The organism is Streptomyces sp. DH12 (genome assembly GCF_020873895.1).
Lineage (GTDB): Bacteria > Actinomycetota > Actinomycetes > Streptomycetales > Streptomycetaceae > Streptomyces.
In genome coordinates, this window is sequence record NZ_JAHWGT010000015.1 from 111,410 (window position 1) to 165,493 (window position 54,084).

Below are 54,084 nucleotides of genomic sequence, written 5' to 3' on the forward strand. Positions count from 1 at the left end.
CACGGCCCTCGATTCAGCCGGGCGGGCGGCACGCCGAGCCGAACGGCGGCGCCGGGGAACGGCGCGGGGCCCGCACCCATGGTGCGGGCCCCGGCGGCGTCGTAACGCCTACGTCGTCAGGCGGGGAGGATGTTCTCCGCCTGCGGGCCCTTCTGGCCCTGCGTGACGTCGAAGGTGACCTTCTGGCCTTCCTGCAGCTCGCGGAAGCCGGAGGTCGCGATGTTGGAGTAGTGGGCGAACACGTCAGCGCCGCCACCGTCCTGCTGGATGAAGCCGAAGCCCTTTTCAGCGTTGAACCACTTCACGACACCAGTAGCCATGATTTTCTCCTCAGGGGATATTCGGACCCACACCGTGTGAGCCGCGCGTCGCCGCGATGATTACCCCGTCCGGAAGAACCGGCCACACAAAAGTGCTCCTCCGCCCGTGGGGGGCGGGGGGGCACATGAAGCTCTGGGAACCACAACTGCAACTCCTTCGAGGCTAGCACGGCATTGCCGTACCCACCCATAATTCCTGGCGCCGAATTCTCTATGGGAGAAAAGCTGCCGCCGCCCCGCCCGCGAATCTGTATCGGCCGGAATAGACATTCGGCACCGGTGGCGGATACGGTGCCCGCGTGAGGGGGGTGCCGTCCCGGTGGCCGCCCGGCACGACGCCCCGAGACGAAAGGCGCGCATGGCTCCAGGAGCGCGACGCAGCACCCCCGCCGACAACCTCGACGACGACGACTACCCCGCGTACAGCATGGGGCGCGCAGCGGAGCTGATCGGGACGACCCCGGCCTTCCTCCGCGCGCTCGGGGAGGCGGGGCTCATCACACCTCCGCGGTCCGGCGGCGGGCACCGCCGGTACTCGCGGCGCCAACTGCGGGTCGCCGCCCGCGCGCGGGAGCTGGTGGACCAGGGCACGCCCATCGAGGCGGCGTGCCGGATCATCATCCTGGAGGACGACCTGGCGGAGGCCCTGCGCATCAACGACGAACTCCGACGGGACGGCCCCGAGGAGACCGCGCCGGGTGACGGCCCGGCGCCCGGTGACGACGGCTCCGGGGCGGGCGAGGGCTCCGGGGCGGGCGGCTGAGCCGGGGCCCCGGACCGGCGGTCGGGCGGCGCGGGCGGTCGAACCGGCACGGGTGACGGAGCCGGCGCGGGCGGTTGAGCCGGCGCGGGCGTCGGGCCGGTCCGGGCCGGTCGGGTCGGCCCGGACCGGTCGGCGAGTGTCGGTCGGCGACGTGTCGAGGCGGGCGGTGGCGGGTCGGAGGGGTGCCGTCAGACCCGCTGGTCGCTGTGGCCGCAGAGCCACGCCAGCGCGTCGTGCACGCCCCGCACGTAGTCGCGTGTGTCGTGCGGGCACGCCGGGTCGTCGAGCAGGACCGCCGCGGCGTCCGCCTCCGCCGTCAGCCGCCACACGTCGGGCACCTCGCGCGCCCGCAGGCCCGTGATGGGCCCCTGCGGTTCGCGGGCCAGCGCCCACCGGTACGCCTCCGCCGCGCCCTCCCGCAGGGCGCGGGGCCGCTCCTGGAGCGCCCGGCCGCCGCGGGCGCCCCGCCCGGTGGCCTCCGCGGCGAGGCTGCGGTACGCCGACTCGACCTCGTCGACGCGGCGGACACCGATCCGGGGACTTTCCGTTCGCACCGCATGGCGCGTCGTCATACGCGTACACCCCATCCTCCGTGCTTCCCACTCTCTCCTTCTCCGGGTCCCCGCCATCGCCCCGGATATGTGCGCCGACGCGCCGCGGGGACGTGCGGACGGCCCCGGACCGGGGCGGGCGTCACCCGTTCGGGTCGACGGGCTCCGTCGACGCGCGCATGGTGGTTGCAAGGACCCAGGCACGCCCCCGGCTCCACCGGGACCCGCCCGAGAGGCCCCGACCAGGGCCCGACCGGCGCCGCGTCCCGGGCCACGGCGTGTTCGGCACGGCGAAAGGGGCGCGGCCATGACCGGCTGGGCATCGTGGACGACGGTCAACGTGATCGCGGGGACCGGGGGCGTCCGCACGGACGAGCTGGGCGTCCTCACCGGGGACCTCACCGTGCACACCACCTGGTACGGCACCGAGGCGGACGTCGCCGTCCAGTACAGCGGCGGCTCGGAGTGGTACACGATGACCGGCAGCCCGGTCCCGTGCCACTCCGAGGAGGAGAGCCGTTCCCTGCACCAGACGGTGGTGGAGGCGGTGCAGGAGGGCCACGGCGCCGTCGTGACGCGCCTGAAGCAGACCCGGCCGGGTTGACCGGGTTGACGGCGTCGGCGCGCGGAGGGGCCCCGCGGCGCGGGGCGGGCGCCGCGGGGCCCCGGTCGGGGGCGCCGGTGCGGGGGAGGCCGGTGTGGGGCCCCGGTCGGGGGCGACGGTGCGGGGGGAGGCCGGTGCCGGGGGGCCGGTCAGGTCACTTCGGCATCAGGACCGTGTCGACGATGTACACGGTGGCGTTGGCGGTCCGCACGTTGCCGCAGACGACCTTCGACGTGTCGTTCACCGTGTACGACTCGCCCGATCCGGAGGTGGTGAGCCGGCCCTTCTGAAGGGTCTCGAAGGAGCCGTCCCCCAGCTGCTGCGGGGTGAGCCGCTCGCCGACGACGTGGTACGTGAGGATGTTCGTCAGCATGTCCTTGTCGGCGAGGACCTTGTCGAGGTCGGCCTTGGGGATTTTCGCGAAGGCGTCGTCGGTGGGTGCGAAGACGGTGATGTCCTGCGCGTTGTTGAGGGTGTCGACCAGGCCCGCCTTCTGTACGGCGGCGACCAGCGTCGACAGCGCCGGGTTGTTGGACGCGGCCGTGGCGACCGGGTCCTGCGCCATGCCCTCGAAGCTGCCCGCGCCGTCCGCCGGGACGGTGGCGCAGGCGGGCCCGAACGGACCGGCCGCCGCCTGCGACGCCGACGGCCGGTCCTGGGCGCCGGCGGCAGCGGAGGACTCCTTGGCGGCCGGGGCGCCGTCGCCGCCGGACTCCGCGCAGGCGGTGAGCGCGAACGGCAGGACGGCCGCGGTGGCGAGGGCGACGGCGGTGCGGCGGACGCGCGGGGTGGTGTTCATGGGGTCTCGGTCTCCTGGGTGTCGGTGTGTCCGGGTTGTGGGTCCGGTTGTGGGTCCGGGCTGGGGCTGGGTCGTGGGTCCGGGTGCGGTGCTGGGCTGGGGGTCCGGTTGTGGGTCCGGGCTGGGGCTGGGTCGTGGGTCCGGGTGCGGTGCTGGGCTGGGGGCGCGGGGCCGGGGCGGGGGGCCTACGGGGCGGTGACCGTGACGAAGACGCCGTGGCGGCCGCTCGCCCCGTCGGGGACGGTCCTCGTGCGGCGTTCCGTCTGGACGGCGCCCGTGCCGTCGGTGGCGCGGACGGTGAGGGTGTGGCCGCCGGGGGTGGCCCGCCACGGGAAGGACCACTGCCGCCAGGTGTCGACCGTGCCCTCGGCGGCCAACCGGGCCTCCTGCCACGGGCCGTCGTCCACCCGTACCTCCACCCGCCGGATCCCGCGGCGCTGCGCCCAGGCGACGCCCGCGACCATGACGACCCCGGCGGCGGGGCGCGAGAAGGGCCTGGGCGTGTCGATGCGGCTCTGCGTCTTCACCGGCGCCCTGCGGGCCCACTTCCGGCGGACCCAGTACGCGTCGTGGGCGGCGAAGGTGGTGAGCTCGATCTCCTCGATCCACTTGCAGGCGGAGACGTACCCGTAGAGGCCCGGTACGACCATGCGGACGGGGAAGCCGCGCTCGAAGGGGAGCGGTTCGCCGTTCATCCCGACGGCGAGGAGGGCGTCGCGGCCGTCCATGACGTCCTCGACCGGTGTGCCGATCGTCATGCCGTCGACGGAACGGGCGACGAGCTGGTCCGCGCGGCCCCCCTGCGAGGGCGGTCGCACGCCCGCCTCGCGCAGCAGCTCGGCGAGCGGGACGCCGAGCCAGCGGGCGGTACCCACGTACGGGCCGCCGACCTCGTTGGAGACGCAGGTCAGCGTGGCGTACCGCTCGGTCAGCGGCCTCGCCAGGAGCTCGGCGAAGGTGTACGTGCGGGGGCGCGTCACGCCTTCGCCGTGGAGGCGCAGCCGCCAACCGGAGACGTCCACCTCCGGGACGACGAGCGCGGTGTCGACGCGGTAGAAGTCCGCGGCCGGGGTCGTGAACGGGCTGACGCCCGGGACGCGGACGGCGACCCCGGCCGGCAGCGGAGGCGCCGGGGAGGCGGGGGGCGGCAGGCGCAGCGCCTCGCGCGAGGCGGCGGCGGCCTGGCCGCGACGGCCGGCGAGGGCCCGGCCGGACGCACCCGCCGCCACCGCCCCGACCGTCGTGGCACCGGCCGCCACGAGGAAACCGCGCCTGCTCCCGGCGGTGGTGGCGCTGCCGGCAGGGGCGCTGCCGGTACGGGCGCTGTCGGACGCGGGGTCGGGGCCGGGGTCGGTCGGCTGGAGGCCAGGGGTGGCGCGGGTGGCCAGGAAGTGCAGGACGGCGGCCCCGACGGCGGCGGCCACCAGGGACGGCAGCGCGTCGGCGGGTCCCCCGCTGTCGGGGCGGCCGAGCGCCGCGGCGGCGCCCACGGCTCCGAAGAGCAGCACGCCCGCCGTGCCGAGGCGCCGGTGGCGCAGCGCGAGCACGCCGACGAGTACGGCGCACAGCGCGAGCACGGCGAGGATGCCGGCCTGGAGGGCCAGCTTGTCGGACTCCCCGAACGCGCGGATCGCCCAGTCCTTCACCGCCGCCGGCGTGCGGTCGATCGCCGCACCGCCCACGACGGTGACGGGCCCGGCCGCGGGGCGGACGGCGGCGGCCGTCGGTTCGGCCGCCGCGAGGGCGGCGAAGCCGGCCGGCAGTCCGCAGGCCGCGCCGAGCGCGGTGCGGCCGAGGGTCCGTCGGAGGTTCGTCACACCCCTTGTTCGGAGCGGGGCGCCCGGCGGATGGGTGTGCCATCCGATCGGGTGACGGAGGCCTCCCAGCCGCCGCAGGGCGCCGGGGTACGCCATGCGTCCCGCCGCCCGTGCCCGCGCCGCCTGGCCGCCGGTGCGGCGCACCCGCCCGTACCGCCTGGCCGCCCGTGCCTCCTGACTGCCGAGCTGAGCCCTGGTACGGGGCCCTGGGAGAGGCGCGTACGGCGGCGGGGGCGCGTACCGCGGCGGGCGCGTAGGGCGGCCGGGGAGAGCGCGTACGGGGCGGGGAGCGCGTATCGCGGCGGGCGCGTACGGCGGCGGCGGGGGCGGTGCCCCCGGTGGGGCGCCGCCCCCGCCGGGGTGGTGCGAGGGCCCGCCGCCGTCAGGACGGCAGGGTCATGACGGCCAGCGGCTCGGTGGTCGGCCGCGGTGAGCCGCCGGACGGTTCCACCGTGACGCCCATGCCGGTGGCCCCCGCGACCCGGCCGTCCATGACGGTCGCGTCGTCGCGGACGAGCCCCGCGGGGCGCATCCGGTCCCCGTCGGCGAACCACAGCTGGTAGGCGCGGCCCTCGGGCAGCTCCGGCAGCCCGGACGCCAGGAACACGGCGCGGTCCTCGGCACGGGAGACGACGACAGTGGCCCGGGCCCCGCCGCCCAGGGTGCCGGTCGCCGTCCGGGCATCCGGCGCGGCCAGCACCCGGGCCAGCTCCGCGGCCCTCCGCTGGGCGCCCTCCGCCCGCACCTCCGCCTGCCGGGCCTCCTGGTACTGCCAGACGGCCACGCCGCCGAACGCCGCGGCCGCCGCCACGCACGCCGCCAGGACCAGCCGCGGCAGCGCCCGCCGCCGGCCCGGCGCGCGGCCGGGCACGGACGGCGGCACGTGCGGCGGGAGCTGGCGTACCGTCCGGATCCCGTCGAGGACCCTCGCCCGCAGGGCGGGAGGCGGCGCGGCGGCGACGGCCGTGCCCAGGCGGGCGGCCGTCGCGGTCAGCCCGCGGACCTCCTGGGCGCAGGCGGGGCACTCGCGCAGGTGGCGCTCGAACGCCTCCCGCTCGTCCGGCGGCAGGGCGTCCAGCGCGTACGCCCCGGTCGGCGCGTGCAGGTGCTCCTCACTCATGCGTCCACTCCCATGCAGTCCCGCAGCCGGATCAGCCCGTCGCGCAGCCGCGTCTTGACCGTGCCCAGCGGCGCGGCGAGGAAGGCGGCGACCTCGCCGTACGTGTAGCCCTGGTAGTACGCCAGGGTGACGGCCTGCCGCTGCAGCTCGGTCAGCGACCCGAGGCAGCGGCGCACCTGCTCGCTCTCCAACCGCACCGCCACCTCCTCGCTGACGTGGTCGTACGGGGGCGTCGCCGCGGCCCGGGCCGTACGGTCGTCCCGGTCCGTGGCCGCCTGCTCCGCGCGGACCCGGTCCACGGCGCGGCGGTGCGCGACGGTCATGACCCAGGCGGACACGGACCCCCGCTCCGGCGCGTAGCGGGCGGCGGAGCGCCACACCTCCAGCATGACCTCCTGCGCGACCTCCTCGGACTGGGCCGGGTCGCGCAGGACCCGCAGGACCAGCCCGTACACCGGGCCGGCGGTCGCGTCGTACAGCGCGGCGAACGCCTCCTGGTCGCCGTCGGCCGTCCGGCCCAGCAGCTCCGCCAGGTCGGGGCCCCCGGGCCGGACGCCCGTCCCCGCGCGCGCGGCGCCGTTCATCCGGCACCTCCCGCGCGGCGACGGCCCCCGGGACGGTCCTCGAAAGGGCCCCCGGGGCGGTCCTCGGGGCCAGGGGGGATGTCGTGGCCGCCCATACGCAACCCTTCCACGTGACACGGAACGCTTCTTTCGGACCATTCGGAGCCACCCCCGCCCCGGATGGGTACGGATCCCCCGGCCCGGCCCCCAACCCGCGGCCTCCGTCCGCCGGGCGCGCCGGCGCTCTCCGCCCGACGGCCGCGGGGTCCGTCGGAAGTACCCCTCCGGCCCGTCCCGATACGTCGCGGTGACGAGGGGCGCGCACCCGTGTAGCACTCAGGTATGAGCCCTGACCAGCGCGGAGGGGGACTCGTGGAACCTCCCCGCGCTCCTACCGTCTTGACCCGTAAGGAACGCAGAGGGAAACGGGTGTGACAGTGGGTCAGACGACGCAGACGACGCAGGCGGCGCCGACGGCGGCAGGGCGGCGCGGGGCGGGGGCGGCCGGCGGGCCGCGGGGGAAGGCGTTCGCGCCCGAGTACCAGGGGGCGCTCGGGTCGCTGTCCGTGAACTCCTCCCTCACCGAGGTGCTGGAGAAGGGCGCGCGGGAGCTGCGCGCCGCCGAGGCGGCCGGCGATCTGCGGGAGGTGGCGCGCTGCGGGCTCGCGGTGGCGGAGGCGTGCCGGCGGCTCGGGCGGATCGAGGAGGCCGACCGGGCCTGGAAGGCCGGCTACCGGGCCGCGCGGGAGGCGGGCGACGTCGCGGCCATGGCCTGGGCGATGTGGAGCGGCGGCACGCTCGCCCGCCAGCGGGGCTCCCTCGCGCTGGCGTACCGGCTGCTGCGGCTCGCGGCCGAGCTGGGCGAGCGCGGCGGGGACGTCGTCGTGCGCGGCTACTCCCTCGCGGGGCTCGCCGAGACCGGCCGGATACAGGGCGACTACCAGGCCGTCGGCGAGCTGCACGAGCAGCTCCTCGCGGAGGCCCGCCGCCGGGGCGAGGCCCGGCACACCGTGTGGGCGCTGGAGGGCATCGCGCAGATGCACCGCAACACCGGCTCGTACGACAGGGCCCTGGAGCTGTTCGAGGAGGCCGCCGAGACGGCCGGCCGGGCCGACGACCGGCGCGGCCGGGCGTGGGCGCTGCGCGGCATAGCCGACGTCGTCTCCGTACGCGACGGGGACGTGGAGCGGGCGCTCGCGCTGCTCTCCGAGGCCGAGGTCGCGTGCCGCGAGATGGAGCTGTCGAGCGCGCTCGCCTACAACCACAAGATGCGCGGCAACGTCCTGTACCGGGCCGGGCGGTACGCCGAGGCGCGGGACACGTACGCGGGGGCGCTGGAGGAGTTCCGGGCCATGGACGAGCCGCGCGGCACGGCGCTGTCCCGGCTCGGGCTCGCCAAGGCCCTCGCCCGGCTCGGCCGCGACACCGCGGAGACCGCCGCCGAACTGGCCGCACTGCGCGACACACTGAACCGCATCGGGCTGCGCCACGCCCGCGACATGGTGGAGAAGGCGGCCGCCGAACTGGGCGTCGGACCACTGCCGTCCGGCGAGGAGGAGACCCGGCGATGACCTCCGTACCGCTGACCGCATCGGCCCGCACGGCACCCTCGGCACCCCTCCCGCCCACCACCGCACGGCGGGACGGGGGTGGGAGCGGGGCCGGGGGCCGGAGTGGGGCCGGGGCGTACGCGGACGCGGTCGGCGCGGCGGACGCCTCGGGTCCCGCGGACGCCACGTGTGCCACGGCTGCCACGGCTGCCACGGACGATTCGGGTGCCGCGGGTGTTCTGGCGCGCTGCCGTGCGCTCGTGCGGCCCGCCCTCGCCGACGCCGTGGGCGGGCTCCACCCCTGGACCGGGGAGATGGCCGCGTTCTCGCTCGGCTGGAGCGACGCGGCCGGCACGCCCGACCCGGGGGCGTCGGAGGGCAAGGGCGTGCGGCAGGCCCTCGCCGTGCTGGGCGCGGAGGCCGCCGGAGCCGACGGGCGCGTCGCGGTGGCCGGCGCGGTCGCGGTGGAGCTCGTGCACGCGTTCTCGCTGCTGCACGACGACATCATGGACGGCGACGCGATGCGCCGGCAGCGCGAGACGGTGTGGAAGGCGTACGGCACCGGGCCCGCCGTCCTCGCCGGCGACGCCCTGTTCGCGCTCGCCGTGCAGTCCCTCGCCGAGGCGCCCGGCGAGCACACCCGGGCCGCGGTGCGCCGCCTGTGCGACACCCTCACCGACCTGGTGCGCGGTCAGGCGGAGGACCTCTGCTTCGAGGACCGGCCGTGGACCGGGCCGGACGCGGTACGGCCCGACGAGTACCGCGCCATGGCCGAGCACAAGACGGGTGCCCTCCTGGGCTGCGCCGCCGCGCTGGGCGCGCTCCTCGGCGGGGCGCCCGAGGCGACCGTCACCGCGCTGGACCGGGCCGGCCGGCACCTGGGCGTGGCGTTCCAGGCGGTCGACGACCTGCTGGGGATCTGGGGCGACCCCGCCGTGACGGGCAAGCCGGTCCACGGCGACCTGCGGCGCCGCAAGAAGACGTACCCCGTGCTGTCCGCGCTCGCCGCCGCCGGCCCCGCCGCCCGCGAACTGGCCGCCCTCCTGGAGACCCCGGCCGGCGGCGCCGCCGGCGACGGCCCCGACGCGGCCGGTACGCGGACGGCCGGTGCCCACGGGGACGGTGCGCACGGGGACGGCGTCGCCGCGCGCGCCGCCGAGCTGGTGGAGCGGGCCGGCGGGCGCGCCGCGACCCTGGAGGAGGCCCGCCACCACCTCTCCGCGGCCCGCGCCTGCCTGCACGGGGCACCCCTCGCCCCGGGCGCGACCCGCGACCTCGACGCCCTGGTGGACTTCCTCCTGCACCGCGCGGTGTGAGCCCGCACGCGCCCAGCCCCGCCCCGGTGCGCGGCCGGGGCGGGGCGGGGCGCGTCGAGGGCCGGGGCCTGGGGCCGTCAGACGTCCACCGCCACGGCGCAGGACCAGCCGTGCGGGCCGGGGCCCATGCGGAGCACGTGCCACGACACGGCGCTCGGTACCGCCCCGGTGATCGGCACCCCGCGCAGCGCCGCCACGGCGAGCCGGACGTCCAGGCCGTCGTCGGTCGTCTCCACCTCGACGTCCACGGGCACCTCGCCGAACTCGTCCACCCGGAACACCACCTCGTCCAGGAGGTCGGCCAGCAGGTCGTCGTCGCCGACCTCCTCCAGCCGCACCCTGCGCACCGCGTCCGCGTGGGCCGCCGACACGTCGGCGAACGACTCCACCAGGGCGAGCACCGCCTCCCCGAGGCACTGCTCCCGGCTGTCGCCCCACGCCTCGATGCGCACGTCGGCCGTGTGCGGCAGCGCCCGGTGGCCGCCGCCTCCGCCGGAGCGCGGTACGGGTACCTCACCGTTCATGGCGACCGCCCGGGCGCGCCGTCGGCCCTGCGTGCGCGCTCGGCCCCGGCCGCGCGGTGGGCGCCGCGCGGGCGGCCGGGGCCGGGGGGCCGTGCGCGCCGGTCGGGGCGCGGCGGGGCGGGGCGGTGGCGCGGTCGTCGGACGGGACGTTCCTGGGTGCGATGCCGGGAGCCATGGGCCCGCAGTACCCCTGGGGGGTCCGGCCATGCCGGATGGGGGCGGAAAAATCATGGTCTGAGGTGATGCACGTCACTCGATCGGAGTTATCCTGGCGCCGGACCCGTGAGTCGGACGGAACTCCGGCCGGGGCGGGCCGCTTCCGGCGGGAGGCGGCGGCTCCCGCCGGGTGCCCGGCCCCGCGGTCCGCCCCGCCCCGGCCCCGGGCCCCTCCTCCCCGGGTACGGGGCCCGTGCCTTCCGGGCGGGCGGTGCCGTTGTCGTTGACGACGCGCCGCCCGCGCGTCGCCGACGACCCGGAGGAGCCCCCGTGAGCAGCCGCAGCATCCGCAGCATCCGCAGGACCAGCCGTCTCGTCACCGGAGCCGCTCTCGGCGCCGCCGCCGCGCTGGCCGGGGCCGGCGCCGGTACCGCCCACGCCGACGCGACGGCGCAGGCCGCCGGCAGCGAGTCCATCCCGCTGGGCACCGCCGGGTCGGCCCTGCTCGGCCACGCCGGCACCGTGACCGGCGCCGGCACGAACGGCGCCACCACGTACGCGCAGGGCCTGGGCCAGCTCACCGGGGTCGCCGGCGGCATGCGGTGACGGCGCGGCGCGGTCACCCGCGGTGCGACGAAGCGGGGTGACGGCGCTACGGCGTGGCGGACCGGCCGCGCGACCGCCCGGTGGCCGCCCCGCCCGGCGACCGCGCCGCCCGGTGACCGCACCGCCGGGTGACCGGGCCGCCGGGTGAGGCCGCCGGGTGACCGCCCCGCCGGGTGAGGCCGCCGGGTGACCGCCCCGCCGGGTGACCGCCCACCCGGTGACCGCACCGGTGCGTGCCCGGTGTCTACCCGACGGGTTGCAGCGTCCAGACGGGCGGCGCGGCCGGATCGGCGGCCTGGAGGCTCAGCGGAGCGCCGTTCTCCGGGCCGGCCGGGGCCAGCGCCAGCCCGGACCCCTTGAGCGTGAAGCCGTGCGTGGTCGCGTCGGCGGACGCGGCCGGCAGCCAGCGCTGGGCGTCGCCGGCGACGCAGGGCCGCTGGACGACGGCGGCGCCCGCGCCGACCGGCTCGGTCGGCTGGAGGCACAGCCCCGAGTGGCCCGCCTTGATCTGCACGTGGCCGTCGCCCAGGTCCTCCACGAGCCACTGCTGGTTGGCCTGGGCGTGCCGCTCCCACGCGATGACCGGGGCGCCGTCGGTGGTCGCGGCCGCCGACACGTCGGCGGCCCGGCCGGTCGCCGCGTCGAACAGGACGAACCGGCCCGTCGGGACCGGCGGCCGCGACTCCGTCGCGGAGGGGGACGGCGTGGGGGGCGGCCCGGGCGTGGCCGGCGGCGCGGTCGCGGCGCCGGACCCGGCGGTCGCCGTACCGGCCGCGACGGGCGCGGGATCGCCCTCGCCGCCGCCGAGCAGGGCCCCGATCCCCAGCCCGAGGACGGCGCACGCGGCGATGGCCGCACCGACGAGGACCGTCCGCGACGGCCCCCGGCGACGGGCGCCCCCGGGCGCGCCGCGGGGCGCGGTCCGGGGCGGGCGCCCGTCGACGACGCGGGGCAGGGGCCGCGTCGACTCCGCCGGCGGCGGCCCGTACCCACCCGGTCCGACCGGCGGGACCGGCCCGCCGTGCGTGGGGACGGGCGGGAGGAGCCGGGTCGCGTCGGACCCCGACACGTCGTGAGCGGGTGTGGGGCGCAGGACCTGCGTCGCGTCGGATGCGGAGGCGTCGTACGCCGGGGTGGGCGGCAGGAGCTGCGTCGCGTCGGAGGGGTCGTACGACGGTGCGCCGTACCCCGGTACGTCGTACGGCGGTGCCTCGTACGGCGGTGCGTCGTGGTGGCCCGGTGCCCCGTACTCCGGTACGTCGTACTCCGGTGTCCCGGGCCCCGGCACCCCGTACCCCGGTACCTCGTACCCCGGGGCCTCGTACCCCGGTGCGTCGGGGCCCGGCCACGGGTGGGGGGTGGCGGTCGGCGGAAGGTACTGCGTCGCCTCCGGGTCCCAGGTCCGCGGGTCGCCGCTGTCCGGTCGGTCGTCCACCATGCTCCTCAACCCATGCAAACCCATGCCGTGGCCCATGCCGTGGCCCGTGCCGCGCCGAGTCCGTCGGCGCCGGCCCCGGCCCGCGCCGTCGGGCCTCGCGCCGTCCGGCGACGGTACAGTGCGACGATCGTACGAATCGATCCACGGGGGGTTTCCATGGCACTGTTCGGCAACGCGCACACCGTCGACCCGGCGAGCGCCCAGCAGGAGTACGCGCGGCTCTTCGGTCCCGACGAGCGGGTGTACGCCGCGTTCCTGCTCATCCGCGACACGATCCTGTTCACCGACCGCCGACTGATCATGGTCGACAAGCAGGGCATCACCGGCAAGAAGGTCGAGTACCACTCGATCCCGTACCGCAGCATCACGCACTTCGCGGTCGAGACGGCCGGCACCTTCGACCTCGACGCCGAACTGAAGATCTGGATCTCCGGCAGCCCCACGCCCGTCCAGAAGACCTTCACCAAGGGCGTCGACATCTACGAGGTGCAGGCGATCCTCACCCAGTTCGTCGCCCGTTAGGCCGCCCGGGGCGCCCCCACCCGGGGGAGAAGCCCCGTGGCCGTCCGGCGCGCGGCTCGCCGGTGCACGGTTCCCGGCGGTCCGCGTACGTACTCTGGCCGTCCAGCGTGAACGCGTGGACGGCGACGAGTAGGCGGGCGCGGTGATGGCGGACGAGCAGCGGTGGCACATGAGGATCGGCGAGGTGGCCGAGCGGACCGGGCTGCCGCTGCGCAGCATCCGCCACTACGAGGACGCGGGCCTGGTGGCCCCGTCCGCGCGCACCAGGGGAGGGCTGAACCTGTACACCCCGGCCGACGTGGAACGGCTCAGGGCCGTGCGCCGCATGCGGCGGCTGGACTTCACGCTGGACGAGATGCGCGAACTGCTGCGCATCGTCGACCGGCTCGCGGCGGTCGACGACCCGCCCGCGGACGAGGAGCTGGACGGGCTGCGGACGCGCCTGGAGACGTACCGGCGGACCGTCGACACCCGGTGCGCGGTCCTCGGCGCCCGGCTGCGCGAGGCGGAGGACTTCGCGGCGACCCTGCGCACCGTCGCCGACCACCTCGAACGCCATCGCGTCGGCTGACGACGACCGCCGCGCGCCGCAGCGCCGGCCGACGCCCACGACCGCCGCGACGCTGTCGGCGTCGGCCCCCGAGGACGCCGACGCCGACGCGGAGGACCACCCCGGGTGTCAGCCCAGGGTCATCGCGCGGGCCGTGCTCACCGTGATGCCGTCCGACGCCCCACCGGCGCCCGTCGGCGTCCCGTCACCCGACTGCGGCACGCTCGCCATCTCCACCCGGACGATCACCCCGTCACCCGCCCGGAAGACACCCGGGCCGTCCGCCGCGACCGTGTCGGTGCGGGCGTGCCGCACGCCGTCGCAGACCTGCGGCTCCGGCACCCGGGTCACCGTCGAGTTCGTCCCGCTGGTCCGGTCCTCCAGCCGCACGGCGAGGCGCACGGACCCGGCGGCCGTCGGGCACTGGTAGCTGTAGGTCACCTGCGCGGCGCGCCCCGACGCCGTCGCGACGGCCGTCTCGACGCGCACCTGGCCGCCCTGCGGCAGCGCGGCCCCCGTCAGCGCCAGCGCGCACACGGCGGCCGCCCCGGCCGTGCCGGTGCTCCTGGCCCACCGCCTGCGCGCCGCGGGCATACCGGTCGTTCCCCTCATCACGATCTCCTTTCGCCTGTGCGGCGGAATGTACCGATATGAGGGGGTGTCGATGGGGATGGCGGCGTCGGTCGGTCACCCGTTCGGCGCCGGGCCGGTGATGGCCCGCCTGGCGGGCGCCGACCCGCCGGGCGGGGCCGGTACCGCGGCCCCGGTCAGCTGTCGGCGGTGAGGGCGGGCATCTCGCCCTCCGTCCTGGCCACGTCGATCAGCGAGAACGCCGCACCCTGCGGGTCGAGCAGCGCCGCGAACCGGCCGAACGGGCTGTCCATCGGCCCGAAGACGACCTTCCCGCCGTGCGTGGTGGCCCGGCCGATCGCCGCGTCGACGTCGTCGACGGTGAAGTAGACGTTGACGTACGGCGACACCTCGGCCGGGAAGTCGCCGTCCATCAGCATCCGGCCCAGCACGGGCGCGTCGTCGAGCTCGAAGACCTTGAAGTCCATGTGGTCGTCCTCCAGCCGCTTCACCGTGAAGGGGAAGACGGCGGGGAAGAAGGCGTCGGACGCCGCGACGTCCCGCGTGTAGACCTCCGCCCAGCAGTAGGCGCCCGGCACGGCCCGCGCCTCGAAGCCCTCGTGCGTGCCGGCCTGCCAGACCCCGAAGGTGACGCCCCCGGGGTCGCGGGCCAGCAGCATCGAACCGAAGTCGCCGACGGCCATGGGCTCCATGAGCACCTCGCCGCCGTTCTCGCGAACCTTGCGCGCGGTCGCCTCGACGTCCGGCGAGGCGAGGTACAGGCACCAGGCGGGCGGCGGGGTCCCGCCGTCCTGCCCCGGCATCGGCGGGGCGACGGCGGCGACGGCCCGGCCGTCCGCGTACGCCTGGACGTAGTCGCCGTACTCCGTCTGCGCGTGGCCGAACGTCCAGCCCAGCACGTCGGCGTAGAAGCGCTTGGCGCCCTCGACGTCGGTGAACATCGCGTCGGCCCAGCAGGGCATGCCCTCGGGTTGCACAGCCATGGCGGCCTCCTCGTGGTGCGCGTGCGCGGCGGTCCCCCGATTGCCACGGTAGCCACCGGCCGGACCGGGCGCGCGCGGAAGGGACGGGGCGGCGCCGGGCGGACCGCGGTCAGTCCAGGCCCGGGGCGCCCCAGACGGGGAACCACCGGCCGAGGTCCGCCTCCACGCGCAGCTCGTCCGCCAGCACGCCCCGCACCCGGAGCTCCAGCGCGGTGTCCCGCCGCTCCCCCACCAGCGGCGCGAAGGGGTAGAAGGACCCGCGTTTGTACAGGTACACGAGCGCCAGGCGCCGCCCGTCCCGCGGGGCGCGGAAGCCGACGAGGGAGCAGAGCAGGTGCGTCCCGAACCCGGCGTCCCGCAGCAGCGTGTTGACCGCGTGCAGGTCCGTGACCAGGGCGGGCAGCGCGTCGGGCGGGTGCCGGGCCAGCAGCCAGCCGTACCCGTACGCGTCGCGGCTCGGCTCCACGGGCAGGCCGCCCCGCCCGGTGTCCGCGTCCAGCAGCTCCCGCACCTCGTCGCGGACCCGCGCGAACGCCCCGCCCTCCACCCCGGCGAAGCAGACGGACCCGTTGCCCGTGGGGGCGAAGCCCGTCGCCGCCTCCAGCGTCAGCGCCGCACCGGGCAGGGCGAACAGCCGGTCCAGGTCGGGCCGCGCCGGCCGGGAGCGGCCCAGCAGCACGTCGAGGAAGCCCATGCCCGCCGCCCCGCGCCTACCGGCCCAGCCGGTCGGAGATCCGCGCCAACTGGTCGAGGCGCTGGTCGAGCGGAGGGTGCGAGGCGAGCAGCCGCCCGAGGCTCTGCCGCGAGGAGAACGCCGGCGCGAACCAGAAGGCGTTGTACGGCTCCGCCCGGCGCAGGTCCCGGGTGGGGATCTGCCCCATCTGGCCGGTCACCTTCGTCAGCGCGGCGGCCAGCGCGGAGGGGCGCCCGGTCAGCAGCGCGGCGGCCCGGTCGGCGGAGAGTTCGCGGTACCGGGACAGCAGCCTCGTCAGCAGGAACCCCACCGCGTACACGACGGCGCTCACCACCGGCACCAGCAGCACGGCCACGGCGGCGCCCCCGTCACGGCCCTGCCCGCCCCGCCCGAAGCCGCCCCACAGCGCGACCCGCGCCATGGCCCCGGCGACCACGCCCAGGAACGCCGCGACCGTCATCACCACCACGTCCCGGTGGGCGACGTGGGACAGCTCGTGCGCGAGGACGCCCTCCAGCTCCTCCGGTTCCAGCCGCCGCAGGAGGCCGGTGGTGACACAGACCAGCGCGGTGTCCCGGCTGCGGCCGGTCGCGAACGCGTTCGGCACGTCGGTGTCGGCGACCGCCACCCGCGGTTTCGGCATGTCGGCGAGGGCGCAGACGCGGTCGACGGCCCCGTGCAGCTGCGGCGCCTGCTCCGCCGCCACCTCGCGGGCCCCCATGCCGTACGCGGCAAGTCGGTCCGCGAAGAAGAACTGGGCGACGAAGAGCGCGCCCGCGATCGCCACGACCACCGGCCACGAGCCGCGCAGGAACACCACCAGCAGCCCGACGACCACCACGTACAGCAGCCCGATCAGGAACATGGTGGTCACCATGCGGGCGGTCAGGCCCCGGTCGGCGACGTACCGGGAACGGCCGTGGCCGCGGCTCCCGTCCTGGCTCCCGCCGCGGCTCGTGCTCCGGGACGCTGACATGGCACGCCTCTTCTCCTCGCGCCGGCACCCCCTCGTGGTGGTTCTTCCCTTCTGCGCGCTCTGTGATGCGCCTGGCCCGGCGCGCGCGAGGTCCACCACGGACAAGGGACTCCCCTCGTGGCCCCCTGTCCGTGTTTTTTCGAGTTAACAGTGACGTAGAGTGTTTGCGCAAGCCCGATCCGCTCCTGAACCGCCCGGGGCGGGGTCGGTACAGTACGGGCCCGTTGACTTGACCGCGCAGGCGCGGCGGACGCGAACGTGGGGACCGGGATGGACGACGGCAACGGCGGGGAGCACACGGCACCCGAGCTGAGAACGCTCCAGCAGAAGGTCGCCTACATGGTGGAGAGGACCTTCCCCGGCCAGAAGGTCTCGGGGCGGGCCTTCTCCGAGCTCGTCAGGGAGCGCGGCGGCGCCCTCTCGCACAGCTACTTCTCCAACATCCTCGCGGGCAAGGTCACCCACCCGTCGGAGGAGATCCTCAAGGCGCTCGGCCTCGGCTTCGGCGTGGACTGGCGGTTCTTCAAGGAGGAGTCGGAGGTCGTCGACGACGTCGTGGCCGGCCTCCAGTTCCTCGCCAGACGGCGCACCGGCGAGATCAGCGGCGTCGCCGGCCGGGGCGTCGACGACGCCGGTCTCCCCGCCGAACTCCTGGAGTTCGCGCTCTCCCTCCTCCAGGAGGCGCAGCAGGACGGCCCGGCCGCCGGCAGCCCCGCCCAGGGCCCCGCCCCCACCCCCGAACAAGGGGCCCACTGACGAACGCGCGCGCCCACCGCGTTCGTTAAACTCGCCGATCGCAGGTCACACCCGCGTGACTCCGATCAAGAGGTCCCCATGTCCCAGCGGTCCATGCGCGCACTGCGGAGAGAGTGCGAGGCCGGACTGGCCGACCTCCCCATCCCCGCGCCGTTCGGCATACCCGAGCTGGTCGCGAACATGGAGGCGGCCCGCGGCCGCCGCATCGTCCTCCAGGAGCTCCCCGAACGCCTCGCCCGCGTCAACTCCGCCTGCGGGCTGCGCCTGAAGTCCGGCGACACGAGCTTCGTCCTCTACCGCCGCCGGCCCACCACGTACCAGACCCAGCACGTGATCCTGCACGAGCTGTGCCACGAGTGGTTCGACCACGGCACCTCCCTCGACGCCGAACGGCTCCGCCGACTGCTGCCCGTCTTCGACACCTCGCTGATCGACCGGGTCATGTCGTCCGGCACCACCGTCCAGGCCCGCGCCCAGTACGACACGCACGACGAGCGCGTCGCCGAGTTCGGCGCCTCGCTGATCCCCCGGATGGCACGGGAGGTGCCCGGCGACGACATGGTGGACCGGCTGGCCGACTCCCTGTCCAGGCCGGTCGCCCACCGCCGCAGGGGGCTCTTCCGCAGGGGCCCCTTCCGGCCCTGACGCCGCCGGCCCCCCGATGCCGTCACCCACCCGACGCCGCCGCCCGCGCCCGCACGCAGCCGCCCGCACCCCGCACCCGAGCCCCCGCGAGGACCCGCATTGAGCCCCCTTGACCTGGCCGGCTACCTCATAGCCGGGCTGATGACCGCCGTCGCGCTGTGGCGGATGCCGGCGGCCCTCTGGGGCGACGAGGAGGACCGGCGCCGCCGCGCCCTGTGGGGCTGCTACGCCGGGTTCGCCGCAGCCCTGTGGACCAAGACCCACATCGTGCGCACCGCCCTCAACAACAGCCCCGTCGTCGACCTCGCGGTGCTCATCAAGCACTACACGGCGACCGTCGCCATCCTTGCCATCCTCGGGTACATCGTCGCCATCTACGGCACCTATCCGGAAGGCGGGCCCGTACCGCGCCACGTGCGCTTCGCCCGGCTCGTGCAGCGGCTGGCGGCCAAGGCGTCGGTCGCGACGCTCGTCCTGCTGACGGTCCTGTTCTTCACCGTCGTCGACCGGTCCGTCCCCTCCGACCGCTTCGTCTCCGACCACGCCGGCCAGTGGGGCGCCACGCTCTACATGAGCGTCTTCTACCTGTACCTCGGCGCCGCCTCCGCCGTCTGCGCCTACCAGTGGGCGCTCGCCACGGCCGGCGCCCGGCTGCGGCACCTGCGGGTCGGGCTCGGCATGATGACGGCCGCGATGTTCATCGGCGTCGGCTACACCGTCAGCCGCACCCTGTTCCTGTGGATCAGTGTCGCCGCCGAGCCGTCGGCCGGCTTCGCCACCGCCTTCGACAAGGCGACGGAAGCCGCGCAGGTCCTGCTGTTCGCGCTCTTCGCGGTCGGCGCGTCCATCCCCGCGTTCGGCACCGGATGGCGGCGGGCACGGCTGTGGCGGGCCCAGGCCGCGCTGCACCCGCTCTGGCGCGAGCTGATGACCGCCTTCCCCGACCAGCCGTTCGCCCCGCCCGCCTCGCTGGCCCGCGAACTGACCCGCTTCGGCACCCCCGCCGACCTCCGCGTCGACCGGTGGGCGGCGGACATCGCCGACGCGGTGGAGAAACTCCGCCACTACGCCCCCGACGGCCTGCTGCGCGCCGCCCGCGAGGCGGCGGGCTCCGCCGGGCCGGAGGCCGACGCGTACTGGATCAAGGCGGCGCTCGCGGCGAAGGCGTCCGGCGCCCCCGCCGGCGCCGCCGCCGACTTCGAGACCCGTCAGGCCGCCGACCAGGACGGCGAGGTCGCCTGGCTCGTACGCGTCGCCGAGGCATACCGGTCCGTCCCGGAGGACGGCGCCCGGCGGTTGCTGGCGTGAGCACCACCGCCACGCGGGCCCCGGCCCGGGGGCACGGCCCCGGGGTGCGCGGGGTCGGTGCGGTCGGGTTCGGTGCGTCGGGGTCGGGGTCGGTGGCGCGGGTCGGTGGGGGCGGGGCGGTCGGGATCGGTGCGGTCGGGGGTCGGTGGCGCGGGTCGGTTGGGGGCGGGGCGTGGGGTGTGTGGTGCGCGCCCCACGGACGGGGGACCCGCCGCATCGCATCCGGTACGCGTGGGCAGCCATGCCCGCGACCCGAAGCCTCCCGGAAGCAGGTCCCGCCCGTGCCCCGTCGCCGCACCGCCCTCCTCGTCGCCGCCCTGGCCCTCGCCGCGGCGAGCCTCCTGCCCACCACCGCGGCGGTCGCCGCCGCGCCCGTTCCGCTGCCCCCCGTCCTGTCCGCCCCCGAGTCCCTCATCACGGAGGGCGTCACCGTGGAGGGCCCCCTGGTCAACAACATCACCCTGCCCTTCGGCCTCTGACCGGGGCGGTTCAGCCACCGAGCGCCATGCCCAGTGCGGCACCCGCGAAGGCACCGCCAAGAGAGACGGCCAGGGTCGCCGCGGCGTTGGCGGCGGCGAGCCCGGCGGCGCCGCGCCGGGCGAGGCACAGCGTCTCGTACGAGAACGTCGAGTACGTCGTCAGCGCGCCGCACAGCCCGGTGCCCAGGGCGGCGTACGCGGGTGACGCGACGGCCGCGCCCGCGAGGACGCCCAGGCCCAGGGAGCCGGCCAGGTTGACCGCGAGCGTGCCCGCGGGGAAGCCGGCCTCGCCGTACCGTGCGCTCACCGCGCGGTCCGTCAGGTAGCGCAGCGGCGCGCCCAAGGCGCCGCCCGCCATGACGAGGAGCCACGTCATACGGTCGCCCCCCGGTGCTCGCTCGGCGTCCGGCGCGCGAGCGCAATCCGCGTGGCCCACGCCGCGGCGGTGACGGCGAGCAGCGCGGCCACCAGCGTGCCGCCCAGGTACGCCAGGGCCGTGGCCGTCCGGCCGCTCTCCAGCAGGGCGCGCGTCTCCAGGGCGTACGCCGAGACGGTGGTGAAGCCGCCCAGCACGCCGGTCGCCAGCAGCGGGCGCAGCAGGCGGCGCGGGCGGCGCGACGCGTCCAGCGCCGCGGTGAGCACGCCCATGAGGGCGCAGCCGGCGACGTTCGTCGCCCATGTCGCCCACGGGAAGCCGCCGGGCGGGGCGGGCCACAGCAGCCACAGGCCGTACCGGGCCCCCGAGCCGAGCGCGCCGCCCAGCGCCACGGCGCCGAGCAGCGGCCAGTCCGCCGCGGTCACGGCACGCGGGCGGGTCTGGTGCGGGTCCATGACCGACGAGCCTAGTCGCGGGAGCGCGGCGGGCCGGTTCGGCGCCCTGTCGGTGGTCGGTGCCGGCTGCCCGGGGCGGTGTCGGCTGCCCGGGGCGGTGCCGGCTGCGGGGGGCGGCGGTGTCGGCTGCCCGGGGCGGCGGGTGGTGGCCACGGCGGCGGGTGGGTCGGGGCCGTGGTGGGCCGCCTCCTCGGGGTCGGCGGCCTCGGGTCCCGCCCTCGTCACCCCGGTGACGCCGCCCACCCCTGCGGGGGCGACCCACCACGGCCCCTCCGCTCGCCGTCGGGCCTCACCCGGTGGCGAGGAGGCGGTCCACCAGGGCGTCGACGTCGAGCCGCTCCTCGCCCTCCGGCACCACCTCGTACGTGCGCTCCAGGAAACGCGCCAGCGACTCCTCGCCCACCGTGAAGTCCGCCTCGCCGCACAGCTCTATGTGCACGCCCGGCCAGATCCGCACGTCACCGTCGCCGACCTCGTGCCGCATGCCCTCGCGCAGCATCTCGCGGTCGAGCCGCCACTCCGCGTACACGTACTCGCCGTCCGTGAACGCCACCCTGACCGCGTACGGGTCCTCCTCGTCGTAGGTCATGTGCGCCAGGACGGGCAGTTCGTGAAGGCGCATGAAGAGCTTGTCGTGCAGGACCGGGTTCATGGGTTCCTCCCGAGGTCGACGAGGCGGGCTCCGCCTCCCAAGTGCCCCGCAGGAGCGGGCCCTATCCCGCCGCGCCCGATCCGGCCGTCCCGCCGGCCCGAGGGGGCGTGAGTGAGATGCGTCGCATGTCGGCTTTGGGGCTCTTCTGCTCCTCCGGTCACCGCCTACCGTGGGCGGGTGCCCCACCTGTCGCCCCTCTCCACCGTCACGACGGCCTACGCGCCGCGCCTCGCCGAGTTCGCCTTCGAGCCCGGCTTCGTCGCCGCCGTCGACCAGCACGTCGCCGCCCTGCGCGAGCGCATCGGCGCCGGGGGCCCGGAGCTGGTGCCCGGGCCGCCGGACCGCGAGGCGCTCGCCGACTACGCGCTCGGCTTCCTCGACGCGCTCGCCGAGACCGGCTGGGACGAGCCGCCCGGGCACGACTTCGCCGTGTGCCGGCTGACGGCCGTCTGCTGGCTGGTCCTGCGGTACGAGCTCCTGGCGGACGCCGGCCGGCCCGGCGCGCGGGACGCGCACGGGCCGACTCCGGACGGGGACTGACCCGTCACATCGGGTCGGTGCCGCCCTGGCGCTGGCGCTGCTGCTCGCGCTGCTGGGACATGGCGTCCTCGCGGCCGGCCATGTAGGCCCCGGCGCCCGAGCGGGCCTTCGCGGACTCCTGCTCGGCGGCGCTCATCCAACGCTCCATCCGCTGCCGCATCGGGACGATCGCACCGCCGCCGACGCCGACGATCAGGATGCCGGCGGCCGCGGCGAGCACCGCGTACAGCACCGGCTGGGTGACGGCCGTCGCGATGCCCGCCTGGCCCAGCGCCGCGATCACGCCGAGCGCGACGATCACGCCCCAGACGACGGTGGCGACGGTGTTTCCGTAGGAGGCGGCGGACAGGACGCCGCGGACGACGTTGCGCACGGCGTTGGCGATGGCCATCGCGACGACGACCAGCACGAGCGCCACCAGGGCGCGCGGCAGCCAGGCGACGATGCCGTCGATCATGCCGCTGATCGGGTTCGGGCCGAAGACGCCGAAGGCCAGCTGAAGGGTGACGAGCAGCAGCCCGTAGTAGATGACCTTGGCGATGATGCCGGTCGCGTCGTACTGCGAGTTCTCCAGCATGCGGTGGGACCCGGCGCGCTCGCTGAGCCGCTCGAAGCCGACCTTCCGCAGGACCTTGTCCACCACCTTGGCGATGATCTTCGACACGATCCAGCCGATGGCCAGGATGACCAGGAACGCGACGAACTTGGGGACGAACTGGGCGACCTTCGACCAGGCGTCGGATATGCCCTGCTGGAAGTCCACCGCGAGGGTGGCGGTCGAGACGATCTGGGACATGAGTGGCCCTCCACTCGACGAGCCCCCCACGGACGCTTACTCCTCGATGGATATCAGCGCGGTGGCCCGCCCGCCCGCGCCCGGGGGTCCGGTACCCGCCATTCGGATGACGAAGTGCCGGCCCCCCGTCCGGGCCGGTGTGACGCGTACGCGCCGGGACGCGCCCGTACGCGCCCGGGGACGTAGGCCGGTCGGCGCACACCGGCGCGCGCGGGCGCCCTCTCCTCCCTACCTTGACTTAATGATCGTCAGTTCTTCGGCCCGCTTCACGGCAGGGGTGACCGCCCTCCTGCTGTTGTTCCTGCTGTTGCCGCTGCTCGTGATGTCCGCGGCCGCCGCCGCTCCCCGGCCCGAGGAGCCGATGCCGCCCCGGCCCAGCGCCCGCGTCGACGCGGCCGTCCTGCGCCGGCCCGGCACCCAGGTGCGGCTGCCACCCGGCGGTACGGCCCCGCCGACCCTGTCCGCGCGGTCCTGGCTGGTCGCCGAGGCGGACACGGGTGACGTGCTGGCCGCCCGCGACGCCCACCGGCGGCTGCCGCCCGCCTCCACCCTCAAGGCGCTGTTCGCGCTCACCGTGCTGCCGAAGCTGGGACGGGAGACCCGGCACACGGTCACCGAGAAGGAACTCGCCGGGATCGGCGACGGCAGCAGCCTGGTCGGGGTGAAGGAGAACATGACGTACCGGGTGGCCGACCTGTGGCACGGGGTGTTCCTCCACTCCGGCAACGACGCGGTACGGGTGCTGGCCGGGATGAACGGCGGCTGGGAGAAGACCGCGCGGCAGATGGAGGCCACGGCGCGCTCGCTCGGCGCGCTCGACACGAAGGTGGTCTCGCCCGACGGGTACGACGCGCCGGGACAGGTCTCCTCCGCGTACGACCTGGCCGTCTTCGGCCGCGAGGGGCTGCGCCACCCCGACTTCGCGCGGTACTGCGCCCTGGGCCACGCGTCGTTCCCCGCGGGCGGCTGGTCCTACGGCATCCGCAACACCAACCGGCTGCTCACCGGGGAGGACGGCGTCGCCCGCTACCCGGGCGTCATCGGCGTGAAGAACGGCTACACCAGCGGCGCCGGCCACACCCTCATCGCGGCGGCCCGCCGCGACGGACGCACGCTGGTGGTCACGGTCATGAACCCCCGGGAGGGTGGCGCCCGGGCCGTCTACGAGGAGGCCCGCAGGCTGCTCGACTGGGGGTTCGGGCCGGGCCGGAAGGTCCAGCCCGTGGGATCGCTGCTGCCGCCGGCGCCGCTGCCGGCGACGATGGCGGCGGGCGCCACGCGGGCGCCGGCTTCCGCGGCGCCGCCGGCCGCGGCGGGCCCCGCGGGGCCCGGCGCCCGCGCCTCGGCGCCGTCGGGCGCCGCCGCGCGGGCGGCGGCGGATGCCGGGGCCGGGGCCACGGCGGGGGTCCGGGTCGGTGCGGGGGCGGGAGCAGGGGCCGGGGCTTCGCCGGCCGCGTCGCCCGCCCCGACCCTCACCGTCGCCGGCGGACCGGCGGGTACGGCCGGCGTGGTGCCGGACGCGCTCCTGCCGGTCCTCGTCGTCGGCTCGGCGTGCGCCGCCGCCGCGACGCTGTGGATGGTGCGACGGCGCACACCGCGCTGAACCGGCCGGCCGCCTGCGCGGCCGGATCGGCGGGGCGGGCACCTCCATGCCTCACCCTGCCGGTGACCGGCACGCGATGCCCTACGGCGAGCGCTTCTCGGCCAGTCCCAGCACCCGCCGCTGGAGCGCCTCCAGCGGTCCCGCCGTGAAGTGGCGCAGCCACAGCGTCGAGGCGACGAGGAGCAGCGCGGACACCGCCGCCCACAGGCCGATCACCCACCACGGCCGCCACGCACCGTCCAGCCGCTCGGCGAGACCGAGGCCGAAGCCGTACGCGACGCACGCGCACAGCACGTTCTGCAGCACGTACCCGGAGAGGGCCGTGCGCCCCAGTGACGTCACCGCGCGCGTCAGCCGGCCGGGCCGCCGCACCCGGTCCACGACCACGCCGATCAGCCCCAGGTACCCCACCGCCACGAACGGGGCCGCGCCGTACCGGCCCAGCAGGAACCAGTCCGGCCCGGCCGTCGCGCAGGCCACGTTGAGCGGCACGCCCAGCCCCAGGCCCCAGCGGAGCATCCGCCGCCGGATCCGGCGCCCCACGTCGTCCCCGCCGAACGCACCGGCCCGCAGCAGCCGCACACCCAGCAGGAACAGGAACAGCAGCAGCCCGAACGTCAGCACCGGTTCCATCCGCAGCGCGACCGCGTTCTGCAGGCGGAAGACGATCTGGTCGCCCCACCCGCCGTGCGCGTACAGGTCCACGACCCGCTGCGACACGCCGCCGTCCGTACCGGAGCCGCCCGGCTCCGCCAAACCCACCAGCGCGGCGGTCAGCAGGCCCATCAGCGCCAGGTGCGCCCCGGCCGCCCACCCCGTGGCGCGGCGCCGGGCCCGCTCGGAGCGGGCCAGCAGCCACGCCGTGACCAGGGCCGCCACCGCGTACCCCATGAGCACGTCCCAGGCGAAGACCAGCACGAAGTGGACCGTGCCCTCGGCGAGGAGGAACAGCGCCCGCCACCGGTAGCGGCCCGGCCAGGGCAGCCCCCGGCGCCGCGCCGACTCGTACTGGATCGCCAGGCCGGCGCCGAAAAGGATCGTCAGCAGGGAGAGGAACTTCCCGTCCGCGACCAGCCGGAACACGCCCTCCGCGGCCTCCCCCGCCGAACCGGAGAAGGCCCCGCCCGAGGTGCCGCCGGACAGCACGGCCCACTCGCCGCCCGGCTGGGTGAAGATCCACACGTTCGTCATCAGCGTGCCGATGATGGCGATGCCGCGCGCCACGTCCAGCAGCGGCAACCGCCGGCCGGCGGTCGCCTCCGGCGCCGTCGCCGCGCCGTTCCCCGTCGTCGTCGTCATGCCTCCCATCGTCGGGAGCGAGCGCGGCGCGCACGTCGTGACGGGGGACGATCCCGCGCTGCACCGAAGGATGTAGGGAGGGCCGGGGGGTGGCGGCGGGGCGGGCGTCAGTAGGGGGCCTTCCGCGAGGAGAGGTACGTCCGCAGCCTTCGCGTGTCCTGTTCCGTCCAGCCCTCGGGCGGGACGACCGCCGCCCACGCGTCCACCGCCGCCGTGCCGTAGCGGTGCCCGTGCGGGGCCTGCACGCCGTAGCTGACGGCCATGTCGACCGTGGTCTGCCAGAACGCGACGAACGGGAACCAGTTGATCTCCGGCGTGATGTCGGGGCCCAGCGGCTCGTCCATCCACTCGGGCCGCTCGAACAGCAGGTCCGTCGACCACCAGACGATCGGGTCGGACGCGTTCTGGAGGTACACCAGGCGCGGCCGCCCCCACGGCGCGCCGGCCGGGCGCCGCAGGTCCACCGCCGGGAACTGCGCGACCCGCACGTGCCGCCCGTCCCGGTACTGCGGCCGCCACACCGGGCTGCCCGGGTCGCGCTCCTCGCGCAGCCGGCTGGTCGCGGGCGAGAAGCCGGGTGTGCCCAGCAGCACCCCGCCGTCGGTGGCGGCCAGCAGCTCGTCGACGGAGCCGTAGGACGCCTCGACGGCGTACGCGCCGAGGCTCTCGCCGGTGACGACGAGCTTCGGGCGCGCCCCGGCGGGCAGCGCGTCCAGCCGGGCGCGCACGGCGTCGACGAGCGCACGGGTCGCCTTCCCGGCCTTCTCCTCGTCGACGAGGAACGACAGCCACGACGGCAGGTAGGAGTACTGGACGGCGACGATGGCGGTGTCGCCGCCGTGCAGGTACTCCAGCGCCTGGGCGACGTTCGAGTCGATCCAGCCGCTGCCGGTGGTGCCGGCGACGGCCAGCACCCGGCGCTGGAACGCACCCGTCCGTTCCAGTTCGCCGACGGCCAGCCGGGCCTGCGCGCGGAACGGCTCGTCCTCGTCCCCGGCGGCGAACGCGCGCGGCAGACGCGAGCTGACGTACACGCGCACCGGGTCCCTGGCCGGGCCGCCGGTGAAGGCGGCGATGTCCCGGCGGGTCGGCACGGTGCCGGTGAAGTTGCGGCCCTGGTAGCCGAGGTCCTGCCAGCGCACCAGGGAGCCGGGGCCGCCGGAGACGTACGGGGAGCGCGGCCGGGTGACGCCCTCCTTGGTGCCGCGGTCGGTCGCCGCCGCGATCCGGTCGGCGACGTCGACGACGCCCCGGTCGAAGACGACGTCCCGGACGCCGACCGTCACCAGCGCGCCGGTGAGGGCGAGTCCCACCCCCACGGCCACGGGCCGCGGCAGCCAGCCGCCCAGGGCCCGGATGAGCCGGCGCGACCCGAGCCGCACGAGGCGGGCGGCGAGGAGGAGCAGCGCGCAGAGGGCCACCGCGACGAGGGCGATCATCACGCCGTGCCAGGTGACCGAGGGGGGCAGGCCCTGGAGGCGGCGCAGCCGGCGCTGCATGTCGGCGCTCTCCGAGAGGAGCCAGCCGGTGAGCACCGGGGCGAGCAGCCAGTACGCCTGCGCGCCCCGAACGCGCACGGCCCGCCGTACCGCGGCGCGGGGCCGCCAGGGCAGCAGCCGCGCGAGCCCGGCGAGGGTGGCGCCGAGGGCGTAGCCGATGACCGCCGTGATGCCGCCGACGACGCCCTGGAGGATCCACGGGCGGGGCACCAGGGAGGGCGTCAGCGACAGCCAGAAGAAGACGGTGGCGACGCACAGCGCGGTGAGGTCCGGGCGGCACCGCACGATCCGCCGGGGACGCACCCGGGTGCGGCGGGTCCCCCCGGACTCCCGGGGCGGGGGGTCGGGGCGGGAGCGGGGACCGGCGGTCACCTCGTACCGCCGGCGTGGCGCCGCCGCGGACCGCCCCCCGGCGCTCATGCGGCGAACGGCAGCCGCACGTTCTCCACGAACGCGAGGAGGTTCGCCCGCATCCGGTCGAGCCGCTCCTCCGCACCGAGCGACTCCTCGGCGGCGCGGGTGCGCAGCGCGGGCTGCCGCCGGCCGCGCACGTACAGCGGGCAGGCCAGGTCGGCGCAGATGTACAGGCCCACCGTGTTGCCGTCGCGGCCGGCGGCGCCCGCGCGCGGCGCGGCGAACAGGGTCACGCCCGAGGAGGCGTGCGCGGTGAGGCAGATCCGGCAGAGGCTGGACTTCACCGCGCTGGTACGGGACCGCTCCGGCACCCGCAGGGCCACCCCGACCGGGTCGCCGCCGGGTGTCGCGGACGGCACGACGAGGTAGGCGCGCAGGGGCGCGCCCGGGTCGCGCCAGCCGAGGAAGTCGAGGTCGGCCCAGGGCAGGTCGCCGAAGTCGGCGGGGAGCTTCAGGCGGGCGGCCTCGCCCTTCGAGCAGTTGACGAAGGAGGCGCGGATCTGTTTGTCGGTGAGGGGTTCCACGTGCCTGGACCGTACGGGACCGCCGCCGCGGACGCAGTCGAATTACCGTTTGGGGTACGGTCCGTGGGTACTCGGCCACCATGAGTACACACACCGCACCCAGCACCGGCGGCGGCCCCACCCGTACGCCCGCCGCGTCCCCGTCCCTCTCCCTCCCCGGCGACGACCAGGGCCGGATCCGCACGTGCAGACCGGCCAGAGCGGACCGCGAGCCGGAGGACCCGGCGGCCCTGGAGTGGAACATCGTCCTGGGCGAGGACTGAAGCCGCGCCCCGCGAAAGTCGAGCGGGGCTACTCCACCAGGTGGGCGTAGGAGCGCGGATGCTCCGCGAGGTACGTCCGCAGGGTCATGGGCGCGTGTCCCGCCAGCCGGCGCACGGTGTCGGCGACCGCGCCCAGCTCTCCCCGGGCGATGGCCTCGTACGAGGTGACCCAGCCGGTGACCTGCCACTCCTCCGCCCCGTACCCGGCGCGCGACGCGTACGCCTCGTCGCGGGTCTCGGGCAGGTAGCGGATGGTGCGGCCGGTGGCCCGGGACATCTCCTCGGCCGCCTCGGCGAGGGTGAACGCCTCGCCGCCTGTCACGTCGTGGACCTGCCCGTCGTGCCGGCCCGGCGCGAGCAGCACCGCCGCGGCCACGTCCGCGACGTCCTCGTGGGCGACGGCGGCGACGTGGCCGTTCCCCGCGGGCCCGCGGATCACGCCGTCGCGGCCGGTCATCGCCGGGATGCCCGCCAGGTACCAGCTGTCCCGCAGGGACGTCCACGCCAGTCCCGCGTGCGCCCGCAGGTACTGCTCGGTGTGCCAGTGGTCCCGGGCGAAGGTGAACGTCGCGTCGGGTGCGGCCCCTTGGAACGACAGGTACACGATCCGGCCGACGCCCGCGGCGACGGCCGCGTCCACCGCCGTGCGGTGCTCGGCGACGCGGTGCGGGTTCTCGTGGCCGGAGACGAGGAACAGCGTGTCGGCGCCGTCCAGCGCGGCCCGCATCGCCTCGCCGTCGCCGTACGCGGCGGGCGGCGCCACCGCCGCTCCCGGCAGGTCGCCGGGCAGCCGCGCCGGGTCCCGCCCGACCAGCCGCACCGGCACGCCGGCCGCGGCGAGCCGGTAGGCGACCCGCCGCCCGACCCGCCCGCTCGCCCCGGTGACGGCGACGACCCCGGACCCGCTGACTCCAGCCATGCCCGCAGTCTCCGCCACCACCGGCGGCGGGGCATCCGCACCGCACCCGCACGGCGGGCGGCGGGTGGCGCACGGCGGGCGGCGGGCGGTCAGGTCGTCAGTCGTCGGTGAGCCGCCGGTACAGGTGGACGTCCTCGTGGCCGCCGGGGACGCCCGGGGTGCGGCCGGTCTCGGTGTAGCCGAGGCTCCGGTAGAAGCCGGGGGCCTGGAAGGTGTACGAGGACACCGCCACGTGGCGGCAGCCGCGCCGCCGCGCCTCGGCCTCGGCGGCGCGCATCAGGCGGGTGCCTAGGCCGGTGCCGCGCTGGTCGTCGCGGACCCACAGCATGTGGATCTCGCAGCTGTCGCCCCACGTCCAGCCGGTGAGGCCGCCGACGACCGCGCCGGTGTCGTCGGTGGCCCGGACGGACAGCTCGCCCTCGTCCGTCACACCGGTGGCACGGCCGTTGAACTCCGTCAGGGCCGTGTCGAGCAGCTCCGAGAGCTCCTTGTCCTCACCGCCGACGCTCAGCCTCACTCGTCGTCGCCCCCTTCGAGGTCGCCCTCCGTCTCCAGGAACACCTGCTTCAGCCGCTCCAGGACCTCCGGGTCCGGCTTGGCCCACATGCCGCGAGACTCGGCCTCCAGCAGCCGCTCGGCGATGCCGTGCAGCGCCCACGGGTTGGCCTCCTGGAGGAAGGCGCGGTTCTCCGGGTCGAGGACGTACGTCTCGGTCAGCTTGTCGTACATCCAGTCGGCGACGACGCCGGTCGTGGCGTCGTACCCGAAGAGGTAGTCGACCGTGGCCGCCAGCTCGAACGCGCCCTTGTAGCCGTGGCGGCGCATCGCCTCGATCCAGCGCGGGTTGACCACGCGGGCGCGGAAGACGCGGGACGTCTCCTCGACGAGGGTGCGGGTGCGGACCGTCTCGGGGCGGGTCGAGTCGCCGATGTACGCCTCGGGCGCGCTGCCCTTCAGCGCGCGGACGGTGGCGACCATGCCGCCGTGGTACTGGAAGTAGTCGTCCGAGTCGGCGATGTCGTGCTCGCGTGTGTCGGTGTTCTTGGCCGCCACGGCGATGCGCTTGTACGCCGTCTCCATCTCCGTGCGGGCCGGCCGGCCCTCCAGGCCGCGCCCGTACGCGTAGCCGCCCCACACCGTGTACACCTCGGCGAGGTCCGCGTCGGTGCGCCAGTCGCGGGAGTCGATCAGCTGGAGGATGCCCGCGCCGTAGGTCCCGGGGCGGGAGCCGAAGATGCGGGTGGTGGCGCGGCGCTCGTCGCCGTGCTCGGCGAGGTCGGCCTGGGCGTGGGCGCGGACGAAGTTGTCGGCGTCCGGCTCCTCCAGGGAGGCCGCGAGTCGGACGGCGTCGTCGAGCAGTCCGATGGTGTGCGGGAACGCGTCGCGGAAGAAGCCCGAGATGCGCAGCGTCACGTCGACGCGGGGGCGGCCCAGCTCGGCGAGCGGGATCGGCTCCAGGCCGGTGACGCGGCGGGAGGCGTCGTCCCAGACGGGCCGGACGCCGAGCAGGGCGAGCGCCTCGGCGACGTCGTCGCCGGCGGTGCGCATCGCGCTCGTGCCCCACAGGGACAGGCCGACGGAGGTGGGCCAGTCGCCGTTGTCGGTGCGGTACCGCTCCAGGAGGGAGTCGGCGAGCGCCTGGCCCGTCTCCCAGGCGAGGCGCGAGGGGACGGCCTTGGGGTCGACGGAGTAGAAGTTCCGGCCGGTCGGCAGGACGTTGACCAGGCCCCGCAGCGGGGAACCGGACGGTCCGGCGGGGACGAAGCCGCCGTCCAGGGCGTGGACGGCGTGGTCCAGCTCGTCGGTGGTGGCGGCGAGGCGCGGCACGACCTGGCGGGCGGCGAAGTCGAGGATGTCGGCGACGGCCCGGTCGTGGCCCTCCGCGACGGACGCGACGGCGGCCGGGTCCCAGTCGGCGGCCTCCATCGCCTCGACGAGGGCGCGGGCCTTGGCCTCCGCCTCGTCGGCGGTGGTGCGGGTCGCGGCGGACTCGTCCAGGCCGAGCGCCTCCCGCAGGCCGGGCAGCGACTGCGTGCCGCCCCAGATCTGGCGGGCGCGCAGGATCGACAGGACGAGGTTGACGCGCTCGGGGCCGGTCGGGGCGCCGCCGAGGACGTGCAGGCCGTCGCGGATCTGGGCGTCCTTGACCTCGCACAGCCAGCCGTCGACGTGGAGGAGGAAGTCGTCGAAGCCGTCGTCGTCCGGCCGGTCCTCCAGGCCCAGGTCGTGGTCGAGCTTCGCGGCCTGGATCAGCGTCCAGATCTGCGCGCGGATCGCCGGCAGCTTGGAGGGGTCCATGGAGGAGATCTGCGCGTACTCGTCGAGCAGCTGCTCCAGGCGCGTGATGTCGCCGTACGACTCGGCGCGCGCCATCGGCGGGACCAGGTGGTCGACGAGCGTGGCGTGGACGCGGCGCTTGGCCTGGGTGCCCTCGCCGGGGTCGTTGACGAGGAACGGGTAGATCAGCGGGACGTCGCCGAGGGCCGCGTCGGGGCCGCAGGCGGCGGACAGGCCGGCGTTCTTGCCGGGCAGCCACTCCAGGTTGCCGTGCTTGCCCAGGTGGACCATGGCGTCGGCGCCGAAGCCGCCGTCGGCCTGCGGGGTGCCGATCCAGCGGTAGGCGGCCAGGTAGTGGTGCGACGGCGGCAGGTCCGGGTCGTGGTAGATCGCGATCGGGTTCTCGCCGAAGCCGCGCGGCGGCTGGATCAGGACGAGGAGGTTCCCGCGCCGCAGGGCGGCGAGGACGATGTCGCCCTCGGCGTCGCGGGACCGGTCGAGGAACATCTCGCCGGGCGGCGGGCCCCAGTGCTGCTCGACCTGCTCGCGCAGCTCCTCGGGGAGGGTGGCGTACCAGCGCTTGTAGTCGGCGGCCGGGATGCGCACCGGGTTCCTGGCCAGCTGCTCCTCGGTCAGCCACTCCTGGTCGTGGCCGCCGGCCTCGATGAGGGCGTAGATCAGCTCGTCGCCGTCGCCGGAGGCGAGGCCCGGGACGTCCTCGTCGCCGAAGTCGTACCCCTCCTCCCGCAGCCGGCGCAGCAGGGCGACGGCGGAGGCGGGGGTGTCGAGGCCGACGGCGTTGCCGATGCGGGAGTGCTTGGTGGGGTAGGCGGAGAGGACCAGCGCGAGGCGCTTCTCGGCGTTCGGGATGTGGCGGAGGCGGGCGTGGCGCACGGCGATCCCGGCGACACGTGCGGCGCGCTCGGCGTCGGCGACGTAGGCGGGCAGGCCGTCGGCGTCGATCTCCTTGAACGAGAACGGCACGGTGATGAGCCGCCCGTCGAACTCCGGCACGGCGACCTGGCTGGCGGCGTCGAGCGGCGAGAGGCCCTCGTCGTTCTCCTCCCAGGCGGCGCGCGAGCCGGTGAGGCACAGGGCCTGGAGGATCGGCACGTCGAGCGCGGCGAGCGCGCCGGCGTCCCACGACTCGTCGTCGCCGCCCGCCTGGGCCTCGGCCGGCCTGGTGCCGCCGGCGGCGAGGACGGTGGTGACGACGGCGTCGGCCGTCCGCAGGCTCTCCAGCAGCTCCGGCTCGGGGGCGCGCAGGGACGCCACGTACAGGGGGAGGGCCTGGCCGCCCGCGTCCTCGATGGCCTCGCAGAGGGCGCCGACGAACGCGGTGTTCCCGCTCATGTGGTGGGCGCGGTAGTACAGCACGGCGACCGTGGGGCCGGTGGTGCTCCGCGCGGTCCGCTCCAGCGGGCCCCAGGTGGGCGCGGCGGCCGGGGGCTCGAAGCCGTGGCCGGTGAGCAGCACGGTGTCGGAGAGGAACCGGGCGAGCTGTTCGAGGTTGTCCGGGCCGCCGTGGGCGAGGTAGGCGTGCGCCTCGGCCGCGATGCCGATCGGGACGGTGGACGTCTCCATCAGCTGGGCGTCGGGGGCCTGTTCGCCGGTGAGGACGACGAGCGGCTTGCCGGCCTCGCGGAGGGTCTGCAGGCCCTCCTCCCAGGCGCGGATGCCGCCGAGGAGCCGCACGACGACGAGGTCGGCGCCGTCGAGGAGGCCGGGCAGGTCGTCCGCGGGGAGGCGGGCGGGGTTGGCGAACCGGTACGCGACCGGTCCACCGGCCGCGCGGGCGCTCAGGAGGTCGGTGTCGGAGTGCGACAGCAGCAGGATCACGGCGTGCCGGGCCTTCCTCGGGGTGTCCTCGCCCCGGGTGGTCGTGGGTGGCGGGAGTTCCTGACTCGCGGGGCCCCTGGGGACTCGCTCACAGTGGCGGGACCGCGCCGGATTCGCACCGGGCTTCCTCCCTAGGGTCCTGGGACCCTGTGCCGTCTGCATAGTAGAGGCTGCGCGTATGCTCGCCGCCATGCCGCCCAGCTCATCAAAGCCCCGGAACGGGGGCGAAACCCACATACCGGAACGCGTCCGCGACCGCGGCGACGCGTGCCCCGGCGCGCTGCGGCTGCACCGCGCGGACGACGGCGGACTGGCCCGGCTGCGGCTCCCCGTCGGCGTGCTGACGAGCCGTCAGGTCGGGGCACTGGCCGACGCCGCCGACCGGCTCGGCGACGGCCACCTCGGCGTCACCTCCCGCGGCAACCTCGACCTGCGCGGGCTGCCCGACGACTGCGGAGCGGCCCTGGCGGGGCTGCTGGACGCGGCCGCGCTGCTGCCCTCCGCCGCGCACGAGCGGATCCGCAACATGGTGGTCTCGCCCCTGGCCGGGCTCGACGGGCGGGGGTACGGCGACGCGCAGGCGTGGGCCCGCGAGCTGGACGCGCTGCTGTGCGCCGAGGCGTGGACGACGGCGCTCTCGGGGCGCTTCCTGTTCGCCGTGGACGACGGGCGCGGCGACGTCGCGGGGCTGGGCGCCGATGTGACGTTGCTCGCAGAACCCGACGGGCACGCCCTGGTGCGGCTCGGGGGCGGCGGCCGGGCGGACTCGGGCGGGGGGTCCGGGTCGGTCGGCGGGACGGTCGGCGGCCCGGGTGGCGAGTCGGTCGGCGGCCCGGTCGGTGGGACGTGGCGGGTGGCGGGCGTGGACGCCCCGCGGGCCGCGCTGGCCGTGGCGGGGGCGTTCCTCGCCGTCGCCCGGGAGGCCGGTACGGGCGCCTGGCGGGTGGCCGAGCTGCCCGCGGACCGCGCGCTGGACACCGCCGCGGCCGCGCACCTGGCGGCCGCGGGGGTGGCGGCGGCGCCGGTGGCCGCACGGCCGGCCGCGGGGGCTGCGGCTGTGTCTCCGACTGCGGTCGCGGCCGCGGGGCCCGAGCCGGGCGTCGTCGGCGACGGCGGGGCCGTGTCGGTCGTGGCGCCGCTGGGGCGGGTCACCACCGCGCAGTTCCGCGCCCTGGACCCCGGCCCCGCCGGCGAGGTACGGGTCACGCCGTGGCGCGGCTTCGTCGTCACCGGGCTCCCCGGACGGGCCGCCGCCGTGGAGCGCCTCGCGGCGCTGGAGGCGGCCGGGTACCTGACCCGCGCCGGCTCCCCCTGGCTGTCGGTCAGCGCCTGCACGGGGCGGCCCGGTTGCGGCAAGGCCCTGGCGGACGTACGGGCCGACGCGCGGCCCCTGGAACACGGGCTGCCGGTCCACTGGTCCGGCTGCGCCCGGCGCTGCGGACACCCGCAGGGCGACTGGGTCGACGCGCTGGCCACCGGCGACGGCACGTACGAGATCACCGTCAGGACCACACCCGCACCCCAGACCCCCCGGACAGCACAGACACCACACGCACCACACGCACCACACGCACCAAACGCATCACAGGCACAGGCACAGGCACAGGCACAGAGATGAGCGGGAGCACAGTGTTCGACTACGAGAAGGACGGCGCGGAGATCTACCGCCAGTCCTTTGCCACGATCCGCGCCGAGGCGGATCTCGCGGGGCTGCCCACCGACGTCAGCCAGGTCGCCGTGCGGATGATCCACGCGTGCGGCATGGTCGACCTCGTCCGCGACCTGGCCTACACGCCCGAGGTGGTCTCCCGGGCCCGCGCCGCGCTGCGCGCCGGCGCGCCGATCCTGTGCGACGCGCAGATGGTCGCCAGCGGCGTCACCCGCAAGCGGCTGCCCGCCGCCAACGAGGTCGTCTGCACCCTCTCCGACCCGTCCGTGCCGGACCTCGCCGCGAAGCTCGGCACGACCCGCAGCGCGGCCGCACTGGAGCTGTGGCGCGACCGCCTGGAGGGCTCGGTCGTCGCCATCGGCAACGCGCCGACCGCCCTGTTCCGCCTCCTGGAGATGATCCGGGAGGGCGCGCCCCGCCCGGCCGCCGTCCTCGGCATCCCCGTCGGGTTCATCGGCGCGGCCGAGTCGAAGGACGCGCTGGCGGAGTCGGACCTGGACCACATCGTCGTACGGGGCCGGCGCGGCGGCAGCGCGATGGCCGCCGCGGCGGTCAACGCGATCGCGAGTGAGGTCGAATGAGCGGCAAGCTGTACGGCGTCGGGCTGGGCCCCGGCGACCCCTCGCTGATGACCCTCCGCGCGGTCGAGGTCATCGCGGAGGCGGACGTCGTGGCGTACCACTGCGCCCGGCACGGACGGTCCATCGCCCGTTCCATCGCGGCGCGCCACATCCGCGAGGACCACGTCGAGGAGCGGCTGATGTACCCGCTCACGGTCGAGACGACGGACCACCCCGGCGGCTACCGCGGCGCGCTCGACGACTTCTACGAGGAGGCGTCCGCCCGGCTCGCCGCCCACCTCGACGCGGGCCGGACCGTGGCGGTCCTCGCTGAGGGCGACCCGCTGTTCTACGGCTCCTACCAGCACATGCACAAGCGTCTCGCGCACCGCTACGAGACCGAGGTCGTCCCCGGCGTCACCTCCGTCAGCGCCGCCGCGGCGACCATCGGCAAGCCCCTGGTGGAGGCCGAGGAGGTGCTCACCGTCATCCCGGGCACCCTCCCGGAGGAGGAGCTGACGGCCCGTCTGGCGGCGACCGACTCGGCTGTGGTGATGAAGCTCGGCCGGACGTTCCCCGCGGTGCGCCGCGCCCTGGAGCGCGCGGACCGGCTGGCCGACGCGCACTACGTGGAGCGCGCCACGATGGAGGGCCGGCGCACGGCGCCGCTCGCCGAGGTGGATCCGGAGACCGTGCCGTACTTCTCCGTCGCGGTGCTGCCCTCCCGCGTCGACACCGGTCCGGCCGCGCCCGAGCGGGGCGAGGTCGTGGTCGTCGGCACCGGCCCGGCCGGCCCGCTGTGGCTGACCCCCGAGACGCGCGGCGCGCTGGCCTCCGCCACCGACCTCGTGGGCTACACGACGTACCTGGACCGGGTACCGGAGCGCGCCGGGCAGCGGCGCCACGGTTCCGACAACAAGGTCGAGTCCGAGCGTGCCGAGTTCGCCCTCGACCTGGCGCGGCGCGGGCGCCGCGTGGCCGTGGTGTCGGGCGGCGACCCGGGCGTCTTCGCGATGGCGACGGCCGTCTTGGAGGTGGCGTCGCAGGAGGGGTACGCGGACGTCCCCGTACGCGTCCTGCCCGGCGTGACCGCGGCCAACGCGGCCGCGGCGAAGGCGGGCGCGCCCCTCGGCCACGACTACGCCACCCTGTCCCTGTCCGACCGGCTGAAGCCGTGGGAGGTCATCGCGGAGCGGCTGCGCGCCGCGGCCGCCGCCGACCTCGTGCTCGCCCTGTACAACCCCGGCTCCCGAAGCCGTACCTGGCAGGTCGCCAAGGCCCGCGAACTCCTCCTCGAACTGCGCGCCCCCGACACCCCGGTGGTCGTCGCCCGGGACGTGGGCGGCCCGGAGGAGTCCGTACGGGTCGTCGCGCTCGCGGACCTGGAGCCGTCCGAGGTGGACATGCGCACCCTGCTGCTGGTCGGCTCGTCGCAGACCCGGGCGGTACGGCGGGGCGACGGCGGCACGGTGGCGTGGACACCGCGCCGCTACCCGGAGACCCCCTCCGCCGGCACCACCTGACCCACGGCCCCACGGCCCCGGCTCCCACCCCCGGCGCCGGGGCCGAAACGGCCCCCGGCCGGGTGGCAGTGGGGCGGCGGTCCGGGCGCAGCAGGTGCCAGGTACCGAACCCGGACCCCGGCCGGGCGCCAGGTGCCGAACCCGGGCCCCCGGCCGGGTCGGGTGCCGAAACGCACCTCGCCGGGTGGCAGGTGCCGAACCCGGACCCGGACCCGGGCCGGGCGCCGGGTGCCGGAACGGACCCCGGCCGGTGCCGGGTGCCGAAACGCACCTCGCCGGGCGCCAGGTGCCGAACCCGGACCCTCGCCGGGTGCCGGGTCAGGCGGCCGGGCGGGACGCCCAGGCGGCGGCCTCCTCCACCGTCGCGGCCACCGGGACGCCGTCCGGGACGGGCGGGCGGCGGACGATCACGACGGGTATCCCCGCCTCGCGGGCCGCCGTGAGCTTGGGCGCGGTGGCCGCGCCGCCGCTGTCCTTGGTGACGAGCACGTCGATCCCGTACGCGCGCAGCACCTCCCGCTCTCCTTCCAGGGTGAAGGGACCGCGGTCCAGCAGGACCTCCGCCCGGGGCGGGAGCGGGGGCTCCGGGGGGTCCACCGACCGCACCAGGAACCAGGCGTCCGCCACCCCCGCGAACGCCGCGAGCCCCATGCGCCCGGTCGTCAGGAAGACCCGCCGCCCCAGGTCGGGTACCGTCCGTGCCGCCGCCTCCAGGGACTCCACCGGATGCCAGTCGTCGCCCGCCACGGGGGTCCACCCCGGGCGGCGCAGGGCGAGCAGGGGAACATGGGAGGCGGCGGCGGCCCTCGCCGCGTGGAAACTGATCGTCCCGGCGAAAGGGTGAGTGGCGTCGATGACCGCGTCCACCTGGTGCTCGCGCACCCAGCGGGCCAGGCCCTCGGCACCGCCGAAGCCGCCCACCCGCACCTCCCCCGGCGGCAGCCTGGGCGCGGCCACCCGCCCGGCGAGCGAACTGGTCACCCGGACGCCGCCGGCGTCCAACGTCTCCGCCAGGCGGCGGCCCTCGGTGGTACCGCCGAGGATCAGCACGTGCATCGGGAACCGTCCATGAGTACGAGCGGGGGGCGCAGCGCCCAACTCAAGCACACCGGTCTCCGACCCGGCTGGACGACCGGGGCGTGCGCCACCGCGGCGACGACGGCCGCGTACACCGCGCTCCTCACCGGCGAGTTCCCCGACCCGGTCACGATCACCCTGCCCAAGGGGCAGACACCCGCCTTCGCGCTCGCCGCGGAGGAGCACGGCGGCTCGTACGCCACGGCCGGGATCGTCAAGGACGCGGGTGACGATCCGGACGTGACGCACGGGGCGCTCGTCCGCTCGACGGTCCGGCTGCTGCCGCCCGGCTCCGGAGTCGTCTTCCGCGCCGGTGCCGGCGTCGGCACGGTGACCCGGCCGGGGTTGCCCCTGGAGGTGGGCGAGCCCGCCATCAACCCGGTGCCGCGCCAGATGATCCGCGACCACGTGGCACGGGCCGCCGCCCTGCACGGCGGGACGGGGGACGTGGAGGTGACCGTCTCCGTGGACCACGGCGAGGAGATCGCCCGTTCCACGTGGAACCCCCGGCTGGGCATCCTCGGCGGGCTGTCGATCCTCGGGACGACCGGGATCGTCGTGCCCTACTCCTGCTCCGCGTGGATCGACTCCATCCGTCGGGGGGTCGACGTCGCGCGGGCGGCGGGCCGCACCCATCTGGCGGGCTGTACCGGGTCGACGTCCGAGAGGACCGTCGTGTCCCTCTACGACCTGCCGGAGGACGCGCTCCTCGACATGGGGGACTTCGCCGGGGCCGTGCTGAAGTACGTCCGGCGGCACCCCGTCGACCGGCTGACGATCTGCGGGGGGTTCGCGAAGCTGTCCAAGCTGGCGGCGGGCCACATGGACCTGCACTCGGCGCGGTCGCAGGTCGACAAGGGGCTGCTCGCCGAGCTGGCGCGGACGGCCGGCGCGGACGAGGCGCTCGCGGCCGAGGTGGCTGCCGCGAACACGGGGTTGGGCGCGCTCCAGCTGTGCGCCGCCGCGGGTGTACCGCTGGGCGACCGGGTCGCCGAGGTCGCCCGGGACCAGGCGCTGGCCGTTCTGCGGGGCGCCCCCGTCGTGGTGGACGTCGTGTGCATCGACCGGGCGGGCAAGGTCGTGGGTCGCAGCTCTCCTCTCTAGCGGGCGGCCGCGCGCCGAGTGCGGCAGTGTGACCCCACAGGCCCAAGCCGCCGTGCACCCGGGCGCCCCGCGCACGATCATCGGTCCATGGACACCCGCGATCCCGAGATCCACCTCGCCCAGCAGCCCGACGCGGACGCCCTCCTCGCGCGCAGCCCCCTCGCGGCGCTCATCGGCATGCTGCTGGACCAGCAGGTACCGATGGAGTGGGCGTTCTCCGGGCCGTACACGATCGCCACGCGCATGGGCGGTGACGACCTGGACGCCCGGGAGATCGCCGCCTACGACCCGGAGCGGTTCGCCGAGCTGCTCTCCGCCAAGCCGGCCGTGCACCGCTACCCCGGCTCGATGGCGCAGCGGATCCAGCAGCTGTGCCGGCACCTCGTCGACGAGTACGACGGGGACGCCGCCGCCGTCTGGGCCGACGCGGGCGGTGGCAAGGAGCTCCTCACCCGGCTCCAGGCCCTGCCGGGCTTCGGCCGGCAGAAGGCGCAGATCTTCCTGGCGCTCCTCGGGAAGCAGTACGGCGTGCGTCCGAAGGGCTGGCGGGAGGCGGCCGGCCCGTACGGCGAGGCCGGCTCGTACCGGTCGGCCGCGGACATCACGGGTCCGGAGTCGCTCGCGAGGGTGCGCGCCCACAAGCAGGAGGCGAAGCGTGCGGCGAAGGCCGCGAAGGAGAACAAAGAGGCTTAGACGTCGACACATGCGCACACCATGGCTGATGGCGACGAAGTCGTCCGTCGGATCATCCACAACTCGCCTGATTCCTATGATTAATCAAATGAGTTGTGGAACATGTGTTCACAGAAGCCCGGCAGATCGCTAGCTTCCCTTCAACCTCGTCCGTACGGGAAGGACCTCTGTGAACGCATCCCCTCGCAGAGCCGTGGCCACCCTGGCCGCAGCCGCACTCGCCACCCCGCTTCTGCTGGCCTCTGCCTCCCCCGCCTCCGCCGGTCGCGCGACCCCGGCCAAGGAGGCGTCCCAACTCGCCCGGAAGCTCGTGGAATCGGCCTCCGCCGACAGCGCCCACCGGCACCTGCGGAAGTTCCAGCAGATAGCCGACACGGCCGGGGGCAACCGCGCCGCCGGCACCCTGGGCTACGACGCCTCGGCGGCGTACGTGTACCAGCAGTTGAAGAAGGCCGGGTACGACGTGTCGTACCAGGAGTTCTCGTTCATGTACACGGAGACGCAGGCGCAGAAGCTCTCCGTCGTGTCGCCCGACCCGCGTGACGTGACCGTCTCCGCGATGACGTACACCAAGTCCACGCCGGTCGGCGGCATCACGGCCGCCCTCGCCGCCGCTCCCGTCGACGCCGACGGCTCGCACGGCTGCGAGCCGGCCGACTTCGCGGCCGGCACCTTCACCGGCAAGATCGCGCTGATCAAGCGCGGCGGCTGCACCTTCGCCGCCAAGCAGGAGAACGCCGCCGCGGCCGGCGCCGTCGGCGCCCTCGTCTACAACAACGTCGAGGGCGCACTCGGCGGGACGCTCGGCTCCGTCGAAGCGGGCAAGATCCCCACGGGCGGCGTCAGCCAGGCGGACGGCGAGGCCCTCGCCGCTGCCGTGGCCGCCGGCTCGGTGCAGGTGAAGCTGGACATCCGTCAGATCCAGCAGATGCGGTCCACGCGGAACGTCATCGCCGAGACCCAGCGGGGCAACGCCGCGAACACGGTGATGCTCGGTTCGCACCTGGACTCCGTCACCGCCGGCCCCGGCATCAACGACAACGGCTCCGGCTCCGCGGGCCTCCTGGACGTGGCGCTGAAGTTCGCCCCGCACAAGCACAAGGCGACCAACAAGGTCCGCTTCGCCTGGTGGGGCGCCGAGGAGAACGGGCTGCTCGGCTCGGAGCACTACGTCGGCGCGCTCGACGACCTGAGCCGCAAGGAGATCAAGCTCTACCTCAACTTCGACATGATCGCCTCGCCGAACTACGGCCTGTTCGTCTACGACGGCGACAACTCCGACGGCGTCGGCGCCCCGGCCGGCCCGACGGGCTCCGCCCAGCTGGAGCGGGACATCAACACCTTCCTCGACCGCCGGGGCACCCCGCACGAGGGCACCGACTTCACCGGCCGCTCCGACTACGGACCGTTCATCGCGGTGGGCATCCCCGCCGGCGGCACGTTCACCGGCGCCGAGGGCGTGAAGACGGCGGCGCAGGCCAAGAAGTTCGGCGGTACGGCCGGCATCGCGTACGACCCCTGCTACCACGCGGCCTGCGACGACATCGACAACATCGACATGCGGGCGTTCGACGTCAACATCGACGTCATAGCCAATGCCGTGGGCACCTACGCCCACGACATCAGCTCGCTGCGCACGCCGGTCGAGACGGTCCCGACGGACGGTGACGCCGGCAGCGGCGGCGGCCTCCACGACGACCACGGCCACGAGCCCACGGAGTAACGGACCCGACGGGCGACAGCCCGGCGACGGGCGCGGCGCCGCGGGGCCGCGCCCGTCGCCGGGCCGCGGCGCCCGCCGGGAGGCGCACTTCTGCCGCCGCGCACCCGGCGTACGCTCCGAGCGCACCGACCCATCCGGCGAAATGCCCGGATGATCCGGTATGCCGCCCATGCCGGAGCGGGTGCCACTCGTGCGTGGCTGCGCCGGGAGCCGCTCGCCCGGTAGGCTTTCCGTGTGATCTTCAAGCGCATCGGTAACGGGCGGCCGTATCCCGACCACGGCCGGGAAAGCACCCGGCAGTGGGCGGATGTCGCGCCGCGTCCGGTCCGCCTCGATCAGCTCGTGACCACCAAGGGCCAGCTGGACCTCGAAACGCTCCTCGCCGAGGACTCGACGTTCTACGGCGACCTCTTCGCGCACGTCGTGAAGTGGCAGGGCGATCTGTACCTCGAGGACGGCCTCCACCGCGCCGTGCGCGCTGCCCTCCAGCAGCGTCAGGTGCTCCACGCCCGCGTGCTGGAACTCGACTGACCCTTTCCGGCACGTTTGCCACCCGTCCGGCCCTCAGCCTCTGATCGTTTAGTAGGCATAGTCGGCGGGCCGCATTACGCTGCGCCCATGAGCATGCTCACTCCCCCCGGTATGGGCGGAAAGTACCGCGTCACGGGCACCGCTTACCCCCGTATGCGACGACCCCGTCGCCGTGGTCGCATCGTGGCCGCCGGTATCGCCGCCACCGCCGCGCTCGGCCTGGCCGGCTGGGGAACGTACCAGCTCATCGACGTGTTCGGCGGCGGGAGCGGGGACGCCGCACGGCCCGCCACCGCCGGGCCCGCCTGCGCGACCGCCAGCCCCTCGCCGGCCGTGGCCGCCGTCACCTTCCCGAAGCCCGCCGACATCACGGTGAACGTGTACAACGCGACGCCGCGCAGCGGCCTCGCCAAGACCACGGCGGACGAGCTCAAGAAGCGGGGCTTCACGATCGGGAAGGTCGGCAACGCCCCGGCGACGTACGACAAGAAGGTGCCTGGCGCCGGGATACTGCTGGGCGCGCCGGACGCGACGAAGGGCGCCTTCCCCGTGCTGGGCACGCAGCTGAAGGGCGCCACGTCCCGGACGGACGCACGCGCCACGGCCGACGTCGACCTGATCATCGGCACTGCCTTCAGCGCCCTCACCGCACCGCAGGACGCGACGGCCGCGATGACGGCACTGCTGCACCCCAAGCCCAAGACGCCCACCTGCGTCCCCGAGAAGGGCTGAACCGGCAGGGACCCGCGGGGGGGGGGAGGGCTGAGTGTCGGCAGGGGCGCGCGGGCGGCTGAGCCCGGAGGGGCGGGGGCGAGCCCCGGCCTTCGAGGAGCCGACCACCAGGTCAGGCCGTCCGGCCGGCCACAGGAACCGGACGGCCACCGGAACGGGACGACCGCCGGAACGGGACGCCCCCCGGAACCGGACAGCCAGCGGAACTGGACGACCGCTGGAACCGGACGACCACGGGAACCGGACGGCCGCCGGCGCCGGGAACGACGTACGCGAGGGCGCCCCGGCCGAGCCGGGACGCCCTCGCGAGACTCCGAGCGGTGTTACTCCGCGGCGCCGTACATGCGGTCGCCCGCGTCACCGAGGCCCGGGACGATGTAGCCGTGCTCGTTGAGCCGCTCGTCGACCGAGGCCGTGACGACCGTGACCGGCGCGCCCGCCAGCTCCCGCTCCATGACCTCGACGCCCTCCGGCGCCGCCAGCAGCACGACCGCCGTGACGTCGTCGGCCCCGCGCCTGATCAGCTCCCTGATCGCGGCGACGAGCGTGCCACCCGTGGCCAGCATGGGGTCGAGCACGTACACCTGGCGCCCGGAGAGGTCCTCGGGCATGCGCGTGGCGTAGGTCGACGCCTCCAGCGTCTCCTCGTTGCGGATCATGCCGAGGAAGCCCACCTCGGCGGTCGGCAGCAGCCGCACCATGCCGTCGAGCATGCCGAGGCCGGCGCGCAGGATCGGCACCACCAGGGGGCGCGGGTGCGACAACTTCACGCCGGCCGTCGCCGTCACGGGCGTCTCGATGTCGACCTGCTCGGTGCGCACGTCCCGGGTGGCCTCGTACGCGAGCAGGGTGACCAGCTCGTCGGCGAGCCGCCGGAAGGTCGGGGAGTCGGTGCGCCTGTCGCGCAGCGTGGTGAGTTTGTGCGCCACCAGCGGGTGGTCGACGACGTGGATCCGCATGCGCACAACAGTAGCCCGCACTGGCATCAACCCACGCAGCCGAGGGAAGGTGGAGTCGGACGAACGCAGCCCTGGGGTGGTGGTGTGGCCATGCCTGACCAGGAAGGACCCGACGGCCGGAAGGCGTCGGACGAGACGGAGCGCAGGCGCCGCCGGGCGCAGTTCCTACGCGAGCTGAACGAGGCACGGGCGCTGCGCGAGCGCGTCCAGCCGCGCCGCGCGCGGGCGGCACGGATGCGGCAGGCGATGCGCATGCGGACGTTCCGCTGGTGAGGCCCCGCGCCGCGGCCCGACGCTAGCCCGCCCGACCGGCGCCGAGGCCGCCCGCCCGGCGCTCAGCCCGCCGGCCCGCCGCTCAGGCCCACCCGCCCGCCGCTCATGCCGCCCGCCCGCCCGGCAGGGCACGGCCGTGGAGGCGTGGCCGTGAGGAGGCGGCCGTGGGGCCGGGCTGGCCCGGACGGCCCGCACGGGCGGCCCCCGCCGGTGGCCCGTGACCGTTGGTGACCATCGGCGGTGAGAGGGGCCGGAGGGTGACGCCGACCGGGTCGCGGCCCAGACTGGTGCACGACGCAAGAGCGGAACACCTCTCCTCAAGGGCCCGCATCTGCCACGATGCCGAGTGGGCGGGCCATTCAGGAGCGTGCCGCCCGATCGTCACACCTCTGATCAGTGGGAGAGTCACGGTGTACTTCGCCGCACTGCTCACGCTCACCGAAGACGGGTGGGTAACGAGCGACACAGAGCTCGACGATGTGGAGACCCTGGCGGATCTGATCGGCCTGGCCCGCGAAGCCTCGCCGGACGACGACCCGGTGCTCGTCTTCATCGAGCAGGAGGACGCGTGGTTCGGCATCGTCCGCGTGGAGGGCGAGGAGGACCCTCGCATCTTCGTGTCGGACGGGGCGGCCGCTGCCCGCTCCTCCTACGGGGAGATCCTGACCAAGGAACTGCTGGGCGCCGACCGGGACGACGACGCGGCCGACCTGGACGCGCTGGACCTGGACGGCACCGAGGACGGGGAGCCGGCCGACACGGAGGACGAGACCGAGGAGGAGACGGAGGCGGCGGCCGGGACCGTACCCGCCGCGCCGGTCGGGGACCGGCTGATCCTGAACGACCTGGGCCTGTCGGAGAAGGAGCTGCTGGCTCTGGAGACCGACGCGCTCACCGAGATCACGGACGCCCTCGGGGCCTCCGAGGTGCTGGAGACCGTCCGCTAGTGCAAGACCCTGCCCTTCCCGACCGCATATCGACGGAGGCCGCGGCCCCCGACCCCGTGCGCGCCCCCTGGCGGGCGGCCATGGAGCGGGCGCTGGCGGAGGCCGGGCGAGCCGCGCTGGCCGGCGACGTGCCGGTCGGCGCGGTGGTGCTCGGACCGGACGGCTCCCTCGTCGCGACCGGCCACAACGAACGCGAGGCCACCGGCGATCCCACCGCGCACGCCGAGGTGTTGGCGCTGCGCCGCGCGGCCGAGCGGCTCGGGGCGTGGCGCCTGACGGGCTGCACCCTCGTCGTGACGCTGGAGCCGTGCGTGATGTGCGCGGGCGCGCTCGTCCAGTCCCGCGTCGACCGGGTGGTGTTCGGCGCCCTCGACGAGAAGGCGGGCGCCGTCGGCTCCCTCTGGGACCTCGTACGGGACCGACGGCTGAACCACCGGCCGGAGGTGGTGCACGGGGTACTCGCCGAGGAGTGCGCCGAGCAACTCACCCGCTTCTTCCGCGACCGCTGAGCCGGGCGCGGACACCGGCACAACCACCGACACAAGCACCCACACCGACACAAGCACCCACACCGGCACCGGCACGAACACCGGTATCGGGCCGTGACACGGACGCCAGCCCGGACGCCCGCACGGACATCGGTGCGGCCAGCAGGACGGCGTTCCGCAGCCGACCTGGCGCGTCACCCGATACGGATTTCAGCGTCCGGGCTCCTTTGGGCTAAGCTCTCTCTCGGTAGCGTGTCCGAGCGGCCGAAGGAGCTCGCCTCGAAAGCGAGTGTGGCGCAAGTCACCGAGGGTTCAAATCCCTCCGCTACCGCTCTCATCGAAGGGGCGGCCCCACGGGCCGCCCCTTCGGCGTTTCCCCACGGCATCGCCCACTCTCCCTCCCCGCCCCCCGTCCCACCGCGCTCCGGGGCGCCCTCCGGCCCTGTCACCCGGAGGGGCAAAGGGCCCCGTTCCTGGCGGTCTTGGCCCTTGATCGCTCGGTTAGACTCACCCGACCGCCAGGGCATCACAGGGGAACGGGGAGACGGCGACGATGGCGCAGGCGAAGAAGATCACGCTGTACGCGCTGACCGTGTTCGTGGCCTACACGATCATCCAGTCCCCCGAGCGGTCCGCCGATCTGGTGCAGATAGGCTTCGAGGGCATTTCGAGCGCCGCTCACGCGGTCGGCCAGTTCATGACCGCGCTGATCAACTAGGAGTCCGCGTGATCCGCCACCTGGTCCTCTTCAAGCTCAACGAGGGTGTACAGCGGGACGAGCCCCGCGTCGGGGCGGGCGTACGCGCCTTCCAGGAGCTCGGTGACGTCATCCCGGAGCTGACGACCTGGGAGTGCGCCTGGAACATCACCGACCGGCCGATCGCGTACGACTTCGCCATCAACTCCGCCGTCGAGGACTTGGACGCGCTCAAGCGGTACATCGAGCACCCCGCACACCAGGCGGCCGCCGGACAGTGGCGGGAGTTCGCCACTTGGGTGATCGCCGACTACGAGTTCTGACGGCGCTCGCACCCCCTCCACCCCCGGGAGCCCCGCACGTGACCGTGCGGGGCTCCTTCGCGTACGGCCGCTCCGGCACCTCAACACGGCGTCACCCGGTGCTTGCACACAGTGGACATGTGTTGTGATGCTATGACCGCTTTTGACGGATGAGTTGACCGAAGTTGATCGTTAGCCGCGAAGGGGTGGCGTGAACGTGCCGGCCAGTACCACGCCTCACCAGGTGCCGCCCCAGAACGAGCCGAAGTGCGAACCCCGCGGCGAGCCCCGGGGCAGCGCCCCGGGCGGCCCCAGAAGCGCCCCCGGGAGCGGGTCGGGTGAGCCCCCCGGCACCGCGACCGACGCCCAGCCGGACACCCAGCCGGCTGCCCGGCCCGATGCCGGGCCCGCCCCCGCGCCCGTCCCGGAGACCACCCCCGCGCCCGCCCCGGAGACCACCCCTGCGCCCGTCCCGGAGACCGAGCCGGAGACCGAGCCGGACGACGACCCGCGGCCGCGCCGGGCGGCGGACACCCGGGCACTCACCCAGGTGCTCTTCGGCGAGCTGAAGAAGCTGGAGCGCGGCACCCCCGAGCACGGCCGGGTGCGCGCGGCCCTCATCGAGGCGAACCTGCCGCTCGTGCGCTACGCCGCCGCCCGCTTCCGCTCCCGGAACGAGCCGATGGAGGACGTCGTCCAGGTCGGCACGATCGGCCTGATCAACGCCATCGACCGGTTCGACCCGGACCGCGGGGTGCAGTTCCCCACCTTCGCGATGCCCACGGTCGTCGGGGAGATCAAGCGGTACTTCCGGGACAACGTCCGCACCGTGCACGTGCCGCGGCGGCTGCACGAGCTGTGGGTACAGGTGAACGGCGCCACCGAGGACCTCACCACCCTCCACGGCCGCTCCCCGACCACCGCCGAGATCGCCGAGCGCCTGAAGATCTCCGAGGACGAGGTCCTGTCCTGCATCGAGGCCGGCCGCTCGTACCACGCGACCTCCCTGGAGGCCGCCCAGGAAGGGGACGGACTGCCCGGCCTGCTGGACCGGCTCGGGTACGAGGACCCCGCCCTCGCCGGTGTCGAGCACCGCGACCTGGTCCGGCACCTGCTCGTCCAACTGCCCGAGCGGGAGCAGCGGATCCTGATGCTCCGGTACTACCGGAACTTGACGCAGTCGCAGATCAGCCAGGAGCTCGGCGTCTCGCAGATGCACGTGTCAAGGCTCCTCGCGCGCAGCTTCGCCCGGTTGAGGTCCGCAAACAGGATCGATGCGTAGCTGGAACGGGTAGACCTGTTTGGACCACAATCAGCCGTTCCAAAAGCCCCACACCCCCCGATTCCCGCACAGATTCGCCTGTTGCATGTCGACAAGTCACTACAGCGTGTTGCCGACATGTGACATTCTGCTGGAACCGTGTTTGCCGCAGTCTCGGCGCCGGTATTCACGTGGAGGCTGCGTTCCTCCCGATGGTCGCGGCCACCGCGACCATCCGCGACCTCAAGGGGGTGGCATGTCCGCAGAACAGGGCAGCTCGAAGGTGCTGACGCTCACCAAGAGCGAACCGGCCGCGCTTCTCGACTCCTCGGAAGCCATCGACACGCGTACGCTCTCCCGCTCCCTGTTCCTCCGCCTCCGCACCCTGGACGCGGCGGGCTCGGCGGCGGACAGCCCGGAGCGCACGTACGTGCGTGACACGCTCATCGAGCTCAACCTGCCGCTCGTGCGGTACGCGGCGGCCCGCTTCCGCTCCCGGAACGAGCCCATGGAGGACATCGTCCAGGTCGGGACCATCGGCCTGATCAAGGCGATCGACCGGTTCGACTGCGAACGGGGCGTGGAGTTCCCGACGTTCGCGATGCCCACGGTGGTCGGGGAGATCAAGCGCTTCTTCCGCGACACCTCCTGGTCCGTGCGCGTGCCGCGCCGCCTCCAGGAGCTGCGCCTCGCGCTCACCAAGGCCAGCGACGAACTCGCGCAGAAGCTGGACCGCTCCCCTACCGTCCCCGAACTCGCCGCCGTGCTCGGGGTGTCGGAGGACGACGTCGTGGACGGCCTCGCCGTGGGCAACGCCTACACCGCGTCGTCGCTCGACTCGCCCTCGCTGGAGGACGACGGCGGCGAGGGCTCGCTCGCCGACCGCCTCGGCTACGAGGACAGCGCGCTGGAGGGCGTCGAGTACCGGGAGTCGCTGAAGCCGCTGCTGGCCAAACTGCCCACGCGGGAGCGGCAGATCATCATGCTGCGCTTCTTCGCGAACATGACGCAGTCGCAGATCGGCGAGGAGGTCGGCATCTCGCAGATGCACGTCTCCCGCCTCCTGACGCGCACGCTGGCGCAGCTGCGGGAGGGGCTCATCTCCGACTGAGCCGTCCCCTCGGGGCGGAAAGCCAGGCGGGCCACGCGATCGACCCGGCGCACGGGTCGATGGCGTGGCCCGCGACGCGTCGGGGCCGGACCGCGGCGCCGCACGCCGCCCCGCCGCACGCACTCACGGGGCAGCGCCCGCCTCGCGCGACGGCCGAGCAGCGCCCGCCGCACGTACCGACCGGGCAGCGTCCGCGCACCGTGCGTGCCGGCGGGGGCGGGTCCGTACGGCGCGCTCGGCGCCGGCAGGGGTCAGGACAGGGCGAGCCAGGCGACCGCGGCGATGACCGCGACCGCCACCACCACGCCGGCGATCAGGCCGACGCGCGGGCCGGACGACTGGACGACGGCCTGCTGCTGCCGCTGCGGGGCGCCCTCGTCGACGAAGGCGCGGAACATCTGGGTCGAGCCCGCGGGGTCGTGGTTGCCCTCGGGACCCTGGGGGGCGTGCGGGTTGTGTGCCATGGGGCAGGACCCTAGCGAACCCGGCCCTCCCGCCCCACCCCGGGCGCCCCCTGGAACGATCATGGCCTTTCTTTGCCAGGTCTTTGGCCGCTTACGCCCCCTTTTCATTTGCCTGTAGCAACCATCCACACATATCGTTGCCCTAAGCAACAAGATGCGGAGGTGCCGACGGTGGCAGCACGCAGGCAGTACGAGGAGTTGGCCCGCCAGCTCAGCGCCGTCGGAGCCGTCAAGCGCGGCATCGCACGGATGCTCCCCACCGAGTGCCCCAGCGGGGCCGCCGCGGTGCTGGCCCTGCTGGACCGGTACGGGGACATGCGGATGAGCCGGCTGGCGGAGCTGATGGCCATCGACATGTCGGTGACCAGCCGCCACGTCGCCCACGTCGTGGAACGCGACTGGGTGGAGCGTTCACCCGACCCGGGTGACCGGCGCTCCCGCATCCTGCGGCTCACCCCGGACGGCCGGGCGGTCCTCCAGGACCTCGGACGGCGGGCCGCGGACCTGTTCGCGGACCGGCTCGGGGACTGGTCCGACGACGAGGTCGGACAGCTGATCACCTTGCTGGCCCGCCTGCGCGGCTCCTTCGGGGACTGCCGGGCACAGCCGACGAGGACGCGGACCCCGCACGCGGAACAGGACCCGCGGGCGAAGTGGGCCCCGCAGGCGGAACCGGAACCACCACACACGACGACGCAGACGACGTACGCATAAGGAAGTTCATGGCTACGACCACACCGAACGACGTGCGGGACGGCCACGCCGACGGGGCCGCCGGCGGGCCGATGACGCACCGACAGATCATGGAGGCGCTGTCCGGGCTGCTGCTCGGCATGTTCGTCGCCATCCTGTCGTCGACGATCGTCTCCAACGCCCTACCCGAGATCATCTCCGACCTCGGCGGCGGCCAGAGCGCCTACACCTGGGTGGTGACGGCGTCGCTCCTGGCGATGACGGCGACCACTCCGCTGTGGGGCAAGCTCGCGGACCTCTTCTCGAAGAAGCTGCTCGTCCAGCTGGCACTCGTCATCTACGTCGTCGGCTCGATCGTCGCGGGCCTGTCGCAGAGCTCGGGCATGCTGATCGCCTGCCGCGTCGTCCAGGGCGTCGGGGTCGGCGGTCTGTCGGCGCTCGCCCAGATCGTCATGGCCGCGATGATCTCCCCGCGTGAGCGCGGCCGGTACTCCGGTTACCTCGGGGCGACCTTCGCCGTCGCGACGGTCGGCGGCCCCCTGCTCGGCGGTGTCATCACGGACACCGACTGGCTGGGCTGGCGCTGGTGCTTCTACGTGGGCGTGCCCTTCGCCGTCCTCGCGCTGATCGTGCTGCAGAAGACGCTGCGCCTGCCGGTGGTCCGGCGGGAGGTCAAGGTCGACTGGTCGGGCGCCGTCCTGATCAGCGCCGCCGTGTCGCTGCTGCTCGTGTGGGTGACCTTCGCGGGGGACAAGTACGACTGGATGTCGTGGCAGACGTATCTGATGGTGGGCGGCTCGCTGCTGCTCGGGGCGGCGTTCGTGCTGGTGGAGTCCCGCGCGAGCGACCCGATCATCCCGCTGCGCCTCTTCCGCAACCGCACCATCACGCTGGCCTCGCTGGCCTCGCTCTTCGTCGGTGTCGCGATGTTCGCGGGCACGGTCTTCTTCAGTCAGTACTTCCAGCTGGCCCGGGACAAGAGCCCCACCATGTCCGGCGTCATGACCATACCGATGATCGCGGGCCTGTTCGTGTCGTCCACCGTCTCCGGTCTGGTGATCACCCGGACCGGCCGCTGGAAGGCATGGCTGGTGACCGGTGGCGCGCTGGTGACGGCCGGCCTCGGGCTGCTCGGCGGCCTGCGGTACGACACCCCGTACTGGCACGTCGCGGTGTACATGGCGATCCTCGGACTGGGCCTCGGCATGATGATGCAGAACCTGGTCCTGTGCACCCAGAACCAGGTGGCCACCGCCGACCTGGGCGCCGCCTCCTCGGTCGTGACGTTCTTCCGCTCCCTGGGCGGCGCCGTGGGCGTCTCCGCGCTGGGCGCGGTCATGGCGAACAAGGTGACGGAGTACGTCAAGGACGGCCTCACCGCCCTCGGCCCGCAGGGCGCGGCCCTGGGCCACGGCGGCACGGCCGGCGGCGGCATCCCCGACCTGGAGAAGCTGCCGGAGCCGATCCGCCTGGTGATGGAGAGCGCGTACGGGCACGCCGTCGGCGACATCTTCCTCTACTCGGCGCCGTTCGCCCTACTCGCCTTCGTGGTGACGCTGTTCATCCGCGAGGTCGCGCTCAAGAGCGCGAAGGCCGACGCCGACCAGTGAACCCCGGGCGCGCCGCTCCGTAGCGGAGGGCGGCGCGCCCGGCAGGAGAAGGCCCCGGTGGCCGGAGTGCGGGAGGGGACGCCCGCACCCGCCCACCGGGGCCTCACTTCCTTCCGCCCGCGCCGACCGGGTCGGCGTTCTCGCGTCCCGGTGGGGTGGGCGGCGGAGGGGCGCGTGCTCCCCTCAACGCACTCGGAGAAGGACCCACTCCCGTCCAAACCAGCACGTCTCACCCGTTCGGGTGAGCAAGTGGCAGATCGGGAGTACGGCGCGGTACGGTCGCGCCAAATCACCGACTCCACAAAAGACTTCGGCCCCCGGCGGGACTGGCATCCCGGTCGAGGGCCTGATCAGCAGGAAGCAAGGACCTTCCCGATGACTGTTGCGCAGTCTAACGCGCGTGCCCTCGCGGGCGGCGGCTCTTCAGCCGCAGGAGTGACCCACGTCCGCCACCGCCACCGCGAGCGGTTCACGGTGGTCGGCAACCACCTCGCCCAGCACCCCGGCCTTTCCGCCTGCGCCATCGGCATCGGCGTGTACATCCAGTCGCTCCCCGACGGAGCCGTCGTCAGCATCCGGACGCTGACGGCCCGGTTCCGCGAGGGGGAGCGCCGTATCGGGCAGGCGCTCAACGAGTTGGAGGCCGCCGGGTACCTGGAGCGCACCCGGCACCGCGTGGACGGCGCGCGGATCGTCACCCGCACCCGGTGGTTCGAGCACCCGGCGTACCGCGAGCCCGGCACACCGAAGCCTCCTCCGACGGCGGTCGCGCGGGCCGGGACCCGGGGGCCCGAGTGCCGGAGCGGGAGCAGCGCCGACAGCGCCGCCGGGCGTGGGCCGGAGGCGGCGCCGAGCGCGCTGCCGGAGGACCTGCGACCCGCCGCCGACCTGCTGGTCCGGCTGCGGCAGCGGGAGCCCCGGATCGTCCTGTCCGAACAGGACGTCCACCGTCTGGCGCCCCTCGCGCGCAAGTGGCTCGACCGGGGTACGGGCCCGGGGGTCACCGCCCGCATCCTCGTCGGCGACCTGCCGCCCGGGACCATCCGGTGGCCGGGCCGGTTCGTCGAGTACCGGCTGCGGACCTGGATGCCGCCGGTACTCCCCCCGCCACCCGAGGAGACCCGGCCGCTGCCCCTCCAGAACTGCGACGCGTGCGACCGGGCCTTCCGCGCGGCCCTGCCGGGCACCTGCCCCGGCTGCTCGGCAAAGTGAGCGGCGCGCGCCGCCCCGGCCGCGGCCGGTGTCAGGGGCGGGCGTCGCGGGCCATCGCCTCGATGCCCGCGATCAGCAGCTCGAAGGCGACGGCGAAGTCCCGGTCGCGCATCTCGTCCACCGTCCCGCCGCCCCGGGCCGCCGTCATCTCCGCGGCCGCCTCGACGAGCGGGGCCAGCTTCGGCTGCTCGTCGAGGGTGCTCATGGCGTACTGGTAGTACTCGTCCTGGCTGACGCCGGCCTCCTCGCAGCGCCTGCGGAAGTGGCCCTCGATCGTGCCGAAGCCGTACACGAACTGGAAGACCGCCGCGATGGCGCCCGCCTGGCGGTCCGGGGGCAGGCCGGTGGCGCGGACGCTCCGCTGCACGGACAGGGCGAACCCGGCCCAGTTCGGCCCGATGTTGAGGAAGCGGCCCATCAGCGGGGACATCCACGGGTGGCGGACGAGCAGGGCCCGGTACCCCTCGGCGAGGTGGCGCAGCCGCTCGCGCCAGTCACCGCCCTCCCCCTCGCCGTCGCCCTCCTCGGGCAGCGGCACCTCGCCCACCGCCGCATCGCTGGCGAGCTCCAGCAGGTCGTCCTTGGAATCGACGTACCAGTACAGGGACATCGCGGTGACGTCCAGCTCGGCGGCGAGCCGGCGCATGGAGAACCCGGCGAGGCCCTCCTCGTCCAGCAGTCGGACCGTCGCCGCCGTGATGCGGTCGCGGTCCAGGCCGGACGGGTGGTCGCCGCCCGCCCGGCGGCCCCGGGACGACGCCGCCTTGCCGTCCAGCCAGACGCTCATGCGTGCCGGGCGCTTCGTGTCGCGGTCGGCTGCCGCCACCATGGCCTCCTCCTCGGTCCGTTCCGGTCCGTGCCGCCGATGCTATGCCGGGGCCTGGGCCTGCCGCTCCGCCCGTCGCAGCAGCAGCGCCGCGAGCAGGCCGCCCGCGAGAACCGCGACCGCGCCGACCAGTTGGCTCGTCTCCAGGCCCGCCGCGAACGCGTCGGCGACACGGGTCCGCTCCGCCGGGCCCTCCGCCGCGGCGAGCGCCGCCGGCAGGGAGGCGGCGGTGACCGAGGCGAGGGCGGCGAACCGCGCGTTCAGCACGGCACCGAGCACGGCGACGCCCAGGCCGTTGCCGAACTCGGCGAGGGTGCCGTTGATGCCGGCGCCGACGCCGGCCTTCTCCGGCGGTATGGCGCTCATGATGGCGTTGGCCATGGCCGGCATGGACAGGGAGACGCCCGCGCCCATGACGACGAGGCCGAGGAGCATCCCGCCGTAGCCGTGGGCCCCGCCCAGGAGCGCGATCGAGGCGAGCCCGGCCGAGACCAGCGCCATGCCGAGGCCGATCGTGAGGGGCGTGCCGAGCTTCGACAGCG

59 protein-coding genes, 1 tRNA gene and 1 riboswitch (1 of these 61 running past the window's edge) are annotated in these 54,084 nt (G+C 75.0%); of the genes, 33 read left to right on the forward strand and 27 right to left on the reverse strand.

The window, feature by feature from the left end; translation table 11 throughout:
* Positions 1-116: 116 nt before the first annotated feature.
* A complete protein-coding gene (locus LPA54_RS16125; protein ID WP_010468045.1) occupies positions 117-320 on the reverse strand; it encodes a cold-shock protein in 204 nt (67 codons plus the stop codon).
* A 358-nt stretch (positions 321-678) separates the two neighbouring features.
* Between LPA54_RS16125 and LPA54_RS16130 the strand changes: the two genes are divergently transcribed.
* Positions 679-1,083 carry a helix-turn-helix domain-containing protein gene (locus LPA54_RS16130; RefSeq protein WP_228978189.1) on the forward strand — a complete coding sequence of 135 codons (405 nt, stop codon included), beginning with the start codon at positions 679-681 and terminating at the stop codon, positions 1,081-1,083.
* A gap of 188 nt (positions 1,084-1,271) precedes the next feature.
* Here the strand turns inward: LPA54_RS16130 and LPA54_RS16135 are convergent, their stop codons facing one another.
* On the reverse strand, positions 1,272-1,637 hold the full coding sequence (locus LPA54_RS16135) for a hypothetical protein (protein WP_228978191.1): 366 nt from the start codon (positions 1,635-1,637) through the stop codon (positions 1,272-1,274).
* A 304-nt stretch (positions 1,638-1,941) separates the two neighbouring features.
* Here LPA54_RS16135 and LPA54_RS16140 point away from each other — a divergent pair, with 304 nt between their 5' ends.
* Positions 1,942-2,238 (forward strand): hypothetical protein, encoded by a 297-nt coding sequence (locus LPA54_RS16140; RefSeq protein ID WP_228978192.1) that lies wholly within the window; start codon positions 1,942-1,944, stop codon positions 2,236-2,238.
* 154 nt (positions 2,239-2,392) lie between these two features.
* On the opposite strand, the gene LPA54_RS16145 is transcribed toward LPA54_RS16140, so the two are convergent.
* The 4 genes from LPA54_RS16145 to LPA54_RS16160 all read right to left on the reverse strand — a co-directional run bounded on the left by LPA54_RS16145 (position 2,393) and on the right by LPA54_RS16160 (position 6,558).
* Entirely contained in the window at positions 2,393-3,037 is a 645-nt protein-coding gene (locus LPA54_RS16145; RefSeq protein WP_228978194.1) for a fasciclin domain-containing protein, read from the reverse strand.
* Positions 3,038-3,222: 185 nt separating this feature from the next.
* The gene (locus LPA54_RS16150; protein ID WP_228978197.1) at positions 3,223-4,854 is read right to left on the reverse strand and encodes a molybdopterin-dependent oxidoreductase; all 1,632 of its coding nucleotides are present in this window, start codon (positions 4,852-4,854) and stop codon (positions 3,223-3,225) included.
* Positions 4,855-5,236: 382 nt separating this feature from the next.
* On the reverse strand, positions 5,237-5,974 hold the full coding sequence (locus LPA54_RS16155) for an anti-sigma factor (RefSeq protein ID WP_228978199.1): 738 nt from the start codon (positions 5,972-5,974) through the stop codon (positions 5,237-5,239).
* Complete coding sequence (locus tag LPA54_RS16160; protein ID WP_228978201.1) at positions 5,971-6,558, reverse strand: sigma-70 family RNA polymerase sigma factor; 588 nt, start codon at positions 6,556-6,558, stop codon at positions 5,971-5,973. The genes LPA54_RS16155 and LPA54_RS16160 overlap by 4 nt, the downstream gene beginning before the upstream one ends.
* Positions 6,559-7,097: 539 nt before the next feature.
* On the opposite strand from LPA54_RS16160, the gene LPA54_RS16165 reads away from it, so the two are divergent.
* Together LPA54_RS16165 and LPA54_RS16170 are read left to right on the forward strand one after the other, a co-directional pair.
* Positions 7,098-8,108: a tetratricopeptide repeat protein gene (locus LPA54_RS16165; protein WP_228978332.1), complete on the forward strand. Its 1,011-nt coding sequence runs from the start codon at positions 7,098-7,100 to the stop codon at positions 8,106-8,108.
* Positions 8,105-9,403 (forward strand): polyprenyl synthetase family protein, encoded by a 1,299-nt coding sequence (locus tag LPA54_RS16170; RefSeq protein ID WP_228978203.1) that lies wholly within the window; start codon positions 8,105-8,107, stop codon positions 9,401-9,403. The genes LPA54_RS16165 and LPA54_RS16170 overlap by 4 nt, the downstream gene beginning before the upstream one ends.
* A 77-nt stretch (positions 9,404-9,480) precedes the next feature.
* Here LPA54_RS16170 and LPA54_RS16175 read toward each other — a convergent pair whose 3' ends face one another.
* Positions 9,481-9,927 carry an archease gene (locus tag LPA54_RS16175; RefSeq protein WP_228978205.1) on the reverse strand — a complete coding sequence of 149 codons (447 nt, stop codon included), beginning with the start codon at positions 9,925-9,927 and terminating at the stop codon, positions 9,481-9,483.
* 486 nt (positions 9,928-10,413) lie between these two features.
* Here LPA54_RS16175 and LPA54_RS16180 point away from each other — a divergent pair, with 486 nt between their 5' ends.
* Entirely contained in the window at positions 10,414-10,689 is a 276-nt protein-coding gene (locus LPA54_RS16180; RefSeq protein WP_228978208.1) for a hypothetical protein, read from the forward strand.
* A gap of 244 nt (positions 10,690-10,933) precedes the next feature.
* Here the strand turns inward: LPA54_RS16180 and LPA54_RS16185 are convergent, their stop codons facing one another.
* Positions 10,934-12,127: an RICIN domain-containing protein gene (locus tag LPA54_RS16185; protein ID WP_228978209.1), complete on the reverse strand. Its 1,194-nt coding sequence runs from the start codon at positions 12,125-12,127 to the stop codon at positions 10,934-10,936.
* Between the two features lie 156 nt (positions 12,128-12,283).
* Between LPA54_RS16185 and LPA54_RS16190 the strand changes: the two genes are divergently transcribed.
* On the forward strand, positions 12,284-12,649 hold the full coding sequence (locus LPA54_RS16190) for a PH domain-containing protein (RefSeq protein WP_058945005.1): 366 nt from the start codon (positions 12,284-12,286) through the stop codon (positions 12,647-12,649).
* A 145-nt stretch (positions 12,650-12,794) separates the two neighbouring features.
* Positions 12,795-13,220 (forward strand): MerR family transcriptional regulator, encoded by a 426-nt coding sequence (locus tag LPA54_RS16195; protein WP_228978211.1) that lies wholly within the window; start codon positions 12,795-12,797, stop codon positions 13,218-13,220.
* 108 nt (positions 13,221-13,328) lie between these two features.
* Here LPA54_RS16195 and LPA54_RS16200 read toward each other — a convergent pair whose 3' ends face one another.
* The 4 genes from LPA54_RS16200 to htpX all read right to left on the reverse strand — a co-directional run bounded on the left by LPA54_RS16200 (position 13,329) and on the right by htpX (position 16,443).
* The gene (locus LPA54_RS16200) at positions 13,329-13,811 is read right to left on the reverse strand and encodes a hypothetical protein (RefSeq protein ID WP_228978213.1); all 483 of its coding nucleotides are present in this window, start codon (positions 13,809-13,811) and stop codon (positions 13,329-13,331) included.
* 155 nt (positions 13,812-13,966) lie between these two features.
* Entirely contained in the window at positions 13,967-14,773 is an 807-nt protein-coding gene (locus LPA54_RS16205) for a VOC family protein (protein ID WP_228978215.1), read from the reverse strand.
* 109 nt (positions 14,774-14,882) lie between these two features.
* Positions 14,883-15,467: a hypothetical protein gene (locus LPA54_RS16210; RefSeq protein ID WP_228978217.1), complete on the reverse strand. Its 585-nt coding sequence runs from the start codon at positions 15,465-15,467 to the stop codon at positions 14,883-14,885.
* A gap of 16 nt (positions 15,468-15,483) precedes the next feature.
* Complete coding sequence (gene htpX / locus LPA54_RS16215) at positions 15,484-16,443, reverse strand: zinc metalloprotease HtpX (protein WP_228978219.1); 960 nt, start codon at positions 16,441-16,443, stop codon at positions 15,484-15,486.
* Positions 16,444-16,713: 270 nt separating this feature from the next.
* On the opposite strand from htpX, the gene LPA54_RS16220 reads away from it, so the two are divergent.
* The 4 genes from LPA54_RS16220 to LPA54_RS16235 all read left to right on the forward strand — a co-directional run bounded on the left by LPA54_RS16220 (position 16,714) and on the right by LPA54_RS16235 (position 19,631).
* A complete protein-coding gene (locus LPA54_RS16220) occupies positions 16,714-17,199 on the forward strand; it encodes a hypothetical protein (RefSeq protein ID WP_228978221.1) in 486 nt (161 codons plus the stop codon).
* A gap of 78 nt (positions 17,200-17,277) precedes the next feature.
* Positions 17,278-17,844, forward strand: a complete 567-nt coding sequence (locus LPA54_RS16225) for a toxin (RefSeq protein ID WP_228978223.1) — start codon at positions 17,278-17,280, stop codon at positions 17,842-17,844.
* Positions 17,845-17,943: 99 nt separating this feature from the next.
* Positions 17,944-19,152, forward strand: coding sequence for an MAB_1171c family putative transporter (locus tag LPA54_RS16230; RefSeq protein WP_228978224.1), 1,209 nt, complete (start codon positions 17,944-17,946; stop codon positions 19,150-19,152).
* Between the two features lie 281 nt (positions 19,153-19,433).
* Entirely contained in the window at positions 19,434-19,631 is a 198-nt protein-coding gene (locus tag LPA54_RS16235; protein ID WP_228978225.1) for a hypothetical protein, read from the forward strand.
* A gap of 10 nt (positions 19,632-19,641) precedes the next feature.
* Here LPA54_RS16235 and LPA54_RS16240 read toward each other — a convergent pair whose 3' ends face one another.
* From LPA54_RS16240 to LPA54_RS16250, 3 genes are all read right to left on the reverse strand, one after another.
* Positions 19,642-20,007 (reverse strand): CrcB family protein, encoded by a 366-nt coding sequence (locus LPA54_RS16240; RefSeq protein WP_228978227.1) that lies wholly within the window; start codon positions 20,005-20,007, stop codon positions 19,642-19,644.
* A complete protein-coding gene (locus tag LPA54_RS16245; RefSeq protein ID WP_228978229.1) occupies positions 20,004-20,462 on the reverse strand; it encodes a CrcB family protein in 459 nt (152 codons plus the stop codon). Before LPA54_RS16245 ends, LPA54_RS16240 begins: the two co-directional genes overlap by 4 nt.
* A 289-nt stretch (positions 20,463-20,751) precedes the next feature.
* A complete protein-coding gene (locus LPA54_RS16250; RefSeq protein WP_228978230.1) occupies positions 20,752-21,114 on the reverse strand; it encodes an SsgA family sporulation/cell division regulator in 363 nt (120 codons plus the stop codon).
* A 186-nt stretch (positions 21,115-21,300) separates the two neighbouring features.
* On the opposite strand from LPA54_RS16250, the gene LPA54_RS16255 reads away from it, so the two are divergent.
* Positions 21,301-21,654 (forward strand): DUF6401 family natural product biosynthesis protein, encoded by a 354-nt coding sequence (locus LPA54_RS16255; protein ID WP_228978333.1) that lies wholly within the window; start codon positions 21,301-21,303, stop codon positions 21,652-21,654.
* Positions 21,655-21,658: 4 nt separating this feature from the next.
* Here LPA54_RS16255 and LPA54_RS16260 read toward each other — a convergent pair whose 3' ends face one another.
* On the reverse strand, positions 21,659-22,450 hold the full coding sequence (locus LPA54_RS16260) for a hypothetical protein (RefSeq protein ID WP_228978233.1): 792 nt from the start codon (positions 22,448-22,450) through the stop codon (positions 21,659-21,661).
* 241 nt (positions 22,451-22,691) lie between these two features.
* Here LPA54_RS16260 and LPA54_RS16265 point away from each other — a divergent pair, with 241 nt between their 5' ends.
* Entirely contained in the window at positions 22,692-24,053 is a 1,362-nt protein-coding gene (locus LPA54_RS16265; RefSeq protein WP_228978235.1) for a D-alanyl-D-alanine carboxypeptidase family protein, read from the forward strand.
* Between the two features lie 81 nt (positions 24,054-24,134).
* Here LPA54_RS16265 and LPA54_RS16270 read toward each other — a convergent pair whose 3' ends face one another.
* The 3 genes from LPA54_RS16270 to LPA54_RS16280 all read right to left on the reverse strand — a co-directional run bounded on the left by LPA54_RS16270 (position 24,135) and on the right by LPA54_RS16280 (position 27,789).
* On the reverse strand, positions 24,135-25,352 hold the full coding sequence (locus tag LPA54_RS16270) for a DUF418 domain-containing protein (protein ID WP_228978238.1): 1,218 nt from the start codon (positions 25,350-25,352) through the stop codon (positions 24,135-24,137).
* A 107-nt stretch (positions 25,353-25,459) separates the two neighbouring features.
* The gene (locus tag LPA54_RS16275) at positions 25,460-27,271 is read right to left on the reverse strand and encodes an alpha/beta-hydrolase family protein (RefSeq protein ID WP_228978239.1); all 1,812 of its coding nucleotides are present in this window, start codon (positions 27,269-27,271) and stop codon (positions 25,460-25,462) included.
* Positions 27,268-27,789 carry an FBP domain-containing protein gene (locus tag LPA54_RS16280; RefSeq protein WP_228978240.1) on the reverse strand — a complete coding sequence of 174 codons (522 nt, stop codon included), beginning with the start codon at positions 27,787-27,789 and terminating at the stop codon, positions 27,268-27,270. Before LPA54_RS16280 ends, LPA54_RS16275 begins: the two co-directional genes overlap by 4 nt.
* A gap of 80 nt (positions 27,790-27,869) precedes the next feature.
* Here LPA54_RS16280 and LPA54_RS16285 point away from each other — a divergent pair, with 80 nt between their 5' ends.
* Positions 27,870-28,052, forward strand: a complete 183-nt coding sequence (locus tag LPA54_RS16285) for a hypothetical protein (protein ID WP_228978241.1) — start codon at positions 27,870-27,872, stop codon at positions 28,050-28,052.
* A gap of 28 nt (positions 28,053-28,080) precedes the next feature.
* Here the strand turns inward: LPA54_RS16285 and LPA54_RS16290 are convergent, their stop codons facing one another.
* The 3 genes from LPA54_RS16290 to cobN form a co-directional block, all read right to left on the reverse strand.
* Positions 28,081-28,971, reverse strand: a complete 891-nt coding sequence (locus LPA54_RS16290) for an NAD(P)H-binding protein (protein ID WP_228978242.1) — start codon at positions 28,969-28,971, stop codon at positions 28,081-28,083.
* 97 nt (positions 28,972-29,068) lie between these two features.
* The gene (locus LPA54_RS16295; RefSeq protein WP_228978243.1) at positions 29,069-29,488 is read right to left on the reverse strand and encodes an N-acetyltransferase; all 420 of its coding nucleotides are present in this window, start codon (positions 29,486-29,488) and stop codon (positions 29,069-29,071) included.
* Positions 29,485-33,087 (reverse strand): cobaltochelatase subunit CobN, encoded by a 3,603-nt coding sequence (gene cobN, locus LPA54_RS16300; protein ID WP_228978245.1) that lies wholly within the window; start codon positions 33,085-33,087, stop codon positions 29,485-29,487. The genes LPA54_RS16295 and cobN overlap by 4 nt, the downstream gene beginning before the upstream one ends.
* A 35-nt stretch (positions 33,088-33,122) precedes the next feature.
* A riboswitch (cobalamin riboswitch) is annotated at positions 33,123-33,253 on the reverse strand.
* A gap of 12 nt (positions 33,254-33,265) precedes the next feature.
* Between cobN and LPA54_RS16305 the strand changes: the two genes are divergently transcribed.
* The 3 genes from LPA54_RS16305 to LPA54_RS16315 are packed head-to-tail and all read left to right on the forward strand — an operon-like array spanning position 33,266 to position 36,839.
* Entirely contained in the window at positions 33,266-34,705 is a 1,440-nt protein-coding gene (locus LPA54_RS16305; RefSeq protein ID WP_228978247.1) for a cobalamin biosynthesis protein CobG, read from the forward strand.
* Positions 34,702-35,337, forward strand: coding sequence for a precorrin-8X methylmutase (locus LPA54_RS16310; RefSeq protein WP_228978249.1), 636 nt, complete (start codon positions 34,702-34,704; stop codon positions 35,335-35,337). The genes LPA54_RS16305 and LPA54_RS16310 overlap by 4 nt, the downstream gene beginning before the upstream one ends.
* Entirely contained in the window at positions 35,334-36,839 is a 1,506-nt protein-coding gene (locus tag LPA54_RS16315) for a precorrin-2 C(20)-methyltransferase (protein ID WP_228978252.1), read from the forward strand. Before LPA54_RS16310 ends, LPA54_RS16315 begins: the two co-directional genes overlap by 4 nt.
* A 318-nt stretch (positions 36,840-37,157) precedes the next feature.
* Here LPA54_RS16315 and LPA54_RS16320 read toward each other — a convergent pair whose 3' ends face one another.
* Positions 37,158-37,895 carry a cobalt-precorrin-6A reductase gene (locus LPA54_RS16320; RefSeq protein WP_228978253.1) on the reverse strand — a complete coding sequence of 246 codons (738 nt, stop codon included), beginning with the start codon at positions 37,893-37,895 and terminating at the stop codon, positions 37,158-37,160.
* A gap of 12 nt (positions 37,896-37,907) precedes the next feature.
* On the opposite strand from LPA54_RS16320, the gene LPA54_RS16325 reads away from it, so the two are divergent.
* From LPA54_RS16325 to LPA54_RS16345, 5 genes are all read left to right on the forward strand, one after another.
* The gene (locus LPA54_RS16325) at positions 37,908-39,020 is read left to right on the forward strand and encodes a cobalt-precorrin-5B (C(1))-methyltransferase (RefSeq protein ID WP_228978256.1); all 1,113 of its coding nucleotides are present in this window, start codon (positions 37,908-37,910) and stop codon (positions 39,018-39,020) included.
* Between the two features lie 87 nt (positions 39,021-39,107).
* On the forward strand, positions 39,108-39,713 hold the full coding sequence (locus tag LPA54_RS16330) for an HhH-GPD-type base excision DNA repair protein (RefSeq protein ID WP_228978258.1): 606 nt from the start codon (positions 39,108-39,110) through the stop codon (positions 39,711-39,713).
* 169 nt (positions 39,714-39,882) lie between these two features.
* The gene (locus LPA54_RS16335) at positions 39,883-41,436 is read left to right on the forward strand and encodes a M28 family metallopeptidase (RefSeq protein ID WP_228978259.1); all 1,554 of its coding nucleotides are present in this window, start codon (positions 39,883-39,885) and stop codon (positions 41,434-41,436) included.
* A 234-nt stretch (positions 41,437-41,670) separates the two neighbouring features.
* Positions 41,671-41,967: a type II toxin-antitoxin system VapB family antitoxin gene (locus tag LPA54_RS16340; protein ID WP_003999914.1), complete on the forward strand. Its 297-nt coding sequence runs from the start codon at positions 41,671-41,673 to the stop codon at positions 41,965-41,967.
* Positions 41,968-42,054: 87 nt separating this feature from the next.
* The gene (locus LPA54_RS16345) at positions 42,055-42,699 is read left to right on the forward strand and encodes a LytR C-terminal domain-containing protein (RefSeq protein WP_228978262.1); all 645 of its coding nucleotides are present in this window, start codon (positions 42,055-42,057) and stop codon (positions 42,697-42,699) included.
* Positions 42,700-43,022: 323 nt separating this feature from the next.
* Here LPA54_RS16345 and upp read toward each other — a convergent pair whose 3' ends face one another.
* A complete protein-coding gene (upp, locus tag LPA54_RS16350; protein WP_228978264.1) occupies positions 43,023-43,658 on the reverse strand; it encodes a uracil phosphoribosyltransferase in 636 nt (211 codons plus the stop codon).
* Between the two features lie 90 nt (positions 43,659-43,748).
* Here upp and LPA54_RS16355 point away from each other — a divergent pair, with 90 nt between their 5' ends.
* From LPA54_RS16355 to LPA54_RS16390, 8 genes are all read left to right on the forward strand, one after another.
* A complete protein-coding gene (locus tag LPA54_RS16355; protein ID WP_228978266.1) occupies positions 43,749-43,931 on the forward strand; it encodes a hypothetical protein in 183 nt (60 codons plus the stop codon).
* A gap of 410 nt (positions 43,932-44,341) precedes the next feature.
* Positions 44,342-44,878: a hypothetical protein gene (locus tag LPA54_RS16360; protein WP_228978268.1), complete on the forward strand. Its 537-nt coding sequence runs from the start codon at positions 44,342-44,344 to the stop codon at positions 44,876-44,878.
* A gap of 80 nt (positions 44,879-44,958) precedes the next feature.
* Entirely contained in the window at positions 44,959-45,387 is a 429-nt protein-coding gene (tadA, locus tag LPA54_RS16365) for a tRNA adenosine(34) deaminase TadA (RefSeq protein WP_267487223.1), read from the forward strand.
* Between the two features lie 225 nt (positions 45,388-45,612).
* Positions 45,613-45,697, forward strand: a tRNA-Ser gene (locus LPA54_RS16370).
* 222 nt (positions 45,698-45,919) lie between these two features.
* Positions 45,920-46,084: a hypothetical protein gene (locus LPA54_RS16375; protein WP_228978271.1), complete on the forward strand. Its 165-nt coding sequence runs from the start codon at positions 45,920-45,922 to the stop codon at positions 46,082-46,084.
* Between the two features lie 8 nt (positions 46,085-46,092).
* Positions 46,093-46,386, forward strand: coding sequence for a Dabb family protein (locus LPA54_RS16380; RefSeq protein WP_228978273.1), 294 nt, complete (start codon positions 46,093-46,095; stop codon positions 46,384-46,386).
* Positions 46,387-46,582: 196 nt separating this feature from the next.
* A complete protein-coding gene (locus LPA54_RS16385) occupies positions 46,583-47,647 on the forward strand; it encodes an RNA polymerase sigma factor SigF (protein ID WP_228978276.1) in 1,065 nt (354 codons plus the stop codon).
* A gap of 235 nt (positions 47,648-47,882) precedes the next feature.
* Positions 47,883-48,737 (forward strand): RNA polymerase sigma factor SigF, encoded by an 855-nt coding sequence (locus tag LPA54_RS16390; RefSeq protein WP_228978278.1) that lies wholly within the window; start codon positions 47,883-47,885, stop codon positions 48,735-48,737.
* Between the two features lie 251 nt (positions 48,738-48,988).
* Here the strand turns inward: LPA54_RS16390 and LPA54_RS16395 are convergent, their stop codons facing one another.
* Positions 48,989-49,201, reverse strand: a complete 213-nt coding sequence (locus LPA54_RS16395; protein ID WP_228978280.1) for a hypothetical protein — start codon at positions 49,199-49,201, stop codon at positions 48,989-48,991.
* A 171-nt stretch (positions 49,202-49,372) separates the two neighbouring features.
* On the opposite strand from LPA54_RS16395, the gene LPA54_RS16400 reads away from it, so the two are divergent.
* From LPA54_RS16400 to LPA54_RS16410, 3 genes are all read left to right on the forward strand, one after another.
* Positions 49,373-49,915 (forward strand): MarR family transcriptional regulator, encoded by a 543-nt coding sequence (locus LPA54_RS16400; protein ID WP_228978281.1) that lies wholly within the window; start codon positions 49,373-49,375, stop codon positions 49,913-49,915.
* An 8-nt stretch (positions 49,916-49,923) separates the two neighbouring features.
* Positions 49,924-51,504, forward strand: coding sequence for an MDR family MFS transporter (locus LPA54_RS16405; protein ID WP_228978284.1), 1,581 nt, complete (start codon positions 49,924-49,926; stop codon positions 51,502-51,504).
* A 435-nt stretch (positions 51,505-51,939) separates the two neighbouring features.
* Positions 51,940-52,716, forward strand: a complete 777-nt coding sequence (locus LPA54_RS16410) for a helix-turn-helix domain-containing protein (RefSeq protein ID WP_228978286.1) — start codon at positions 51,940-51,942, stop codon at positions 52,714-52,716.
* Between the two features lie 31 nt (positions 52,717-52,747).
* Here the strand turns inward: LPA54_RS16410 and LPA54_RS16415 are convergent, their stop codons facing one another.
* Both LPA54_RS16415 and LPA54_RS16420 read right to left on the reverse strand, forming a co-directional pair.
* Positions 52,748-53,545: a TetR/AcrR family transcriptional regulator gene (locus LPA54_RS16415; RefSeq protein ID WP_228978289.1), complete on the reverse strand. Its 798-nt coding sequence runs from the start codon at positions 53,543-53,545 to the stop codon at positions 52,748-52,750.
* 39 nt (positions 53,546-53,584) lie between these two features.
* Positions 53,585-54,084, reverse strand: partial view of an MFS transporter gene (locus LPA54_RS16420; RefSeq protein ID WP_228978292.1) — the 3' end only. It continues 1,009 nt past the right edge of the window; the window shows 500 of its 1,509 coding nt (coding positions 1,010-1,509); the start codon falls outside the window, past its right edge — the gene reads right to left on this strand; the stop codon is at positions 53,585-53,587.

Excerpts from the sequence above, each read along its gene's own strand:
- LPA54_RS16125 (WP_010468045.1), bottom strand. The coding sequence starts at position 320 with ATGGCTACTGGTGTCGTGAAGTGGTTCAACGCTGAAAAGGGCTTCGGC.
- LPA54_RS16130 (WP_228978189.1), top strand. The coding sequence starts at position 679 with ATGGCTCCAGGAGCGCGACGCAGCACCCCCGCCGACAACCTCGACGAC.
- LPA54_RS16140 (WP_228978192.1), top strand. The coding sequence starts at position 1,942 with ATGACCGGCTGGGCATCGTGGACGACGGTCAACGTGATCGCGGGGACC.
- LPA54_RS16145 (WP_228978194.1), bottom strand. The coding sequence starts at position 3,037 with ATGAACACCACCCCGCGCGTCCGCCGCACCGCCGTCGCCCTCGCCACC.
- LPA54_RS16155 (WP_228978199.1), bottom strand. The coding sequence starts at position 5,974 with ATGAGTGAGGAGCACCTGCACGCGCCGACCGGGGCGTACGCGCTGGAC.
- LPA54_RS16160 (WP_228978201.1), bottom strand. The coding sequence starts at position 6,558 with ATGAACGGCGCCGCGCGCGCGGGGACGGGCGTCCGGCCCGGGGGCCCC.
- LPA54_RS16170 (WP_228978203.1), top strand. The coding sequence starts at position 8,105 with ATGACCTCCGTACCGCTGACCGCATCGGCCCGCACGGCACCCTCGGCA.
- LPA54_RS16175 (WP_228978205.1), bottom strand. The coding sequence starts at position 9,927 with ATGAACGGTGAGGTACCCGTACCGCGCTCCGGCGGAGGCGGCGGCCAC.
- LPA54_RS16185 (WP_228978209.1), bottom strand. The coding sequence starts at position 12,127 with ATGGTGGACGACCGACCGGACAGCGGCGACCCGCGGACCTGGGACCCG.
- LPA54_RS16190 (WP_058945005.1), top strand. The coding sequence starts at position 12,284 with ATGGCACTGTTCGGCAACGCGCACACCGTCGACCCGGCGAGCGCCCAG.
- LPA54_RS16195 (WP_228978211.1), top strand. The coding sequence starts at position 12,795 with ATGGCGGACGAGCAGCGGTGGCACATGAGGATCGGCGAGGTGGCCGAG.
- LPA54_RS16200 (WP_228978213.1), bottom strand. The coding sequence starts at position 13,811 with ATGAGGGGAACGACCGGTATGCCCGCGGCGCGCAGGCGGTGGGCCAGG.
- LPA54_RS16205 (WP_228978215.1), bottom strand. The coding sequence starts at position 14,773 with ATGGCTGTGCAACCCGAGGGCATGCCCTGCTGGGCCGACGCGATGTTC.
- LPA54_RS16210 (WP_228978217.1), bottom strand. The coding sequence starts at position 15,467 with ATGGGCTTCCTCGACGTGCTGCTGGGCCGCTCCCGGCCGGCGCGGCCC.
- htpX (WP_228978219.1), bottom strand. The coding sequence starts at position 16,443 with ATGTCAGCGTCCCGGAGCACGAGCCGCGGCGGGAGCCAGGACGGGAGC.
- LPA54_RS16220 (WP_228978221.1), top strand. The coding sequence starts at position 16,714 with ATGGACGACGGCAACGGCGGGGAGCACACGGCACCCGAGCTGAGAACG.
- LPA54_RS16225 (WP_228978223.1), top strand. The coding sequence starts at position 17,278 with ATGTCCCAGCGGTCCATGCGCGCACTGCGGAGAGAGTGCGAGGCCGGA.
- LPA54_RS16240 (WP_228978227.1), bottom strand. The coding sequence starts at position 20,007 with ATGACGTGGCTCCTCGTCATGGCGGGCGGCGCCTTGGGCGCGCCGCTG.
- LPA54_RS16245 (WP_228978229.1), bottom strand. The coding sequence starts at position 20,462 with ATGGACCCGCACCAGACCCGCCCGCGTGCCGTGACCGCGGCGGACTGG.
- LPA54_RS16250 (WP_228978230.1), bottom strand. The coding sequence starts at position 21,114 with ATGAACCCGGTCCTGCACGACAAGCTCTTCATGCGCCTTCACGAACTG.
- LPA54_RS16260 (WP_228978233.1), bottom strand. The coding sequence starts at position 22,450 with ATGTCCCAGATCGTCTCGACCGCCACCCTCGCGGTGGACTTCCAGCAG.
- LPA54_RS16265 (WP_228978235.1), top strand. The coding sequence starts at position 22,692 with ATGATCGTCAGTTCTTCGGCCCGCTTCACGGCAGGGGTGACCGCCCTC.
- LPA54_RS16270 (WP_228978238.1), bottom strand. The coding sequence starts at position 25,352 with ATGACGACGACGACGGGGAACGGCGCGGCGACGGCGCCGGAGGCGACC.
- LPA54_RS16275 (WP_228978239.1), bottom strand. The coding sequence starts at position 27,271 with ATGAGCGCCGGGGGGCGGTCCGCGGCGGCGCCACGCCGGCGGTACGAG.
- LPA54_RS16285 (WP_228978241.1), top strand. The coding sequence starts at position 27,870 with ATGAGTACACACACCGCACCCAGCACCGGCGGCGGCCCCACCCGTACG.
- LPA54_RS16290 (WP_228978242.1), bottom strand. The coding sequence starts at position 28,971 with ATGGCTGGAGTCAGCGGGTCCGGGGTCGTCGCCGTCACCGGGGCGAGC.
- LPA54_RS16305 (WP_228978247.1), top strand. The coding sequence starts at position 33,266 with ATGCTCGCCGCCATGCCGCCCAGCTCATCAAAGCCCCGGAACGGGGGC.
- LPA54_RS16310 (WP_228978249.1), top strand. The coding sequence starts at position 34,702 with ATGAGCGGGAGCACAGTGTTCGACTACGAGAAGGACGGCGCGGAGATC.
- LPA54_RS16315 (WP_228978252.1), top strand. The coding sequence starts at position 35,334 with ATGAGCGGCAAGCTGTACGGCGTCGGGCTGGGCCCCGGCGACCCCTCG.
- LPA54_RS16320 (WP_228978253.1), bottom strand. The coding sequence starts at position 37,895 with ATGCACGTGCTGATCCTCGGCGGTACCACCGAGGGCCGCCGCCTGGCG.
- LPA54_RS16325 (WP_228978256.1), top strand. The coding sequence starts at position 37,908 with ATGAGTACGAGCGGGGGGCGCAGCGCCCAACTCAAGCACACCGGTCTC.
- LPA54_RS16330 (WP_228978258.1), top strand. The coding sequence starts at position 39,108 with ATGGACACCCGCGATCCCGAGATCCACCTCGCCCAGCAGCCCGACGCG.
- LPA54_RS16345 (WP_228978262.1), top strand. The coding sequence starts at position 42,055 with ATGAGCATGCTCACTCCCCCCGGTATGGGCGGAAAGTACCGCGTCACG.
- upp (WP_228978264.1), bottom strand. The coding sequence starts at position 43,658 with ATGCGGATCCACGTCGTCGACCACCCGCTGGTGGCGCACAAACTCACC.
- LPA54_RS16355 (WP_228978266.1), top strand. The coding sequence starts at position 43,749 with ATGCCTGACCAGGAAGGACCCGACGGCCGGAAGGCGTCGGACGAGACG.
- tadA (WP_267487223.1), top strand. The coding sequence starts at position 44,959 with ATGGAGCGGGCGCTGGCGGAGGCCGGGCGAGCCGCGCTGGCCGGCGAC.
- LPA54_RS16375 (WP_228978271.1), top strand. The coding sequence starts at position 45,920 with ATGGCGCAGGCGAAGAAGATCACGCTGTACGCGCTGACCGTGTTCGTG.
- LPA54_RS16390 (WP_228978278.1), top strand. The coding sequence starts at position 47,883 with ATGTCCGCAGAACAGGGCAGCTCGAAGGTGCTGACGCTCACCAAGAGC.
- LPA54_RS16395 (WP_228978280.1), bottom strand. The coding sequence starts at position 49,201 with ATGGCACACAACCCGCACGCCCCCCAGGGTCCCGAGGGCAACCACGAC.
- LPA54_RS16405 (WP_228978284.1), top strand. The coding sequence starts at position 49,924 with ATGGCTACGACCACACCGAACGACGTGCGGGACGGCCACGCCGACGGG.
- LPA54_RS16415 (WP_228978289.1), bottom strand. The coding sequence starts at position 53,545 with ATGGTGGCGGCAGCCGACCGCGACACGAAGCGCCCGGCACGCATGAGC.